This window comes from Marivita sp. (assembly GCF_048006345.1).
In the GTDB taxonomy this organism is placed as follows: domain Bacteria; phylum Pseudomonadota; class Alphaproteobacteria; order Rhodobacterales; family Rhodobacteraceae; genus Marivita.
This window is the reverse complement of sequence record NZ_CP180351.1, coordinates 1,244,088-1,295,000: the sequence shown is the minus strand read 5'-3', so window position 1 is coordinate 1,295,000 and position 50,913 is coordinate 1,244,088. Positions and strand designations below refer to the sequence as shown.

General features: G+C 59.1%; 49 protein-coding genes and 2 rRNA genes (1 of these 51 cut by a window edge). 27 read left to right on the top strand and 24 right to left on the bottom strand.

The genetic code is table 11. The features are described from left to right. The 5 genes from ACMVPR_RS06435 to ACMVPR_RS06415 form a co-directional block, all read left to right on the top strand. Positions 1–2,040 (top strand): 23S ribosomal RNA (locus ACMVPR_RS06435); it begins 855 nt to the left of the window's first position. Positions 2,041–2,224: 184 nt separating this feature from the next. Beyond that, a 5S ribosomal RNA gene (rrf, locus tag ACMVPR_RS06430) occupies positions 2,225–2,339 on the top strand. A gap of 129 nt (positions 2,340–2,468) precedes the next feature. Beyond that, positions 2,469–3,032, top strand: a complete 564-nt coding sequence (locus tag ACMVPR_RS06425) for a class I SAM-dependent methyltransferase (protein WP_416882173.1) — start codon at positions 2,469–2,471, stop codon at positions 3,030–3,032. Between the two features lie 454 nt (positions 3,033–3,486). After that, positions 3,487–4,113, top strand: coding sequence for a helix-turn-helix transcriptional regulator (locus ACMVPR_RS06420; protein WP_300585585.1), 627 nt, complete (start codon positions 3,487–3,489; stop codon positions 4,111–4,113). Between the two features lie 296 nt (positions 4,114–4,409). After that, positions 4,410–4,931: an acyloxyacyl hydrolase gene (locus tag ACMVPR_RS06415; protein WP_416882172.1), complete on the top strand. Its 522-nt coding sequence runs from the start codon at positions 4,410–4,412 to the stop codon at positions 4,929–4,931. 18 nt (positions 4,932–4,949) lie between these two features. On the opposite strand, the gene ACMVPR_RS06410 is transcribed toward ACMVPR_RS06415, so the two are convergent. From ACMVPR_RS06410 to ACMVPR_RS06395, 4 genes are all read right to left on the bottom strand, one after another. After that, positions 4,950–5,276: a hypothetical protein gene (locus ACMVPR_RS06410; RefSeq protein ID WP_416882171.1), complete on the bottom strand. Its 327-nt coding sequence runs from the start codon at positions 5,274–5,276 to the stop codon at positions 4,950–4,952. A gap of 13 nt (positions 5,277–5,289) precedes the next feature. After that, positions 5,290–6,030: a GAF domain-containing protein gene (locus ACMVPR_RS06405; RefSeq protein WP_416882170.1), complete on the bottom strand. Its 741-nt coding sequence runs from the start codon at positions 6,028–6,030 to the stop codon at positions 5,290–5,292. A gap of 268 nt (positions 6,031–6,298) precedes the next feature. Further along, entirely contained in the window at positions 6,299–7,351 is a 1,053-nt protein-coding gene (locus ACMVPR_RS06400; protein ID WP_416882169.1) for an ABC transporter ATP-binding protein, read from the bottom strand. Then, entirely contained in the window at positions 7,332–8,171 is an 840-nt protein-coding gene (locus ACMVPR_RS06395) for an IclR family transcriptional regulator (protein WP_416882168.1), read from the bottom strand. The genes ACMVPR_RS06400 and ACMVPR_RS06395 overlap by 20 nt, the downstream gene beginning before the upstream one ends. A gap of 149 nt (positions 8,172–8,320) precedes the next feature. Between ACMVPR_RS06395 and ACMVPR_RS06390 the strand changes: the two genes are divergently transcribed. From ACMVPR_RS06390 to ACMVPR_RS06350, 9 genes are all read left to right on the top strand, one after another. Further along, positions 8,321–9,583, top strand: coding sequence for an ABC transporter substrate-binding protein (locus tag ACMVPR_RS06390; RefSeq protein ID WP_416882167.1), 1,263 nt, complete (start codon positions 8,321–8,323; stop codon positions 9,581–9,583). A 127-nt stretch (positions 9,584–9,710) separates the two neighbouring features. Continuing rightward, positions 9,711–10,637, top strand: a complete 927-nt coding sequence (locus tag ACMVPR_RS06385) for a carbohydrate ABC transporter permease (protein WP_416882166.1) — start codon at positions 9,711–9,713, stop codon at positions 10,635–10,637. Positions 10,638–10,725: 88 nt separating this feature from the next. Beyond that, positions 10,726–11,574 (top strand): carbohydrate ABC transporter permease, encoded by an 849-nt coding sequence (locus ACMVPR_RS06380; protein WP_300585601.1) that lies wholly within the window; start codon positions 10,726–10,728, stop codon positions 11,572–11,574. A gap of 12 nt (positions 11,575–11,586) precedes the next feature. Then, positions 11,587–12,927, top strand: coding sequence for an alpha-glucosidase/alpha-galactosidase (locus tag ACMVPR_RS06375; protein ID WP_416882165.1), 1,341 nt, complete (start codon positions 11,587–11,589; stop codon positions 12,925–12,927). After that, positions 12,928–13,701 (top strand): SDR family NAD(P)-dependent oxidoreductase, encoded by a 774-nt coding sequence (locus tag ACMVPR_RS06370; protein WP_416882164.1) that lies wholly within the window; start codon positions 12,928–12,930, stop codon positions 13,699–13,701. Beyond that, positions 13,698–14,600, top strand: a complete 903-nt coding sequence (locus ACMVPR_RS06365) for a 2-dehydro-3-deoxygalactonokinase (protein WP_416882163.1) — start codon at positions 13,698–13,700, stop codon at positions 14,598–14,600. Before ACMVPR_RS06370 ends, ACMVPR_RS06365 begins: the two co-directional genes overlap by 4 nt. After that, the gene (locus tag ACMVPR_RS06360; protein WP_416882162.1) at positions 14,597–15,202 is read left to right on the top strand and encodes a 2-dehydro-3-deoxy-6-phosphogalactonate aldolase; all 606 of its coding nucleotides are present in this window, start codon (positions 14,597–14,599) and stop codon (positions 15,200–15,202) included. The genes ACMVPR_RS06365 and ACMVPR_RS06360 overlap by 4 nt, the downstream gene beginning before the upstream one ends. After that, positions 15,202–16,047 carry an SMP-30/gluconolactonase/LRE family protein gene (locus ACMVPR_RS06355; RefSeq protein WP_416882161.1) on the top strand — a complete coding sequence of 282 codons (846 nt, stop codon included), beginning with the start codon at positions 15,202–15,204 and terminating at the stop codon, positions 16,045–16,047. The genes ACMVPR_RS06360 and ACMVPR_RS06355 overlap by 1 nt, the downstream gene beginning before the upstream one ends. Beyond that, positions 16,044–17,966, top strand: coding sequence for a beta-galactosidase (locus ACMVPR_RS06350; RefSeq protein WP_416882160.1), 1,923 nt, complete (start codon positions 16,044–16,046; stop codon positions 17,964–17,966). Before ACMVPR_RS06355 ends, ACMVPR_RS06350 begins: the two co-directional genes overlap by 4 nt. Here the strand turns inward: ACMVPR_RS06350 and ACMVPR_RS06345 are convergent. Genes ACMVPR_RS06345 through ACMVPR_RS06335 form a run of 3 tightly spaced genes read right to left on the bottom strand, consistent with a single transcriptional unit; the run spans position 17,963 to position 21,297 of the window. Continuing rightward, positions 17,963–18,931, bottom strand: coding sequence for a glucokinase (locus ACMVPR_RS06345; protein ID WP_416882159.1), 969 nt, complete (start codon positions 18,929–18,931; stop codon positions 17,963–17,965). The two genes, ACMVPR_RS06350 and ACMVPR_RS06345, sit on opposite strands and share 4 nt — an antisense overlap. A 1-nt stretch (position 18,932) precedes the next feature. After that, a complete protein-coding gene (locus tag ACMVPR_RS06340) occupies positions 18,933–20,261 on the bottom strand; it encodes a GH1 family beta-glucosidase (protein WP_416882158.1) in 1,329 nt (442 codons plus the stop codon). Between the two features lie 10 nt (positions 20,262–20,271). Beyond that, entirely contained in the window at positions 20,272–21,297 is a 1,026-nt protein-coding gene (locus tag ACMVPR_RS06335) for a substrate-binding domain-containing protein (RefSeq protein WP_416882157.1), read from the bottom strand. Positions 21,298–21,537: 240 nt separating this feature from the next. Here ACMVPR_RS06335 and ACMVPR_RS06330 point away from each other — a divergent pair, with 240 nt between their 5' ends. The 5 genes from ACMVPR_RS06330 to ACMVPR_RS06310 all read left to right on the top strand — a co-directional run bounded on the left by ACMVPR_RS06330 (position 21,538) and on the right by ACMVPR_RS06310 (position 27,975). After that, positions 21,538–22,806 carry an ABC transporter substrate-binding protein gene (locus tag ACMVPR_RS06330; protein WP_292264440.1) on the top strand — a complete coding sequence of 423 codons (1,269 nt, stop codon included), beginning with the start codon at positions 21,538–21,540 and terminating at the stop codon, positions 22,804–22,806. A 130-nt stretch (positions 22,807–22,936) separates the two neighbouring features. Next, positions 22,937–23,956: a carbohydrate ABC transporter permease gene (locus ACMVPR_RS06325; protein ID WP_300585622.1), complete on the top strand. Its 1,020-nt coding sequence runs from the start codon at positions 22,937–22,939 to the stop codon at positions 23,954–23,956. A 14-nt stretch (positions 23,957–23,970) separates the two neighbouring features. Continuing rightward, positions 23,971–25,128 (top strand): carbohydrate ABC transporter permease, encoded by a 1,158-nt coding sequence (locus ACMVPR_RS06320; protein ID WP_416882156.1) that lies wholly within the window; start codon positions 23,971–23,973, stop codon positions 25,126–25,128. Between the two features lie 72 nt (positions 25,129–25,200). Then, a complete protein-coding gene (locus tag ACMVPR_RS06315; RefSeq protein WP_416882155.1) occupies positions 25,201–26,859 on the top strand; it encodes an alpha-amylase family glycosyl hydrolase in 1,659 nt (552 codons plus the stop codon). A gap of 27 nt (positions 26,860–26,886) precedes the next feature. Then, positions 26,887–27,975, top strand: coding sequence for an ABC transporter ATP-binding protein (locus ACMVPR_RS06310; protein ID WP_416882154.1), 1,089 nt, complete (start codon positions 26,887–26,889; stop codon positions 27,973–27,975). A 90-nt stretch (positions 27,976–28,065) separates the two neighbouring features. Here ACMVPR_RS06310 and ACMVPR_RS06305 read toward each other — a convergent pair whose 3' ends face one another. Next, positions 28,066–28,659 carry a helix-hairpin-helix domain-containing protein gene (locus ACMVPR_RS06305; protein WP_416882153.1) on the bottom strand — a complete coding sequence of 198 codons (594 nt, stop codon included), beginning with the start codon at positions 28,657–28,659 and terminating at the stop codon, positions 28,066–28,068. A 258-nt stretch (positions 28,660–28,917) separates the two neighbouring features. Between ACMVPR_RS06305 and uvrA the strand changes: the two genes are divergently transcribed. After that, a complete protein-coding gene (gene uvrA, locus ACMVPR_RS06300) occupies positions 28,918–31,782 on the top strand; it encodes an excinuclease ABC subunit UvrA (RefSeq protein WP_416882152.1) in 2,865 nt (954 codons plus the stop codon). Between the two features lie 4 nt (positions 31,783–31,786). On the opposite strand, the gene ACMVPR_RS06295 is transcribed toward uvrA, so the two are convergent. The 5 genes from ACMVPR_RS06295 to ACMVPR_RS06275 all read right to left on the bottom strand — a co-directional run bounded on the left by ACMVPR_RS06295 (position 31,787) and on the right by ACMVPR_RS06275 (position 37,861). Further along, positions 31,787–33,361 (bottom strand): Hint domain-containing protein, encoded by a 1,575-nt coding sequence (locus ACMVPR_RS06295; RefSeq protein ID WP_416882151.1) that lies wholly within the window; start codon positions 33,359–33,361, stop codon positions 31,787–31,789. Between the two features lie 134 nt (positions 33,362–33,495). Continuing rightward, a complete protein-coding gene (mmsB, locus tag ACMVPR_RS06290) occupies positions 33,496–34,368 on the bottom strand; it encodes a 3-hydroxyisobutyrate dehydrogenase (RefSeq protein ID WP_416882150.1) in 873 nt (290 codons plus the stop codon). Next, on the bottom strand, positions 34,365–35,414 hold the full coding sequence (locus ACMVPR_RS06285; RefSeq protein WP_416882149.1) for an enoyl-CoA hydratase/isomerase family protein: 1,050 nt from the start codon (positions 35,412–35,414) through the stop codon (positions 34,365–34,367). Before ACMVPR_RS06285 ends, mmsB begins: the two co-directional genes overlap by 4 nt. Positions 35,415–35,517: 103 nt before the next feature. After that, entirely contained in the window at positions 35,518–36,657 is a 1,140-nt protein-coding gene (locus tag ACMVPR_RS06280; RefSeq protein WP_416882148.1) for an acyl-CoA dehydrogenase family protein, read from the bottom strand. Positions 36,658–36,733: 76 nt separating this feature from the next. Beyond that, on the bottom strand, positions 36,734–37,861 hold the full coding sequence (locus ACMVPR_RS06275; protein WP_416882147.1) for a carboxylate-amine ligase: 1,128 nt from the start codon (positions 37,859–37,861) through the stop codon (positions 36,734–36,736). Positions 37,862–38,032: 171 nt separating this feature from the next. On the opposite strand from ACMVPR_RS06275, the gene ACMVPR_RS06270 reads away from it, so the two are divergent. Beyond that, positions 38,033–38,710 carry a hypothetical protein gene (locus ACMVPR_RS06270; RefSeq protein ID WP_416882146.1) on the top strand — a complete coding sequence of 226 codons (678 nt, stop codon included), beginning with the start codon at positions 38,033–38,035 and terminating at the stop codon, positions 38,708–38,710. Here ACMVPR_RS06270 and ACMVPR_RS06265 read toward each other — a convergent pair. The 3 genes from ACMVPR_RS06265 to ACMVPR_RS06255 all read right to left on the bottom strand — a co-directional run bounded on the left by ACMVPR_RS06265 (position 38,707) and on the right by ACMVPR_RS06255 (position 41,214). Beyond that, the gene (locus ACMVPR_RS06265; protein ID WP_416882145.1) at positions 38,707–39,138 is read right to left on the bottom strand and encodes a hypothetical protein; all 432 of its coding nucleotides are present in this window, start codon (positions 39,136–39,138) and stop codon (positions 38,707–38,709) included. The genes ACMVPR_RS06270 and ACMVPR_RS06265 overlap by 4 nt on opposite strands. A gap of 83 nt (positions 39,139–39,221) precedes the next feature. Continuing rightward, on the bottom strand, positions 39,222–39,653 hold the full coding sequence (locus tag ACMVPR_RS06260) for a hypothetical protein (protein WP_416882144.1): 432 nt from the start codon (positions 39,651–39,653) through the stop codon (positions 39,222–39,224). A 61-nt stretch (positions 39,654–39,714) separates the two neighbouring features. After that, the gene (locus ACMVPR_RS06255; protein ID WP_416882143.1) at positions 39,715–41,214 is read right to left on the bottom strand and encodes a CoA-acylating methylmalonate-semialdehyde dehydrogenase; all 1,500 of its coding nucleotides are present in this window, start codon (positions 41,212–41,214) and stop codon (positions 39,715–39,717) included. Between the two features lie 101 nt (positions 41,215–41,315). Here ACMVPR_RS06255 and ACMVPR_RS06250 point away from each other — a divergent pair, with 101 nt between their 5' ends. The 3 genes from ACMVPR_RS06250 (at position 41,316) to coaD (ending at position 43,289) form a co-directional block, all read left to right on the top strand. Then, on the top strand, positions 41,316–42,218 hold the full coding sequence (locus ACMVPR_RS06250; RefSeq protein ID WP_416882142.1) for a LysR family transcriptional regulator: 903 nt from the start codon (positions 41,316–41,318) through the stop codon (positions 42,216–42,218). Positions 42,219–42,272: 54 nt separating this feature from the next. Continuing rightward, entirely contained in the window at positions 42,273–42,707 is a 435-nt protein-coding gene (locus ACMVPR_RS06245; RefSeq protein ID WP_416882141.1) for a CBS domain-containing protein, read from the top strand. Positions 42,708–42,788: 81 nt separating this feature from the next. Next, complete coding sequence (gene coaD / locus ACMVPR_RS06240; protein WP_292264458.1) at positions 42,789–43,289, top strand: pantetheine-phosphate adenylyltransferase; 501 nt, start codon at positions 42,789–42,791, stop codon at positions 43,287–43,289. A 55-nt stretch (positions 43,290–43,344) separates the two neighbouring features. Here coaD and ACMVPR_RS06235 read toward each other — a convergent pair whose 3' ends face one another. The 8 genes from ACMVPR_RS06235 to gap (ACMVPR_RS06200) all read right to left on the bottom strand — a co-directional run bounded on the left by ACMVPR_RS06235 (position 43,345) and on the right by gap (ACMVPR_RS06200) (position 48,964). Continuing rightward, complete coding sequence (locus ACMVPR_RS06235; RefSeq protein ID WP_300585656.1) at positions 43,345–43,509, bottom strand: hypothetical protein; 165 nt, start codon at positions 43,507–43,509, stop codon at positions 43,345–43,347. A 201-nt stretch (positions 43,510–43,710) separates the two neighbouring features. Next, positions 43,711–44,712, bottom strand: coding sequence for a type I glyceraldehyde-3-phosphate dehydrogenase (gene gap, locus ACMVPR_RS06230; RefSeq protein ID WP_416882140.1), 1,002 nt, complete (start codon positions 44,710–44,712; stop codon positions 43,711–43,713). Between the two features lie 101 nt (positions 44,713–44,813). Further along, entirely contained in the window at positions 44,814–44,957 is a 144-nt protein-coding gene (locus tag ACMVPR_RS06225) for a glyceraldehyde-3-phosphate dehydrogenase (protein WP_292264463.1), read from the bottom strand. Positions 44,958–45,012: 55 nt separating this feature from the next. Then, entirely contained in the window at positions 45,013–45,531 is a 519-nt protein-coding gene (locus tag ACMVPR_RS06220; protein ID WP_292264464.1) for a helix-turn-helix transcriptional regulator, read from the bottom strand. After that, on the bottom strand, positions 45,528–46,067 hold the full coding sequence (locus ACMVPR_RS06215; protein ID WP_416882139.1) for a cytochrome b/b6 domain-containing protein: 540 nt from the start codon (positions 46,065–46,067) through the stop codon (positions 45,528–45,530). Before ACMVPR_RS06215 ends, ACMVPR_RS06220 begins: the two co-directional genes overlap by 4 nt. Before the next feature lie 50 nt (positions 46,068–46,117). Then, positions 46,118–46,366, bottom strand: coding sequence for a PepSY domain-containing protein (locus ACMVPR_RS06210; protein ID WP_292264466.1), 249 nt, complete (start codon positions 46,364–46,366; stop codon positions 46,118–46,120). A gap of 151 nt (positions 46,367–46,517) precedes the next feature. Beyond that, positions 46,518–47,777: an MFS transporter gene (locus ACMVPR_RS06205; RefSeq protein ID WP_416882138.1), complete on the bottom strand. Its 1,260-nt coding sequence runs from the start codon at positions 47,775–47,777 to the stop codon at positions 46,518–46,520. Between the two features lie 182 nt (positions 47,778–47,959). Next, the gene (gene gap, locus ACMVPR_RS06200) at positions 47,960–48,964 is read right to left on the bottom strand and encodes a type I glyceraldehyde-3-phosphate dehydrogenase (RefSeq protein WP_416882137.1); all 1,005 of its coding nucleotides are present in this window, start codon (positions 48,962–48,964) and stop codon (positions 47,960–47,962) included. 179 nt (positions 48,965–49,143) lie between these two features. Between gap (ACMVPR_RS06200) and ACMVPR_RS06195 the strand changes: the two genes are divergently transcribed. From ACMVPR_RS06195 to ACMVPR_RS06185, 3 genes are read left to right on the top strand one after another with little or no spacing between them, the layout of a single operon-like run. Continuing rightward, positions 49,144–49,536, top strand: coding sequence for a DoxX family protein (locus ACMVPR_RS06195; protein WP_416882136.1), 393 nt, complete (start codon positions 49,144–49,146; stop codon positions 49,534–49,536). After that, entirely contained in the window at positions 49,533–50,489 is a 957-nt protein-coding gene (locus ACMVPR_RS06190; protein WP_416882135.1) for a DUF808 domain-containing protein, read from the top strand. The genes ACMVPR_RS06195 and ACMVPR_RS06190 overlap by 4 nt, the downstream gene beginning before the upstream one ends. Positions 50,490–50,534: 45 nt before the next feature. After that, on the top strand, positions 50,535–50,825 hold the full coding sequence (locus ACMVPR_RS06185; protein ID WP_416882134.1) for a hypothetical protein: 291 nt from the start codon (positions 50,535–50,537) through the stop codon (positions 50,823–50,825). The last annotated feature ends 88 nt before the right edge of the window (positions 50,826–50,913 follow it).

Here is a 50,913-nt window from a genome sequence, read left to right as displayed (position 1 = left end):
GTAGAGCGTCATCCGAATACCCCCGGGGGTAGAGCACTGGATGGGTAATGGGGCCCCACAGGCTTACTGATCCTAACCAAACTCCGAATACCGGGGAGTACTAGATGGCAGACACACGGCGGATGCTAACGTCCGTCGTGAAGAGGGAAACAACCCTGACCGACAGCTAAGGCCCCCAATTCATGGCTAAGTGGGAAAGCAGGTGGGACGACCAAAACAACCAGGAGGTTGGCTTAGAAGCAGCCATCCTTTAAAGATAGCGTAACAGCTCACTGGTCTAAACAAGTTGTCCTGCGGCGAAGATGTAACGGGGCTCAAGCCATGAGCCGAAGCTTCGGATGCACATAGTGCATGGTAGCAGAGCGTAGTGTGACATAGGACTACGTCTTACTGATCTTTTGCATGACTGACGGAAGTTACGAGGGTGTTCGCACTCAAGTAGCCGAAGGCGGTAGTGCAAATAAGAGGTCAGAAAAGACGAAGTCTTTTCTGTGAAGCCGGCCTGTGAGGGATCCGGTGGAGAGATCACTAGCGAGAATGATGACATGAGTAGCGACAAAGAGTGTGAGAGACACTCTCGCCGAAAGTCCAAGGGTTCCTGCTTAAAGCTAATCTGAGCAGGGTAAGCCGGCCCCTAAGCCGAGGCCGAAAGGCGTAGGCGATGGGAACCACGTTAATATTCGTGGGCCAGATGGAAGTGACGGATCTCGAAGATTGTTCCTCCTTATCGGATTGGAGGGGCCGTTCAGAGGTTCCTGGAAATAGCTCCATCATCAGACCGTACCCTAAACCGACACAGGTGGACTGGTAGAGCATACCAAGGCGCTTGAGAGAACGATGTTGAAGGAACTCGGCAAAATACCTCCGTAAGTTCGCGAGAAGGAGGCCCGGTTCCTAGGCAACTAGGGGCTGGGGGCACAAACCAGGGGGTGGCGACTGTTTATTAAAAACACAGGGCTCTGCGAAGTCGCAAGACGACGTATAGGGTCTGACGCCTGCCCGGTGCCTGAAGGTTAAAAGGAGGGGTGAGAGCTCTGAATTGAAGCCCAGGTAAACGGCGGCCGTAACTATAACGGTCCTAAGGTAGCGAAATTCCTTGTCGGGTAAGTTCCGACCTGCACGAATGGCGTAACGACTTCCCCGCTGTCTCCAACATCGACTCAGCGAAATTGAATTGCCTGTCAAGATGCAGGCTTCCCGCGGTTAGACGGAAAGACCCCGTGCACCTTTACTACAACTTCGCACTGGCATCAGGATTGTGATGTGCAGGATAGGTGGTAGGCTTTGAAGCAGGAACGCCAGTTTCTGTGGAGCCTCCCTTGAGATACCACCCTTCGCACTCTTGATGTCTAACCGCGGTCCGTTATCCGGATCCGGGACCCTGCGTGGTGGGTAGTTTGACTGGGGCGGTCGCCTCCTAAAGCGTAACGGAGGCGCGCGAAGGTTGGCTCAGAGCGGTCGGAAATCGCTCGTTGAGTGCAATGGCAGAAGCCAGCCTGACTGCAAGACTGACAAGTCGAGCAGAGTCGAAAGACGGCCATAGTGATCCGGTGGTCCCAAGTGGGAGGGCCATCGCTCAACGGATAAAAGGTACGCCGGGGATAACAGGCTGATACTGCCCAAGAGTCCATATCGACGGCAGTGTTTGGCACCTCGATGTCGGCTCATCTCATCCTGGGGCTGGAGCAGGTCCCAAGGGTACGGCTGTTCGCCGTTTAAAGAGGTACGTGAGCTGGGTTTAGAACGTCGTGAGACAGTTCGGTCCCTATCTGCCGTGGGTGTAGGATACTTGAGAGGAGTTGCCCCTAGTACGAGAGGACCGGGGTGAACGATCCACTGGTGGACCTGTTGTGGCGCCAGCCGCAGTGCAGGGTAGCTATGATCGGAAAGGATAACCGCTGAAGGCATCTAAGCGGGAAGCCCCCCTCAAAACAAGGTATCCCTGAGGGCCGTGGTAGACCACCACGTCGATAGGCCGGAGGTGTAAGCGCAGCAATGCGTTCAGCTGACCGGTACTAATGGCCCGATAGGCTTGATTTGATCCAGTAACAACAAAATCGTCCTCCGCAAAGCGGACACGATTGGTGGCACGCAGGGTATGACGCAGTCATGCCCGTTGCCACACCGTGGAACAGCGCACAAACGCCAACCACAACTGGAACAACGACCAAAAGCACTACACCAGCAATGTGCACATGACTTGGACAACACACTCTTTACTCGGTTTGGTGATCATAGCGTGAGCAAAACACCCGGTCCCTTTCCGAACCCGGCCGTTAAGTGCCACCGCGCCAATGGTACTGCGTCTCAAGACGTGGGAGAGTAGGTCATCGCCAAACCTAGTAAAGAGTGAATGTATCTCTCTAAATCGATACCCAAACATATAGTCAGAACGATCCGCGCATTGTTGACAATGCAGGGCACCCGGTCGCAATTTCGTGCCACGGGAAGCAACCTTGGTACGTCTGATGCGCCGACTTGAACCGTTGCAGATCACCTTGTCTGATGACACGCCTGCCGCACAGGCACTGACACTTATCCAAAACGCCAAAAGCCTTGCGGAAGAGATGCAGGGCTTACAGGGAGAAGACCGCATTCCGAGCCTTGTCACCTCGAACGGTCTCATTGCCTGGCGGTTTCTTCAGTCCGCCGCAGCACATATCCAGACAGATGCACCACGCTTTTGCGAATGGGGCAGTGGCATTGGAGTTGTGAGTTGTCTTGCGGCACTGCGCGGATGGGCGTCGACCGGTGTTGAAATCGAACCGCGCCTCATCGAGGTATCGCGTCAACTGGCAAAATCGCATGACGTTAACGTCAATTTTCGGCAGGGCAATTACCGGCTGGACCGCGGCGATGACGCAAACGCGGCAATTGAGTTCGATGTCTTGGGGTTTGACATCATTTACATTTATGCGTGGCCTGCCGAGCGTCAAGCTGTGACTGAAGCGATTGCCCGACATGGGGCACCCGGGCTGATTTTCCTGCGATACGGTGGTGGACTACAATGCGATGCATTTCGCGTCGTGTAACCGGGGATTTCTCGTCAACGCGAACGCAGAAATGCGCTTTTTGATTTTCGGATGAACAATTTTCTGGTGCATCGACACCACACAACAACGCGTTTTCTGGGTTTTGGATACTGTCGATTGGTCGCCGGAATTAGTGCCGTCACGCTGACAATACCGTCTTTTTTGTGCTTTTTGTTCTGTTTAAGCCAACGACCAGCGTGACGCGTACGACCTCTGCTGGGTAAATATCGTTTGACAGACACGGTTTAGAGCTGTGGCCAAGGATTTTCTCTTTCGGGGTCTGATAAAGCACCTCGATAGGTCAGGTCTGCAAACTTTCGCTCATTTAAATTTTGTCCATTGACCGTTTATGTTGATCTCTGGTTTCATAATACTACCTAAGGAGGTGTAGCGTACTGAGTTTACGACCATCTGGTGGTCAAAGATCACTGTAAAAAGACACAGGATTACGCTCATGACCCACACTAAAAAACTAAACGTTCTCATCATCGAAGATCGCGCTCTCATCTCGGACCTGCTCTCGTTGAGCCTGGAGGAAACGGGTGACTTCGAAACCACGTCAGTTTCCACTGTCAAACGCGCGTTTGAGGTCAAGGCCGACAAGAAGTTTGACTTGGTTATGTTGGAAACCAGTTTGGCAAATCCCGTTAAAATTCGGGACGTGCAAGACATGGTGCAACAATTTGATCCTGCCAAAGTTGTGCTTTTCGGCAGATCCACAATCCCCATGTTCGCGCAAAACTGCCTGGATATTGGCGTTTCTGGCCTGATTCCCAAGCAGTTTTCTCTCGAAGCGCTTATCCTTACTCTGAAGCTGATTCATACCGGGCAAAAATTTATTCCAAGTGAACAGCAAATGGCTACGGTTTCGGATCAGGCTATGGATCGGTGTTCTCTTTCGCGTAAAGAATTCGATGTTCTGAAAAAGCTCACCGAAGGACTTTCGAACAAGGATATAATGGTAATTCTGGGCTTGTCTGAATCCACGGTGAAAATGCATATCCGGTCGATTTGCAAAAAACTTGGAGCCACAAATCGGACGCAAGCTTTGGTTTTTGCCCAGAGACACGGCTTGATATAGCGTTTCGACGTTCCTGCGCCCACAGTGTATCGGGTGCAAATGTTCAGTGTCGTCAAATTCGGTCAGTGCAAGGTGACAGCGGTGGAGCCGAGGCATTTCCTGCTTGCTTGACAGAAAGCGATCTGTTGGGCCGCTCCATCGCGATGTTCCCGTCAAGAGGAGCGATGTACCCACGACGCGCGGCGGTGCGCGTTGCATAAGCGTTTTGGCCGCAATGCCGACGGTGAAACTGGACAAGCGAACGCATTTGGCCCATCCCTCGGGTCAGAAAACCTCTGGCAAGGACGGATTCCCGAATGGCTGACGGCACATTTGCAGCATTGCTCTTCATCATTGGCCTGACCGACATGAGCATGAACCATTGCGGGACGCAGGCGGGCTGTCTGGGGAAATCCGACGCCACGCCGCGGTTCTCGATCTCTGGGGGCGAGGTTCTGGAGCGGCGAGCCGATCCTGCGGGAGAGGTGTATCTTCGCTACGATCTTGGCCATAAGCGTGGGCCGTTTGGGAATGCCGCCGGTTTGTCGATCGGCGAAAACGGAGAGACGTGGATCGGATTTGGTTCCACCTACACGATCCCCTTTGGCCGCAGCGGCGCATATGCTGAACTGCATTCCATGCCGGGACTGTATTTCGACAATGGCGGCTTCGACCTTGGCGGACCGATTGCATTCCGGTCCGGCATCGAGGTCGGTTACGAAAACCGGCGCGGCTGGCGGATGGCGCTGACCTATGACCATCGGTCGAATGCGGGGATCTACGACGACAACCCGGGCATCGAGACAGTTCAGTTCAAGGTTTCTGTGCCATTGAACTGACGCAGAAACGTTTGCGCGTCAGGACGCTAAATTCTCCATCACGGCGTTTGTCGCCTCGCGTTCGTAGCGGAAGACCGGGATCGCCTGAAAGTCCATCGTGTGACACTTCAGGCTTTTGCGCAGATTTTCGAACAATTCAACCTGTGCTGTCTGAAAGACCTTCATATCTGATGCTTCGTCAAAATTGACCGTCACGTACAGAGCGCCTTCTTTGCACAGAAGGACGTTGAGAGCCGTCATGTTGAACTGCGCAATCTTCCCGCCCAGCTCTTCGGCAACATAGGACGCGGCGATCTTTCCCTCGGCGAGGGTGGATGTCTTAATTTGATAAATCTTGGTATACATGTCGTGTCCTGTTTCAATCGATCATCGCAAAAAGGTCTTCGATATCGACTGCGGTGCGTTGCGCCAGTGCCTGGCGACGGAAGGTTGCGGCGTGCAGACCGTGCTCTGCCTGAATTTCCCGACCCTTGGCGGTCAGGTCCGGTGCGTTGTTGTTCAATGCGACGATGCCCCATTGCGCCAGTCGCTCAAGCTCTTGGCGGTTAACGGGTTGGCCGGAACACAGGTTCAGGAAATTCTCCAATTCACTTGGGCGCAGGTCCGGGTGATTGCGATGGAAATACGCCGCGAGTTTTGCCATGCGTTCTGTGACAGCATCGCGCTCTTCCATTTGTAGCGTGACAAGCAATGTCAGGTTGTTCGCCAAAGCCTGCATCTGTTCGATTTGGAAAGGCTCCATGGAGCGGGGTTTGTAGTCGACTGTGCACAGGGTTCCCAGAACGAGACCATCTTGTGTGACCAAAGGATAGGCGCCCCAGAAGACCCAATTCGGAGATGCCGTGACCAATGGGTTGTGCTTGAGCTTTGGATGCTCCCGCAGATCTGGCACGATCATAGGCTGTGTTGATCCAAGAGCGTATTGGCACAGCGTCAGGTGGCGCGGCACTTCATCAGCGTCGAGCAGCCCGTTGAAATCCTTGGCAAGAAAGAACTGGCGATTATCGTCAAGCAACCCCGTATACGCGACAGGGCAGTCGGTGATGAGTTTCGCAAGATCGACATAAAGGCCGTATCGGTCTTCCTGGTGAACATCCATTACGCCAGACCGAAGAACCCTTGCATTTCGCGCCGCCTCATTTGCCGGCAGGGGCGCTGCTTCGAATTCCGTTTTGGTTTCTGACTTATCAATATTTTGAGACACTTTTATCGCCCTTTGTTTTCCAATTCCCGTATGGGACATAAGGAAAAGACGACGCAAAAAAATATCTCTTTAGGGCTGGGAGCAATCTCTTTGGATACAGCCTGAACGCAAGGCAAAACGAGCTGCGCAAACCCTTTATTGTGCTTGGAAATTTGTGTGGAATTTACCGCAGCCGTAGTTCGGATGTCGCATCGAACAGATACATGTGGTCGGGATCAACCACGAGATCGACTTGATCGCCAATTGCAGACCTCTTGTCCCCACGTTCCTCGACAATGATCTTCCCGCCATCCGGTCCGATCAGGTGAACATAGGACACACCGCCAAGGCTTTCCGTCAGGTCGACCCGGTGCGACGATCCTGCTTTCAGCGACAGATGCTCCGGCCGCAGACCGATCAAGACCTCTTGGCCGTCTTGCGCTGATCCTGTCTTCGGCACCGAATAGGTCAAACCGTTGGACATGACCTCACCGCCCTTGACGGTCCCACGGATGAAATTCATCGACGGAGATCCGATGAACCCTGCAACAAAGCGGTTGTCGGGATCGCGGTAGAGTTCCATCGGGGCGCCCACCTGTTCGATGCGACCAGCGCGCAGCACGACGATCTTGTCGGCCAGCGTCATCGCTTCGACCTGATCGTGGGTCACGTAGATCATCGTGGCACCAATCTCCTTATGGAGCCGCGCGATCTCGACCCGCATCTCGACGCGCAGTTCGGCGTCGAGGTTCGACAGCGGCTCGTCGAAAAGGAACACCTCAGGCCCGCGCACGATGGCACGACCGATGGCCACGCGCTGACGTTGACCGCCGGACAGGGCTTTGGGCTTGCGCTTGAGATAGTCGTCCAGCTTGAGGATGCGGCTCGCCTCGGCGACCTTGGACTTGATCTCAGATGACGGATGGCCGGTCATTTTGAGCCCGAACCCCATGTTCTCCTCGACCGTCATGTGCGGATACAGCGCATAGGTCTGAAATACCATCGACACGCCCCGGTCCGATGGGTCGAGCCGCGTCACATCACGGGCACCGATGCGGATCGTGCCTTCGGTGGTTTCCTCAAGCCCGGCCACCATCCGCAACAGCGTGGACTTGCCGCAGCCCGATGGCCCGACGAAGACGCAGAACTCCCCATCCTCAATGTCCAGATCGATCCCGTGGATGACCTGCGTGTTGCCATAGCGTTTGATGACAGAGTCAAGCGTCACTCCGGACATGGGACATCTCTCCGTTGTTGTGGGGGGTGGGCTGCGCAGCAGATCGCGGGAACAGCCAGCTTTCCGCATCGCGGGCAATCGCGGACGCGGCTTGCTTGAGCCGCGGCCCGAGGCTGCGCAGCGTGTCGAGATTGGTGCGCCGGGTGGTGCCTGTGACGGACAGGGCGCCGAGTGGGCGAGACTGTGAATTGAGGATTGGCACAGCGACACAGACGATGCCGATCTCGTGTTCCTCCCGGTCAAAGCTTAGTCCTTCGGCGCGGATCTCTGCCAATTCGCGTTGCAGGCTGGCGGCAGAACCATGCGTGGCCGAGGTGAACTGGTGCCAGCTTTGCTGGGCGAGGGCGGTCTGCAATTCGGGCTCTGGCAGGAAGGCCAGCATCGCCTTGCCCACCCCCGTGCAATACGCCGGGCCGACTTTGCCGGCCTGACTGAACATCTCGACCGGATCGCGGGCGTTGCGCTTGTCGACATAAAGCACCTGCGCGTGGTCCAGCTGCGCAAGGTGCACGGTTTCCCCAGTCTCCGCGCTCAATGCATCCACATGCTGTCTGGCGACTGGCGCCAGCGAGGACTGCGCCCAGGCGGCATGAGCCAGACGCACAAGCCTCAAACCAGGCGCGTAGGTTTGTCGGTCGGGATCGTATTGCAGCATCCCCTGATTGGTCAGGGTCTGCACGAATCGGTAGAGCGTGGCTTTCGGCATGTCCGACTCGGCCAGCAATTCACCGAACCGCACGGGCCGACCGTAGGACGCAATCTGGTCCAGAACGGACAGGGCTTTGCCCACGGTTCCATCGTTTCGTTCAACCGACGCCATCTTCGCGAAATCCTCCCTCGCCGCAGGTCGCGTCCTGACGGCTGTTGACAACCATAGGCGAGTCGCTGTTATGATTTCAATATGCAAAACAAGGTTTCAAATAATGGAACCAATCTTGCACCAGAATTGGGAGCATAAGGGAGGACACCATGCGTTCCACATTGAAAGCGTCAGCACTGGCGCTGACGGCTGCACTTGCAGCCTCATCGGCGTTTGCCGGAAGCCATTCGCTCAGCGGCGATTTGAAAATTTTTCTCGATACATCGAACCCGGCACCGCGCGCGACAATGGAAGCCATGATCGGCCGCTTCCAGGACATGCACCCGGATCTCAACATCGAAACCACGGTGATCGACCGCGAAGCCTACAAGACCCAGATCCGCAACTTCCTGACCGCAGACGCACCGGACGTGGCGACATGGTATGCCGCCAACCGCATGCGCCCCTATGTCGAGGCAGGTCTGTTTGAAGACGTGTCCGACCTCTGGGCTGAGCCTGCGATTGCCGCCAACCTCGCCTCCACCAAGGGTGCGATGACAATCGACGGCAAGCAGTGGGGCGTGCCCTATACCTACTACCAGTGGGGCATCTACTACCGCAAAGACCTCTACGACCAGTTCGGTCTGAGCGAGCCAACCAACTGGGACGAGATGAAGTCTAACTGCCAGAAGCTGCTGGACAATGGCGTCAAGTGCTACACCATCGGCACCAAGTTCCTCTGGACCGCTGGCGGCTGGTTCGACTACCTGAACTTGCGCACACATGGCTATGATTTCCATATGGAAATGGCTGCTGGCGATGTGGCGTGGACCGACGACCGCGTGCGTCAGACCTTCGCCAACTGGCGCGAGCTGATCGACATGGGCGCCTATGTCGACAACCACCAGAACTACTCCTGGCAGGAAGCGCTGCCCTTCATGGTGAACGGTGATGCAGCCGCCTATCTCATGGGCAACTTCGCCGTGGCCCCGCTGCGCGAAGCGGGTCTGACAGATGATCAGCTCGACTTCTACCAGTTCCCGGCGATCACCGAAGGCGTCGCCATGGCAGAAGACGCGCCGACCGACACGTTCCACATCCCGGCCAATGCCAACAACAAGGAAGCGGCACGGGAATTCCTGCGCTTCGTGGTATCGGCGGAAGAACAGACCGTCATCAACAACGGCCAGAACCTTGGTCAGCTGCCGGTGAACGCGTCCGCGTCGATCGACGACGACAAGTTCCTCGAGCAGGGCTTTGCGATGTTGTCCTCCAACAGCCCGGGCGGCGTGGCGCAGTTCTTTGACCGCGACTACCCGGCGGAAATGGCAGCCGAAGCCATGCAAGGGTTCCAGGAATTCATGGTGTTCCCGGACAACCTTGATGACATTCTGGCCCGCCTCGAGCAGGTGCGCCAGCGCGTCTACAAGTAAGCCAATGGGCCGGGCACAAGCCCGGCCTACACCAAACCGGTAGGCCGGGCATTTGCCCGGCACACCCCGGCCCATCCGCAAGCCGCAGCCCCGGCTTTCGCGTGGCCCGTGTGGAGGAGACCCGACCATGACCACCGCAACCCTGCAGGACACTGACCCGCCCAAGCGCGGTTGGTACAAGCGCAACGAAATCGCGGTCACGCCGTGGCTCTTTCTTGCGCCCGCCATCCTGTTCTTTGCGGTCTATGTCATCATCCCGATCTTCCAGAGCTTTTCGATCTCGCTTTACGATTGGGACGGGTTGGGGCAGGCAGAGTATATCGGCCTCGCCAATTACCAGGAGCTGATGAACGATCGTGCCTTCGAGGTGTCGCTCTGGAACAACCTCAAATGGCTGGTCTGCTACCTGCTGGCGATCCCGGCGGGCCTTTTCATCGCGCTTTTCCTGAACCAGACGGTCACAGGTATCCGCATCTACAAGTCTCTGTTTTTCTTTCCATTTGTCCTCAGTCAAGTCGTCGTCGGCCTCGTCTTCGCGTGGTTCTACCTGCCGAATGAAGGGCTTTTGTCGGCCATCGTCGGATGGTTCGGCTTTGGCCCCGTGAACGTGCTGGGCGATCCGTCATGGGCGACCTATGGCATCATCCTTGCGGGCCTATGGCCGCAAACGGCCTATTGCATGATCCTTTACCTCACCGGCCTCAACGCCGTGGATCCTGAACAGGTCGAGGCAGCTCGTCTGGATGGCGCCAAGGGCTGGAAGATGCTCTGGTACGTCATCATCCCGCAACTCAAGCCCGCCACCTTCATCGCCTTTGTCGTGACAATCATCGGCGCTTTGCGGTCCTTTGACCTGATTTCGATCATGACCAATGGCGGCCCCTTCGGCCAGACCCGCGTTCTGTCCTTCTACATGTTCGAAAAGGCACTGTCGGAATACGGCTTCCGCATGGGCTATGGCGCGGCAATCGCGGTGGTGCTGTTCCTCATCATGCTGGTCTTCATCGCCTATTTCCTCTGGTCGATGTACCGCGAAGAGAAGGGGGGGCATTGAGCATGTGGGAACCGACAGGAGCCTCCGGCGGGAGTTTATTTGGCAAGATGAAGTTCATGTCGTCCTGCAATAAAGGGGGGGGTGTCTAATGTTCCCGCGTCCCATCCAACAGGCCAGCCCCGCTGCGCAGACCGCCTATAAGACGATGCTGCCCATCGCGCTGATCATGTGGCTTTTGCCGTTGATCGCGGTGGCAGTGTTTTCGATCAAACCGGCATCCGATTTCACCCAGGGCAATTACTGGGGGATGCCCGGTTCGTTCGAGCTCTTCAGCAATTACGGGCAGGTCTTCTTCAACTCTGACATGCCGCGTTACATGCTGAATTCAGTGCTGATCACCGTGCCCACGGTGATTGGGGCTGTGGCCTTGTCGGCGATGGCGGGGTTTGCGCTTGGGGTCTACAAGTTCAGGTCGAACATCTGGGTGTTCTTCATGTTCGTGGCGGGGAATTTCGTACCGTTCCAGATCTTGATGGTGCCGGTGCGCGACCTGACGCTGGACCTTGGGCTGTATAACACCAAGACGGGCCTCGTGCTCTTCCATATCGCGTTCCAGACCGGGTTCTGTACGCTCTTCATGCGCAACTTCATCCGCGCCCTGCCGTTCCCGCTGATCGAAGCGGCGCGGGTCGAGGGCGTCGCAGAGTGGCGCATCTTCTGGTACGTGGTGCTGCCCCTGATGAAGCCCGCGCTGGCGGCGCTCGCCGTGCTGATCTTCACCTTCATCTGGAACGATTATTTCTGGGCCATCGTTTTGACCCAGGGGCCGGACGCGCAGCCCGTCACCGCTGGCATCACCAGCTTCAACGCACAATACCGCGCCGCCTATCACCTGATGAGCGCGGGCAGCATCGTGGCAGCCCTGCCGCCGGTGCTGATGTTCTTCCTCATGCAGAAACACTTTATCGCGGGCCTGACCTTGGGCGCGGTGAAATAAGGACCAAAGACCATGACACGCATCGCCTTTATCGGCGCAGGCTCGACGATCTTCATGAAGAACATCGTAGGCGACGTTCTTCACTTTCCGGCGCTGGAGGGGGCCACCTTTGCGCTGATGGACATCAATGAGCAGCGGCTCGAGGAATCCGCGCTGGTGGCGCGCAAGCTGATCGCCGCATCAGGGCGAAAGGCGCAGGTGGAGACCTCGATGGACCAGCGCCGCGCATTGGCGGGCGCGGATTTCGTCGTCACCGCGTTCCAGATCGGGGGCTATGAGCCGTCGACCGTGATCGATTTCGATATCCCAAAGCAATACGGGCTACGCCAGACCATTGGCGACACGCTGGGTGTCGGCGGCATCATGCGCGGCCTGCGCACCGTGCCGCATCTCTGGCGAGTTGCGGCGGATATGGCAGAGCTGTGCCCGAACGCCACCCTGCTGCAATACGTCAACCCGATGGCGATCAACACTTGGGCGCTGGCCGAACGCTATCCTCATGTCAAGCAGGTGGGGCTGTGCCATTCCGTACAGAACACGGTCCAGGAACTGGCGCATGATCTCGATCTGCCGAAAGACGAAATCCGCTACCGCGTGGCCGGTGTGAACCATGTGGCGTTCTTTCTTGACCTGACGCACAAGGGCAAGTCGCTCTATCCCGCGCTGCGGGAGGGCTATCGCAACGGCAGCCTGCCCAAACCACCGCTGCTGATGTCGCGTTGCGCCAACAAGGTGCGCTACGAGGTGATGGAGCATCTTGGCTACTTCTGCACCGAAAGCTCTGAACATCTGGCCGAATATGTGCCTTGGTTCATAAAGTCAGGCCGGGAAGACCTGATCGACACGTTCAGCGTGCCGCTGGATGAATACCCCAAACGCTGCATCGAACAGATGGCCGATTGGGCGGATCAGGCAAAGGCTTACCGCACGGCGGATCAGATCGAGTTCAAGAAAAGCCATGAATTCGCCGCCGAGATCATGAACGCGATGGTCACAAACCAGCCTTACACGATCTATGGCAACCTTCCGAACCGGGGGCAGGCACCGCAACTGCCCAAGGGTGCGGCGGTGGAGGTGCCCTGCATGGTGGACGCAAACGGCATCCAGCCCACGGTGATCGACGACATCCCGCCGCAGCTGGTGGCGCTGATGCGCACACAGATCAACGTACAGGAGCTTGTCGTTCGCGCGCTGATGGACGAAGACATCGAACATGTCTACCACGCCGCCATGATGGACCCACACACCGCTGCCGAGCTGGACCTGCGCCAGATCCGCAGCCTAGTGACCGATCTCTTGGCTGCGCATGGTGACATGCTGCCAGAATTTACCCGACTGAAGAAAGCCGCTTGAATGACCAGCTACGCGACATTCCACGACCTCAAGGATGCCTCCGTTTTCATCACCGGAGGCGGTTCAGGCATTGGCGCGGCCTTGACGGACGGGTTTCTGGGGCAGGGCGCAAAGGTCGCCTTTGTCGGCCGATCAGATGCATCGGGTTTCGTGGCCGAGATGGACGCCAAGCACGGCACAGCACCGCTCTTTATTCAGTGCGACATCACCGACACCGCGGCACTTCAGTCCTCCATCGCGCAGGCGGCAGAGGCGCATGGTCCGATCACCGTGCTGATCAACAACGCAGCCAACGACAAACGGCATATTACACTCGACGTGGATGCGGAGTTCTGGGACTGGTCTCTGTCCATCAACCTCGACGCCTATTTCTTCGCCTGTCAGGCAGTCATTCCCGGCATGAAGCAAGCGGGCGGTGGCGCGATCGTGAATTTCAGCTCCATCAGCTACATGATGGGGAACGCAGGTTACGTGGCATACACAACTGCAAACGCAGGCATCACCGGCATGACCCGCAGCCTTGCGCGCGAATTCGGACCGGACAACATTCGTCTGAATGCGCTTGCCCCCGGCTGGGTGCTGACGCCAAAGCAGAAAGAGCTTTGGGCAGATCCGGCATCCCTTGCAGCGCATCTCGATAGGCAATGCCTTAAAGAGCATCTCGTGGAGCAGGACGTGGTGGATGCCACGCTGTTTCTGGCGTCAAAGACCAGCCGAATGATGACTGGCCAGACGCTGGCCGTGGATGGCGGTGTGGTCACGGTGGCGGCATGACGGACTGGCTTGCCGTTGATTGGGGCACCTCCCACCTGCGCGTCTGGGCGATGACGCAGGGCGGCACGGTACGGACCCGCAGGGTGAGCGATGCGGGGATGGGAACACTTGGCCGTGACGGGTTCGAACCTGCGCTGCTCGATCTGGCCGGGGACCTGCTCGACACTGGGAAGACCCCGGTTGTTGTGTGTGGCATGGCCGGTTCGCGCCAGGGCTGGGCCGAGGCGAAATACGTGGCTACGCCGTGCACTCCGCCGGGGATCGACCGCGCAACCCATGTACCAACCAGAGACCCGCGTCTTTCGGTCCACATCCTGCCCGGAGTCAAACAGACCAACCCGGCGGATGTGATGCGCGGAGAGGAAACGCAGATCGCAGGGTTTCTTGCGCTCAACCCGAAATTCGATGGCGTGATCTGCCTGCCGGGCACCCACACCAAATGGGTCCATATCAGCGCGGGCGAGATTGTCAGCTTCCGCACCTTCATGACCGGCGAGTTGTTCGCGCTCCTGTCGCAGCAATCGGTTCTGCGCCACACGGTGGCGGGGGACGGCTGGGACGCAAGTACGTTTGCTGATGCAGTGTCGAACGGAATGTCCAACCCGGCAGAACTTGCCGCGCGGCTTTTTTCCATACGTGCCGATGGCTTGCTGAACGATCTTCACGCGGATCAGGCCCGCGCGCGCCTGTCCGGTCTGCTGATCGGCGCGGAACTCGCCGCTGCGCGACCCTATTGGCTCGGCCAGCATGTGGCGCTCATTGGCGATGACAAACTCTGCAAGGCCTATGCCGATGCTCTCGGGGCCCAAGGCCTGCCCGTTGAACGCACAGACGCGGAACGCATGACGCTGGAAGGGCTCAAAGCGGCCTACGCAGCGCTCAAGGAGACCACCCAATGACCCGCAAGATCATCGCCATCCTGCGCGGGATCGCACCGGCTGAGGCCGCGCCGATCACCGAAGCGTTGATCGAGGCAGGGATCACCTCCATCGAAGTGCCGCTCAATTCGCCCGATCCGTTCACGTCGATCAAGCAGATGGTGGACGCCTTCGGGCAGACTGCTCTGATCGGTGCAGGCACGGTGCTGAACCCCGACGATGTGCAGCGTCTGCACCAGATCGGCGCGGGCATGGTGGTGTCGCCCGACTGCAATCCGCGTGTGATCGTGGCGACGAAACAGGCGGGTATGAAAAGCTATCCCGGCGTGATGACGCCCACGGAATGCTTTACCGCGCTGCGCAATGGGGCAGACGGTTTAAAACTGTTTCCCGGTTCCCTGATCGGGCCAGAGGGGTTGAAGGCGATCAAGGCGGTTCTGCCACCGGGCACCGAGACCTATGCCGTGGGTGGTGCCGGCCCATCGAATTTCGCGGACTGGCGCGCGGCGGGTGTGGACGGGTTCGGCATCGGGTCCGCGCTCTACAAACCCGGCGCATCTGTTGCCGAGATCAAAACCCGCGCGGCAGAGATTGTCGCGGCCTATGACGCGGTGATGTCCTGATGACACAGGTTTTCAGCAACACGGTCTGCACCCTCGGTGAAGGCCCGCTTTGGCATCCCGAAGAACAGGTCCTTTACTGGTTCGACATCCTTGGCAAACGGCTTTACCGCAGCGATGGTATGAATGAGCAAAGCTGGGACTTTGACGAACACGTCTCTGCCGCTGGTTGGGTCGACACGGGTGTCCTGCTGATCGCCAGCGAAACGTCGCTTTCGGTGTTCGAAACCGAAACGGGGGAAAGCACCTATCTCCATCCACTCGAGTCCGACAATCCGGTCACCCGGTCGAACGATGGCCGCGCCGATCCATGGGGCGGGTTTTGGATCGGGACCATGGGCAAGAATGCCGAACCGGGGGCAGGTGCGATCTATCGTTATTACGACGGCATGCTGACCAAGCTGTTTGACAAGATCACCATTTCGAACGCCATCTGCTTTGCGCCGGACCGCCGCCACGCGTTTTACACCGACACGCGCAAGCGCAAGATCCTGAAAGTGGCGCTGGACGACGACGGCTACCCGGACGGCAAACCGACGCTGTTCACCGATCTGACCGCCGCCGAACTGAACCCTGACGGTGCGGTCGTCGATGCCGAGGGTAATCTCTGGGTCGCACAGTGGGGCGCGTCACGTGTGGCCTGTTATGGCCCTGATGGCGCCTTCATCCGCGCCGTTGCCGTGCCCGCGTCGCAGGCCAGTTGTCCGGCCTTTGGCGGTCCGGATCTGAGCACACTTTACATCACAAGCGCCGCAGAAGGGCTTGATCCTGCGGGTGATAATGATGGCAAGACCTTCGCCATCCCATCGGGCACCAAAGGCCAGAAAGAACACCAAGTCATCTTATGAAACGCACGCTTGGCACCTGCTACTATCCCGAACATTGGCCGCGCGCGATCTGGGAGGAAGACGCCGCCCGTATGGCCGCTCTTGGTCTGACTTGGGTCCGCATCGGCGAATTCGCGTGGTCCCGGATCGAACCTGCACAGGGCGACTTCCGATGGGACTGGCTGGACGAGGCGATCCAAGTCTTGGGCGCTGCGGGCCTCAAGGTCGTGCTCGGCACACCGACGGCCACACCGCCGCGTTGGGTCTGTGACAAACATCCGGACATGTTCGCGGTGGATGCGCAGGGCAACCCGCGCGGGTTCGGCTCGCGCCGCCACTACTGCTTCAGCCACGAGGGCTACCTTGACGAATGCCGCCGCATCGTCACTGAAGTGGCCAAGCGCTATGGCCGGAATGCGCATGTCGCCGCATGGCAGACCGACAACGAATACGGCTGCCACGACACGATCCTGTCCTACTCGAATACTGCCCGTCAGGCGTTCCAGGGCTGGCTGCGGGCGCGGTATCCCGGTCAGGGTAATGATGGCGACATCGACGCGCTGAACGACGCGTGGGGCAATGTGTTCTGGTCGATGGAGTATGACGATTTCGAACAGATCGACCTCCCCAACCTGACCGTGACTGAACCGAACCCGGCCCACGTGCAGGCGTTCCGACGGTTTTCCTCGGAACAGGTGGCGCGCTTCAACCGTGTGCAGGTGGAGATCATCCGCAAGTATTCCGACGCGCCGATTTCGCACAATTACATGGGGCGGATCACCGATTTCGACCATTTCGCGGTGGGCGAGGATTTGGAGATCGCAACATGGGACAGCTACCCGCTGGGCTTTCTCGAAGACCGCGTTGGCGCGTCCGCCGAGGAACAACGACACTATGCCCGTCAGGGCGATCCCGACTTTCAAGCGTTTCACCACGATCTTTACCGCGCGGTCGGTAAGGGCCGCTGGTGGGTCATGGAACAGCAACCCGGCCCGGTGAACTGGGCCCCCTACAACCCGGCACCATTGCCCGGCATGGTCCGTCTCTGGACATGGGAAGCGTTTGCCCACGGGGCGGAGGCGGTCTGTTACTTCCGCTGGCGGCAGGCGCCCTTTGCGCAGGAACAGTTGCACGCGGGCCTCTTGCGCCCCGACAGTGTGATCGCGCCGGGCTATGTCGAAGCGGAGCAGGTGGCACAGGAACTGGCCGACGCGCCTGACGTGTCGATCACCCAAGCCCCGGTTGCGCTGATCTTCGACTATGATGCAGCCTGGGCGTGGCAGGTTCAGCCGCAGGGGCAGGGCATGGACTATTTCGGTCTGGTCTTTGATCTCTACCGTGCGTTCCGGCGGGCAGGAGTGAGCGTGGACATCCTTCCGCCAACCCAGCGCGACTTTTCGGGGTATCGCGTCGTCGCAGCGCCCGGAATGATGACCATGCCGGATGACCTGAAGACCGCACTTGCGGAAAGTGATGCCGAGGTTCTGATCGGCCCGCGCTCCGCCGCCCGCGATGGCGACTTTACGATCCCCGTACCGCTGCCGCCCGCATGGCCGGGGCTGGACGTGACTGTGTCACGACTGGAAACCCTGCGCCGCGACATGCCGATCCCCGTTGGCGGCGGGGGGCACGTTAAGAACTGGTTCGAGCATCTCGAAGGTGGGGCGGAAACCGTCTTTGCGACCGACAGCGGTATGTCCGTTGCAATGCGTTCCGACACCACCACCTATTGCGGTGGCTGGGGGGATGATGCGTTTTTTGACCGTTTGGTAAAAAACATCTGCGACCAAGCCAAGGTGGATACCATCGCCCTGCCCATGGGCGTGCGCCTGCGTGACACAGGGGCAGAACGGTTTTGGTTCAACCACAATCCACACGATGTTGAGATTGCTGGAAAAATCCTTGGACCGGCAGGTGTGATCCGCGAGCTGAAGGCTTAACCCATCAGCTCCATCAGATGCGCCGCCGATCCGGTCAGGGCGGCGTAATCGTCATCGACCAGATGCACCGGGAACTGTTCCATGAACTCCGAGAACCGTCCCTTGTCGTAGAACGCCTCGCGGAAGCCCAACCGTTCCAGATGCGGTGCAAAATGGCGTGCTACTCCGCCGATCAGGTAGATGCCGCCAAACGGCAGATGCACCAGCGCCAAATTGCCCGCAGCACGTCCCATCATGCGGATGAACATGCGTGCTGCGTCTTCGGCGATCTGGCTGGAGCCATCGTTCACCGCCTGCATGATCCCGCCCGCATCCAGCGGCGCATCCACGCCAGCTTCATCGCTGAGCCATTCGTAGACGCGCTCAAACCCGCGCCCCGACAGCACGTCCTCGAACCCCGGTGTGCCGTGCTTTTGGGCGATCCAATCCAAGAGCCGCAACTCGTCGCTGTTCTGCGCGGGCAGGGACACGTGACCCGCCTCGGACGGAGGAACCAGAGTACGTTCGTCCAGACGGTAGACCGCCGCCGCGTTCATCCCCGTTCCGACACCGATCACCAGCCGTGCGGCGTGATCCCCGGCTTTCTGCCCCGGCAGGATGGTCTGCAACACGTCGGGCTTCAGATGGTCCAACGCGTGCCCTTGCGCCTGAAGGTCGTTCAGGACCGCGACGGTTTTCGCCCCCGTCGCCTCGGCCACCGACGCACGGTCGACGGTCCAGCTGAGGTTCGTCAACTCGCCCACGCCATCTCGTACCGGCCCGGCCATTGCCACGCAGGCGGCATCCGGCACCACGGTCTGATCCGCCATATAGGCCCGCAGCACCGACAGCAGATCGGGGTGCTCGGCATTGCGAAAGCGTTTGATGGTTTCGGTCCGAACGATGCCGCCATCCGTCAGCGCGACACGGGTATTCGTGCCGCCCAGATCGGCGACCAATGCGGTCAGGGTTGTGGTCTTGGTCATGTCAGGTCCCGGTCAGCGCGGATTTGAGCGCGTGATAGGAGGATTTGGGCGTGCGGTCCAGTGTGTCGAAATCCACATGCACCAGACCAAAGCGTTTCTCGTAGCCCAACGACCATTCGTAATTGTCCATCAGCGACCAGATGAAATAACCCTTTACCGGGGCCCCTTCCGCCATAGCGCGTTGAACGGCGGCGACATGCTGGTTGAGGTAGTCAATGCGGTGCGGGTCTTCGACCACACCGTTTTCGATTACGTCAGGTGCGGCCATGCCGTTCTCAGTGACATAAAGCGGCAAATCCCCGGTGTATTCGCGCGCGGTGCGGGTGAGGAAATTGTAAAGCCCATCGGGATAGATCTCCCAATCCATGAAGGTCTTGGGCAGGGGGCCTTCGACCTCGTGATGGCCGGGCCACGGGCCATCGTTCGGCGCAATGATCTTGCGCGTGTAGTAGTTGATGCCGCACCAGTCGAGAGGGGCTTGGATGATGCCGAAATCCTCCTGCCAGCCCTTGGGCATATGCGGCTCCAGCCCCTCCATGACGTTCTCAGGATACTGGCCCTTGAACACACCCGACATGAAGAAGTGGTTGTAATAGCCGTCATAGAGCGCTGCTGTTTTCTGCGCAGCTTCGCTGTTATCGACAGGTGTGGCCCATTCCATGTTGAACACCCCGCCAAGGTTGTTCATGCCCAAGCCGCGCATCGCCTGTATCGCGGTGCCATGCGCCTTGAGAACATGGTGCATCGCATGGGCCGTCGCGCGGATGTCGCGCAGGCCGGGGGCGTGATGTCCAAGGAAATGCGAAAGCCAGCCAACGCACCAAGGCTCGTTGATCGGCGCGACCGAATAAATCCGGTCACCAATCCGGCCCATGATCACCTCGGCAAAGTCGCCAAACCACTTTGCGATGTCCGGATTCCGCCAGCCGCCCAGATCGGCCAGCGCCACCGGCAGTTCCCAGTGGTAGAGCGTTGCGCAGGGTTTCAGACCGCGTTCGAGCATCGCGTCGGTCAGACGGTCGTAGAAATCCAGACCTTCGGAGTTGGGCGCGCCGCGCCCCTCGGGCATGACCCGCGCCCAACTTGTCGAAAAGCGGTAGGCGTCGATTCCTGCATCCCTGACCAGATCGAGGTCCGCTTCGAACCGGTGATAGTGGTCACAGGCCCGATCGCCGTTTTCCGCGCGCACGACATTTCCGGGGGTCGCCGCAAAAGTGTCCCAATGGGTTTTGCCCGCCCCGCCAAAGGCATGACCTTCGATCTGGTAGCTGGAAGTAGCAGTGCCGAACAGAAAGTCGTCAGGGAAATCCTGCCGTGTGAAGTTCAACATGGGATGTCCTTCAAGTTGCGGCGGGTCCGGTGGACCGGCCGATGATCAGGTCTGCTTCGAGCAGGCGGGTCTTGGGCGCTTTTTGGGGCAGGGCGATCAACGACAGCAGCATGTCGGCCGCCTCAGATCCGGCATAGCGCACCGATGACCGCAACGCGGTGAAAATTGGCACATCATCCCCATTCTCGAGATAGCTCAGCGCGTCGTCATGGGTGATGATGGACACGTCCCGCGCCAGCACAAGCCCCGCCTCGTGAACCGCACGGCGCACGCCAATGGCCGTGATGATCGACGAACAAACAAAGGCAGTGGGCCGGGTCGACCGGGACAGCATCTCCTTGGCGGCGCGGTAGCCATAGATCTCGGTCATTTCCTCGCTGCGCATCAGGCTGGCATCAATGGAAATACCGTGGTTGCGCAGGGCCGTTTCATAGCCCTTGCGCCGCCGAAAGGCGAAATCCATGTGCTCGAGACCATTGAGCAGCGCAATACGCTTGTGGCCGAGTTCGATCAGAAACTGCGTTCCGCGTTCGAAGGCGCCACGGTTGTTCACATCGATCCACGAATAGGGCAGGTTCACATCCGTCGACCGCCCGTGCACCACGAAGGGCAGGCCGATGCGGGACAGAAGCGCTATGCGTTCGTCGTTGATCACAGGGCCATGCACGATGATGCCATCCACGGTGCCGCGCGCCCGGATGTCTTCGTAAGCGCGGGTCTCGTCACGGTCCGGCACCAGCTTGAGCATCATGTCATAGCCCGCCCGCGCATAACTTTCTCCGGCCCCCGCGATGAAATCGCCGAACACGGGGTTCACCATCTCATGCTGGTTGGAGACCGGGATCACGTGTCCAATGGCAAGCGCACGGCCCGTCGCAAGCCCCTTGGCGCGCAGATTGGGCCGATAATTGAGGTCCTGTGCAGCCTTCAAAACGCGGGTCCGGGTGCTTTCGCTGACTTCGGGATATCCGTTCAGCGCGCGACTCACAGTGGTCTGCGACAAGTTAAGATGTTCCGAAAGTTGCTTGAGATTCACGGCATTTTCCAAAGCGCTTTGATTTTCGCCTATAGATTAGACACAAAATCAGGCGTGAGGAAAGCCCCTTTACGCGCGCAAAATTTCTGCAAAGCAGCATAAAACAATGGTTTTTTCCTGATATCACCGGATTGACACACGCTAACAAATCGGGGAGTTTTAAGCATCCAAAGCGCTTTGGAGTGATTCCGGCGCGGGGGATGAGTCAGGCGCTAACATGCGCAACTTGGGAGGTACCTCATGAAAAAGACGCTCACATCGAGTGTGGCGGTTGCCGCGCTGTGCTCCAGCGCCGCATTTGCCGAAGATCTCACTGTATTCGGCCCATGGCTTGGCCCGGACCAGGCCAATGTCGAGGCGGTTCTGTCCGATTTCGCCGCGAAGTCCGGTCACAACGTCAGCTATGTCGGCTCCGACAGTTTTGAACAGCAGATCGTCGTTGATGCCGAGGCCGGTTCGGCTCCGAACATCGCCGTTTTCCCGCAGCCGGGTCTGGCGTCGGATATGGCCGCGCGTGGCTTCCTCACACCGCTCAAGGATGGCACCGCTGACTGGGTGCGCGACAACTACGCCGCCGGTCAGTCCTGGGTCGATCTGGGTACCTATGCTGGTCCGGACGGCGCAGAGGACCTTTATGGCTTCTTCTACAAGGTCGATGTAAAATCGCTGGTCTGGTACTCGCCCGAGAACTTCGAGGATGCTGGCTACGAGATCCCGACCACCATGGAAGAGCTTAAAGCGCTGACGGATCAGATCGTTGCCGATGGTGAAACGCCATGGTGCATCGGTCTGGGGTCCGGGGGGGCAACCGGCTGGCCAGCGACCGACTGGGTCGAGGATATGATGCTTCGCACCCAGACGCCCGACGTCTACGACCAGTGGGTGTCCAACGAAATCCCGTTCACCGACGAGCGCGTTGTTGCTGCGATCGAAGAATTCGGCGCATTTGCCCGCAATGACGACTATGTGGCCGGTGGGGCCGGGGCCGTGGCCTCGACCGATTTCCGCGACAGCCCGAAGGGTCTCTTTGCAGCACCGCCGCAGTGTTACATGCACCGCCAGGCATCGTTCATCCCGGCGTTCTTCCCGGAAGGCACCGAAGTGGGCGCGGATGCGGATTTCTTCTACTTCCCGGCCTATGCGGGCAAGGATCTCGGCTCTCCGGTTCTGGGTGCAGGCACGCTTTGGGCCATCACCAACGAGAACCAGGCCGCACATGATCTGATCACATATCTCCAGTCGCCCGAAGCGCATGAGATCTGGATGGCGAACGGTGGCTTCCTGACACCGCACAAGGGCGTCGACCTGTCGAAATTCTCGACCGAAGCTGCGGCCAACATGAACCAGATCCTTCTGGACGCCACCACGTTCCGCTTTGACGCCTCCGACCTTATGCCGGGCGGCGTGGGTGCAGGCACGTTCTGGACCGGTATGGTCGACTATGCCGGCGGCAAGGATGCGGCCACGGTTGCCGGCGAAATCCAGTCGAGCTGGGACGCGCTGAAGTAAGCGACTTGCAATAATCCAGGACTGCGCGGGCATTCGCGCAGTCCACACCTACAAAGCTGCAAAGCCAAAACCCGTTTTAAGGGACCACCAGTGGCACACACTGGATCAGCACACATTTTGGGAGGGACAGATGAATCCCGCAATTCAAGGTCTGTTGACCATTGCCATCGGCGTCGGCGGTTGTCTGAGCTATTTCTACTTTTCCAACCAGATTTTGGACAAGGTGGTATTTCCCGCCAAAGGTCCGAATGCTGGCAAGAACATCAACCGCGCCAATCTTGTGCGTCCGTGGTTGTTCCTGTTGCCAGCGGTTTTGGCACTGGGTCTTTACCTCGCCTATCCGGTGGTCGAGACGATCCGCCTGTCGCTGACATCGCGCGAAACCCTGCCTGACGGGACCACGGTCTACAACTTCGTCGGCCTTGCGAATTACGCGCAAATGTCGGCTGACCCGAAATTCTGGGAAGCCTTGGTCAACAACATGTTCTGGCTGATCGTCGTTCCCGCCATGTCGACCGCTTTTGGTTTGCTGGCTGCACAGCTGACTGACCGGATCTCATGGGGCAATATCGCCAAGTCGCTGATCTTCATGCCGATGGCGATTTCCTTTGTCGGGGCTGCTGTGATCTGGAAACTGGTCTACGACGCGCGCCCGCCGGGCACCGAACAGATCGGCGTGCTGAATGCCATCTATGTCTGGCTGACGGGCAATGATCCGCAGCAATGGCTGACCACGCCATTCTGGAACAGTTTCCTGCTGATGATCGTTCTGATCTGGATCCAGACCGGCTTTGCCATGGTGATCCTGTCTGCCGCGCTGCGCGGCATCCCGGAGGAAACCATCGAAGCGGCCATTGTCGACGGGGCCAACCCGTTCCAGATCTTCTTCAAGATCAAGATGCCCCAGATCGCCGGCACCATCGTCGTGGTCTGGACGACCATCACGCTCGTCGTGCTCAAGGTGTTCGACATCGTGTTTGCCATGACCAACGGTCAATGGGGCACGCAGGTTCTGGCCAATTACATGTTCAACCAGTTGTTCGTCGCCCGCGATTGGGGCGTAGGGTCGGCCAGTGCGATGATCATCATGCTGCTGGTGACGCCGATCCTGTACTGGAACGTGCGTAACGCGCGCAAAGAAATGCGCTGAGGGAGTTAGGGACAATGGACAATATCGCTGGTACCAAATCCTCTCTCACCTGGGCGGTTCACATCTCGGTCGCGTTGCTGGTCGCGCTGTGGCTCTTCCCGACGGTCGGTCTTTTCGTGTCGTCCTTCCGCACGGCAGACCAGATTGCCACTTCGGGCTGGTGGAAGGCGCTGTTCCCCACGGAACAAAGCCTCACCCTGCGCACTGCTGATCCCGATACGCAGACTCTGGTCGATGGGGTCTACGTGATCGAGGGCAATCTGTTCACGGGTGAAGACCTGTCTGAGGACATCGACATGTCTGCTTGGGGCACCTCGTCCCGTGATGTTGGCGCCTATGCACCGGGTGACACGGCCGAGCTGCGCGATGGTGAGCAGATCACTGTGCAGGCCAATGGCGATTACCGGCTGGAAAGCCCGGTTCAGATGGAAGGCAACCGGGGGCAGCGGATCTTCGTGACCGCCGAACTGCCCCCGGATTTCACACTGGAAAACTACGAGCAGGTTCTTCTGTCCGGAAACGCGACCGACAGCATGGCCAAGGCGTTCTTCAACACTATGACCGTGACCATTCCGGCGACCATCATTCCGATCGTGGTGGCGGCCTTCGCGGCCTACGCATTGGCTTGGATGGATTTCCCGGGCCGGGCGTTGCTGATCGCCATCGTCGTAGGGCTGCTCGTGGTGCCGCTACAACTGGCGTTGATCCCGCTGCTGAAGCTGCATCTCGGAATTGGCATCGGCAAAGGTTATCTGGGGACATGGCTGGCTCATACGGGGTTCGGTCTACCCTTGGCGATCTATCTCTTGCGCAATTACATGGTCGGCCTGCCACGCGACATCATCGAAAACGCCCGCGTGGACGGCGCAACCGAGTTCCAGATCTTCACCAAGATCATCCTGCCGCTGTCGTTCCCGGCACTGGCCAGCTTTGCGATCTTTCAGTTCCTGTGGACATGGAATGACCTGCTGGTGGCCAAGGTGTTCCTGATCGATGCGACAGGTCAGACCACGGTGATGACCAACCAGATCGTCGAACTTCTGGGCACACGCGGCGGCAATTGGGAAATCCTTGCCACGGCAGCTTTTGTATCCATCGCGGTGCCGCTTCTGGTGTTCTTCGCGATGCAGAAATACCTCGTGCGCGGCCTGCTGGCCGGATCGGTAAAATAACGCGTCCCGCCCAAGCGGCGGGGCCAATTCTCACAACGCATCTGCGGGTGCGGATGCAAGGAAAACAGGACGATGAACGTGGCAAACACTCTGGCCGCAGAAAACACAGCCGTAGACAATGACTGGTGGCGCGGTGCGGTGATCTACCAGATCTATCCGCGCAGCTTTCAGGACAGTAATGGCGATGGCGTCGGGGATCTTCTGGGGATCGCGCAGCGGCTGCCTTATGTGGCGTCGCTTGGTGTGGATGCGATTTGGATCAGCCCGTTCTTCACCTCACCGATGAAGGACTTTGGCTACGACGTCAGCGATTATTGCGACGTTGACCCGATGTTCGGATCGCTGGCCGATTTCGACGTGCTCGTGCAAACGGCGCACCGCTTGGGCATCCGGGTGATGATTGACCTCGTGCTGTCGCACACTTCGGACCAGCATCCGTGGTTTCAGCTTAGCCGGTCCAGCAGGACCAATGACAAGGCCGACTGGTACGTCTGGTCCGATCCCAAGGAAGACGGCACGCCGCCCAACAACTGGCTGTCGATCTTCGGCGGTTCGGCATGGCAATGGGACGCGCGGCGCGAACAGTACTACCTGCACAACTTCCTGACCTCGCAGCCCGATCTGAACTTCCACAATCCGGATGTGCAGCAGGCACTTCTGGATGTGACCCGTTTCTGGCTGGATCGCGGTGTGGACGGCTTCCGCCTTGATACGATCAACTTCTATTTCCACGACAAGGAGTTGCGCAGCAACCCGGCGCTGCCCAAGGAAAAGCGCAACGCGAACATCGCGCCGTCGGTGAACCCCTATAACCACCAGGAACACCTTTATTCCAAGAACCAGCCCGAAAACCTGGCCTTCCTCGAACGGTTCCGCGCGCTGCTGGATGAATACAACGGGACTACGTCTGTGGGCGAAGTGGGCGACGCGCAGCGCGGGCTCGAAATCATGGGCGAATACACCAAGGGCGAGAACCGCGTTCACATGTGCTACGCGTTCGAATTCCTCTCTGGTGTCGAACCGACTGCGGACCGCTTTGTCGAAGTTCTGAGCCGAGTGGACGAAGTGGCGACTGATGGCTGGGCCTGCTGGGCGTTTTCGAACCACGATGTGACGCGCCACGCCTCGCGCTGGAACCTGTCACCCGCGGCACAGCGGCTGTTTGCAACGCTGATGATGTGCCTGCGCGGATCGGTCTGCATTTATCAGGGCGAAGAGTTGGGTCTACCCGAAGCCGAGGTCGGGTTCGAGGACCTGCAGGACCCCTACGGCATCCAGTTCTGGCCGGAATACAAAGGCCGCGATGGCTGCCGTACGCCGATGGTCTGGGAACCGTCAAATCAGAATGGCGGATTCACATCCGGGCAGCCTTGGCTTCCGGTCAGCCACGAGCACTTGCACCGCACCGTCGCGCATCAAGAAGACGATCCGGCGGCGATCCTGCACCATTACCGCCGCGCCATCGCCTTCCGTCACGCGCAGCCCGCGCTGGCCAAGGGCGAGCATGATGGCGTGAAAAGCACCGGCACCATCGTGCATTTCACCCGCTGCCATGATGGCGAGACGATTTTCTGTGCCTTCAACCTGAGCGACCAGCCCGCCACGATGGCAATGCCGACGGGCAACTGGGCGCAGATCGGTCTGGAGCTGGGGAGTGCCGGACCGCAGGCGGATGGCAAATTGCATCTTGGCCCGTGGCAACCTTGCCTCGCGCTGAAAATGAATTCCTGAAAGAGACAGGGTTAGGGAGGGACAGTCATGGCTAATTTGAAGCTGACGGATGTCGAAAAGACGTATGCCGGCGCGGTCAACGTGCTCAACAACATCAATCTCGACATCAAGCAAGGTGAGCTGATCGTCTTTGTCGGCCCATCCGGCTGTGGCAAGTCCACGCTGCTGCGGATGATCGCCGGGCTGGAAAAGATCACCGGCGGCACGCTCGAAATCGACGGGCAGGTGGTCAATGACATGCCGCCCGCGATGCGCGGCATTGCCATGGTGTTCCAGTCCTATGCGCTTTATCCACACATGACGGTGCGCGAGAACATGAGCTTTGCTCTCAAGATCGCCAAGAAGCCGCAGCCAGAGATTGATGCCGCGGTGAACCGCGCGGCCAAGATGCTGCAATTGGACCAGTATCTCGACCGACTGCCGAAGGCCCTGTCGGGCGGTCAGCGCCAGCGAGTGGCGATTGGCCGGTCGATCGTCCGCGACCCCAAGGTTTATCTGTTCGATGAACCGCTCTCGAACCTCGATGCGGCGCTGCGTGTCGCCACCCGGATCGAGATTGCGCAACTCAAGGAACAGATGCCCGAAAGCACGATGATCTACGTGACTCATGATCAGGTCGAAGCGATGACACTTGCCTCCCGCATTGTCGTTTTGGCCAACAAGGGGATCGCGCAGGTCGGGGCGCCACTGGAGCTGTATGAACGACCCAACAGCGAATTCGTGGCGCAGTTCATCGGTTCGCCGTCGATGAACCTGCTTCCGGGCGAAATCACCGGCACCGGCGCGCAGACCACGATCAAGATGGCTGGTGGCGGCATCGCGGCGTCGGATTATCCGACCACCGATGCGGATATGGGCCTTAAGGTGAATGTCGGTGTCAGGCCAGAGGATTTCCTTGAAACCGAGGGTGATTACATCTTCGAAGGCAAGGTGAACATCACAGAAGCCTTGGGCGAGGTCACGCTGCTTTATTTCGAAAAGCAGGGCGATGCGGACGCGGTGATCGGCAAACTGCCTGGCATCCACGCCGATCTTCGCGGCAAATCCGTCCGGCTGGGCGCATCACCTGACAAGGTCCATCTGTTCCACAACGGGGTGTCGCTGCTCTACCGCTGAGCCATCCCGCGAAGGACCAAACACAAAAAACCGGGCCCGCGACGTGCAGGCCCGGTTCGTTTGTTCCGGAGTGGTTTAGGTCAGTTCAGATCAGGCTGCCTTGGCCTTCTTTTTCTTGGCCTTGGCGCTTTTGGCTTTTGCATCTGATTTCTTTTTCTTGTCGGCTTTTTTCGTGGTTTTTGCGGGCTTGTCGTCAGCAGACGACTTTTTCTTTTTGGTTTTCTTCTTGTCGGACGCCTTTGGCTTCGAGGCAGTCTTGTCGCTGTCTTTGGCCGACTTGGCCTTTGACGCGTCCTTCTTCTTTTTCGCCTTGGGTTCGTCTTTCGCCTTGGTCTTCTTGGTTTTCGTCTTTTTCGGTGCGGGCGTGTCTGCACCCTCCGTCGCTTCGACCTCGGGAAGAGCGGCGGTCGGCAAAACGACGACAACAGGTGTCTCGGCGTCCCCTGCGGCCATTGGTGTCTCTGACAGGGGCGCTGCCGGGGCAGGAAGGCCCGAGGCGACGTTAGCACCCATCTCGGCAATCGCCTTCTTCCACGTCGCCATACGGGCTTCGGTGACACCCGGAATGGAAGCCAGCGCGACAGGATCCGCTGCTGAAAGCGCATCGCAATCAGCAATACCAGCCGCCTCAAGCCGTTTGGCGAGTGCTGGTCCGATCCCTTTGATCTCGGTGAGTGAAGTCATGATGTTTGGTCCCCTTGGAACTTGATCAGGCCGCTGTCGTGAGCGCCCCTTCCAAACAGGAACGCTACGCCAACGTTACGCTGTTGAATATATATATCAGCGACTTCGATGCCGCGCGACGGTTCCATTCTTTCTTCGAGGGCAATGTATTTTCGTGCCGCTGTGATACGAGACACATGTTCCCTAAATGTTCTCATTTTTCGATTGGAGAATTCTTGACGAACCACTATGTGTTAACAATCCGTATCGGGGGACCACATGGCCGAGTTGAAGCACATCGAAGTGCGTGGCGCACGCGAGCACAATCTCAAGAACATCGACGTGGACATCCCGCGCGATCAGCTAGTGGTGATCACCGGCTTGTCCGGGTCGGGCAAATCCTCGTTGGCGTTCGATACGATCTACGCCGAGGGCCAGCGGCGCTACGTGGAATCGCTGTCGGCCTATGCGCGGCAGTTCCTTGATATGATGGAAAAGCCGGATGTGGATCACATCAGCGGTCTTAGCCCTGCGATCTCCATCGAACAGAAGACCACGTCAAAGAACCCACGCTCGACCGTCGGCACGGTGACCGAGATCTACGACTACATGCGCCTGCTCTTTGCACGGGTCGGCACGCCCTACAGCCCGGCCACCGGCCTGCCCATCGAGGCGCAGCAGGTTCAGGACATGGTGGACCGCGTCATGGCGATGGAAGAGGGCACGCGCGCCTATCTTCTGGCGCCCATCGTGCGTGACCGCAAAGGCGAGTACCGCAAAGAGTTTCTGGAACTGCGCAAGCAGGGCTTTCAGCGCGTCAAGGTGGACGGACAGTTCTACGAATTGGATGAGCCGCCCACACTCGACAAAAAGTTCCGCCATGACATTGATGTGGTTGTCGACCGTCTGGTGGTGAAAGAAGGGCTGGAAACCCGGCTTGCAGACAGCTTCCGCACCGCGCTGGATCTGGCGGATGGGATTGCGATCCTCGAAACAGCACCCAGCGAAGGTGAACCGGAACGGCATACGTTCTCGGAAAAATTCGCCTGTCCAGTCAGTGGCTTCACCATCTCCGAAATCGAACCGCGCCTGTTTTCGTTCAACGCACCGTTTGGCGCCTGCCCCGACTGTGACGGCCTTGGCGTTGAGTTGTTCTTTGATGAACGACTGGTGGTGCCCGATGCCACGCTCAAGATTGCCGATGGTGCGCTGGCCCCATGGCGCAAAGGGAAATCGCCGTATTTCCTGCAAACCATTGAATCGCTGGCGAAACACTACGAGTTCAACAAGAACTCCCGCTGGAAAGACCTTGATCCGCATATCCAGCAGGTCTTCCTCTATGGCTCGGGCGAAGAGGAAATCCCGTTCCGCTATGACGAAGGCGGCCGCGTCTATCAAGTGACCCGCACCTTCGAAGGCGTCATCCCGAATATGGAACGCCGCTACCGCGAGACCGATTCGAGCTGGATTCGCGAAGAGTTCGAACGCTACCAGAACAACCGCTCCTGCGGCACCTGCGGCGGCTACCGCCTGCGGGAAGAGGCGCTGGCGGTCAAGATCGCCGGCCTGCATGTGGGGCAGGTGGTTCAGATGTCCATCAAGGACGCGTTTGACTGGTGCAAGACGGTGCCTGATCACCTGACCAACCAGAAGAACGAAATCGCAAAGGCCATCCTGAAGGAAATCCGCGAACGTCTGGGCTTCCTAAACAATGTGGGTCTCGAATACCTGACGCTGTCGCGCAATGCCGGCACTCTGTCGGGCGGCGAAAGCCAGCGCATTCGTCTGGCCAGCCAGATCGGCTCTGGCCTGACTGGGGTGCTCTATGTGCTGGACGAACCCTCCATCGGCCTGCACCAGCGCGACAATGACCGGCTGCTTGGAACGCTGAAATCCCTGCGGGATCAAGGCAATACGGTGATCGTGGTCGAACATGACGAAGAGGCGATCCGCGAGGCGGATTACGTCTTTGACATCGGTCCGGGTGCTGGTGTGCATGGCGGGCGTGTGGTCTCGCATGGCACCCCAAAAGAGGTGGCCGACGATCCCGCGTCCCTGACCGGCCAGTATCTGAGTGGCGCACGCGAAATTGCCGTGCCTGCGGAGCGGCGCACGGGCAAGAAGGGCAAGTCGATCCAGGTGGTCAAGGCGACCGGGAACAACCTTCGCGAGGTGACGGCTGATTTCCCGCTGGGGAAGTTTGTCTGCGTGACGGGCGTGTCGGGCGGTGGCAAGTCGACGCTGACCATTGAGACCCTGTTCAAAACCGCCTCCATGCGCCTCAACGGCGCGCGCCAGACCCCTGCGCCCTGCGAGACGATCAAGGGGCTCGAACATCTGGACAAGGTGATCGACATCGACCAACGCCCGATTGGCCGCACTCCACGGTCCAACCCCGCGACCTATACCGGCGCGTTCACCCCGATCCGCGACTGGTTCGCCGGTCTGCCCGAAGCCAAGGCGCGCGGTTATAAGCCCGGTCGGTTCAGCTTTAACGTCAAGGGGGGGCGCTGCGAGGCGTGTCAGGGCGACGGCGTCATCAAGATCGAGATGCACTTCCTGCCCGATGTCTACGTGACCTGCGAAACCTGCAAAGGCGCGCGCTACAACCGCGAGACATTGGAAATCAAGTTCAAGGGCAAGAGCATTGCCGACGTTCTCGACATGACGGTCGAAGACGCGCAGGAGTTCTTCAAGGCGGTGCCAAGCATTCGCGAAAAGATGGACGCACTGGTGCGCGTCGGCCTTGGCTATATCAAGGTGGGCCAACAGGCGACCACGCTCTCGGGTGGTGAGGCACAGCGCGTGAAGCTGTCGAAGGAGCTTGCGAAACGGTCCACAGGACGCACGCTTTACATCCTTGATGAGCCAACAACTGGCTTACATTTCGAGGATGTACGCAAGCTTCTTGAAGTTCTGCATGAACTTGTGGACCAAGGCAATTCAGTGATCGTGATCGAACATAACCTCGATGTGATCAAGACCGCAGACTGGCTGATCGACATCGGCCCCGAAGGTGGGGATGGCGGCGGACAGATCGTTGCGACCGGAACACCCGAGGAAGTGGCCGAGGTCGCGGCATCCCATACCGGGCGCTACCTCAAGCCGATGCTCAGCGCGAAAAAGCACCTCGCGGCGGAATAACCGCTTATGCGGCGCGGGCTGTCAGGGCCTGCGCCTCGTAGCTTTTCAGGATCGGACGCGCCGCTTCCCATCCTGCGGAGTCGATGTCGGCCAGTTCGGGGAACAGGGTGATGATCTCGGCGCAGGCTTCTTCTGGGAAGGTGTGGCGCATCATCGGTCCGGGCAGGTAGCTTTCGGACAGCAAGCCGCTCGACGTGACGATGTTATGCTGATCGAAGAGCAGATGCACATAGGTGACGCGTTCGCCACTTTCTTCGCGGCGCACGGTCTTGCCGTTTACCAGATCCTTGGCCTTCACCAACACTTCGGATTCACCGAACAGCAATTCCGCCCAGACATCACGCACCAAGACCCTGTGCTGCGGCGACAAGAGCACATCCGCCTCGGCACCATAGCTGCCCGCACAGATGCGGATCGGGGCGAAATTGTCCCTTGCCTCGATCGCGCGGGAACCGGCCCAACGAATAGGCTGTACGCCGTTGTCCAGCGTCAGAACCAAATCGCCGGGACGCAGGTCTTCGACCCGAACGGGACCATTTGGTGTGTCGATCAACGTGCCCGCCACAAAGCAGGGCAGCTGGTTGATCTGAACGATGGCGGTATCTTCCTGACCCAGCCCGTTATTCACGGTATAGGTGAAGTAGGCGGTTTCCACGTCGCCATCGGACAAAACCGTAAAGGTGCCGTCTGCGTTCAACGTGACGGTCTGGCCGGATGTCAGCGTGACGCTGCTGCCCGCAACCACGGCGATCCCGTTGATATGAGTGATGGTCAAGGTGCCGCCGGTCGAGCTGTCATTGGCAAGGACATCAATGGTCCTGCTGCTGTTCAGACCGATGTTCGTTTCATCATCGATGGCGACCAGCGACGCCTGAGCGGATCCACCGGCGATCAGAAGATTGGTGTCGTAGCCCGAGTCCGACACGTCAGCGACACCGATCTTAATCGTATTCGGGACGCCTGCATTGACAGGGGCAGCCACGCTGAGCGTGACTGTGAACCCGTCCATCTCGGTGTTGAACTGATCAGACGTGTTGTCGTTGTACAGGTTGGCTGCCGTGTTTCCGTTGATATTTCCGACCGACACATTGCCGTTGCCGACGGTCACCGTAGCTTGGGTGCCATTGACCCAGATCCCAACGACGTCAAGAAACGCGGAGTTGATGAATTCTGGATACTCTTCAGAGCTGATGACGAAATCCAGCGTGAGCAGGTTTCCGTTTGGCGTGAAGTTGATCGTCAGAAACGAGGCATCGAAAGTAGACCCATTGGCGATGCTGTTGAAATCCGCATCACCATTCGGTCCGGTCGTGTCTGTCGACCGGCCTGTGGAGGTGTTTGTGTTAAGTGTGCCACTGTTGTTTGTGATCCCAGTGGCCAATCCTGTGGACAGGATAACGCCAGTGTCTCCTGGGGTAAGCTCGGGCGAAATGACGTCGCCGTTCGTGTAGATCCCGGATGATCGGGCATCGCCGGTATAGGTGGCGCTGTTCACTGTAATGCCCGCGCCGAAAATATTGTTCGCCATCTGCAGTGCGGTTGCACTGGTGTTGATAGGAAGAGCCTGCGCGATGGGCATGTTGTGCTGCCTTGCCGTTAACCGTGTTGTTCAGACGGTTTTGCCCCGACAAGGCGGCGATCTTTTGTAGCAAGCTAGTTAACTTTTGGGCAATTCTTTAGCCACTGTTTACTATCTTTCGATAAATAAGGCAGCTACCCGCGTCCGCGCTTTTCGAACCGGGGCAGCATCGCAGAAAAGTCTCGGCCTTTGCCGTCCTCCTCTTCGACGAACCGCCGATAGAGTTCGGTTGCAGCTTGACCGAGCGGTGTATCCGCGTTGGACGCATCGGCGGCTTGCTGACTCAAGCGCAGGTCTTTCAGCATCAATTCCGCTGCAAAACCTGGGGTATACCCGTTATCTGCTGGGCTTTTGGGGCCAATGCCGGGGGCAGGGCAATAGGCATTCATCGACCAGCTGTAGCCCGACGAGGTGCTGACCACATCGAACATCGCCTGACGGTCCAGACCCAGCTTGTCAGCCAAGGCGAACGCTTCGCAGGTGGCGATCATGGTCACGCCAAGGATCATGTTGTTGCAAATCTTGGCCGCCTGTCCGTTCCCGGAGGTGCCACAATGGACTGATTTTTGCCCCATTGTCTCAAACAGGGGCAGGGCGGTCTGATACGCTTGGTCAGAACCGCCAACCATAAAGGTCAGGGTTCCTGCTGCCGCGCCGCCAATGCCGCCCGAAACAGGCGCATCCAGTGGCATCAACCCCGCCGCTTCGGCATCGGACGCCACAGCACGGGCGCTTTCCACATCGACGGTCGAGCAATCCAGCAGCACGGCACCTTTGCGCATCACCGGGATGACCTGTGCGGCCACCGCGCGCAGGATCTCGCCATTGGGCAACATGGTGATCACCACGTCTGCACCCTTTGCGGCCTCTGCGGCAGTGGCCGCATTTGTGACACCGTCCACCGCAACGGTCGCCATGTCATAGCCGACTACATCATGCGCAGCCTTGGCCAAATTGGCCGCCATCGGCGCACCCATATTGCCCAGTCCGATAAACCCGATCTTCATGCCTCGCTCCTCCGTTCGAATGTCACTTCTGTGCCCTCCACCGGGCGCAACATGGCTGCCACGTCACTGTCCGAAACCCGGTCAAGATCATGGGACCATCTTGGGGATTTGTCTTTGTCGATGATCGCCGCGCGAATGCCTTCGATGAAATCCCCATGTTCCATCGACCGCGAGGTGAAGCGGTACTCCAACTGCAACGCTTGTCTCATGTCGCCTTGTTCTGCACGCAGTTGATGCAGGATCGCGACCGCGCAGGCCAGCGACAAGGGTGCGCTGCGGCTCAATCTGGCCAGCGCGTCTTGCGCAAAGCTGCTGGTGTCTGCGCGGAGTGTTTCCACAATCTCGCCCAAGGACCCACCGCCAAACAGCGCGTCGATCTGTGCCTGCGCCTCTTTCAGCGGTGCGTCCGGCGCAGGGCGGGCCACCGTGGTCAGCGCGGCCAGATCGCCGTCAGCACAAAGATGGGCCTTGATGCCCTCCCACTTGTCTTCTGGGACGTACAGATCGGCGAACCCGACATGGATCGCGTCGCCCGGTCCCATACGATCCGTGGTCATGCCAAGGTATTCCCCCAGATGCCCGGGGGCATGGGCCAACAGGTAGGACCCGCCGACATCGGGGATCAGACCGATCCCGCACTCCGGCATGGCAATCTTGGAACTGTCGCCCACCACACGATGCGAGCCGTGACAGCCGACGCCAACGCCACCGCCCATGGTGAAACCCTGAAGAAAGCTCACCACCGGTTTGGGGTATTCGGCAACCAGCGCATTCATCCGGTATTCGTCACGCCAGAAGCGTTGGCCATAGGCGTAGTCACCAGCGGTCCCCGTCGCATACATCTCGGCAATGTCGCCGCCAGCGCAAAACGCCTTGTCGCCCACTGCATCAATCAGGACCAACTTGATCGTCGGATCAGCCCGCCAATCCCAAAGCGCATCCTCGATGGCAAGACACATCTCGTAAGTGAGCGCGTTCAGCGCCTTCGGGCGGTTCAGAGTGATGCGGCCGGCATGGCCGTCCTTGCGAATGTCGATGTCGGTCATATCCGTCTGCTTTCGCGTGTCTTGTTAGGGGGAAGAGGGCGCTGCCCCCGTCCGCCTTTGGCGGACTCCCCCGAGGTATTTCGAGCCCAAAGAAGCCAGAGGGTCAACGCGCCAACATCTGACGTGCCACGATCAGGCGCATGATTTCATTGGTGCCTTCGAGGATCTGATGGACGCGCAGGTCGCGGACCAGTTTTTCGATCCCGTAATCCGCCAGGTAACCATAGCCACCGTGCAATTGCAGACATTGATCCACAACCTTGGACCCGGTCTCGGTGACGAATTTCTTGGCCATCGCGCAGAACTTGGTGGCATCCGGCGCGCCGGTGTCGAGCTTCCACGCCGCCTGTCGCAGGAAGGTCCGCGCGGCCTGCAACTCGATCTCCATATCCGCCAGCCGGAACTGCAGCGCCTGGAACTGGTCGATGGATTTCCCGAACGCCTTGCGCTCTGCCATATACGCGAGGGTCGAGGTCAGCCCGGTTTGGGCGGCTCCAAGCGAGCAGGCCGCGATGTTCAGCCGCCCGCCATCCAGACCGGCCATCGCGTATTTGAACCCTTGACCTTCTTCGCCCAACAGGTTTTCGGCCGGGATCTTGCAGTCATCGAACTGGACCTGCCGCGTCGGTTGCGACCGCCAGCCCATCTTGTCCTCAAGCCCGCCAAAACTCAGCCCCGGTGTGCCGTCCTCGATCAGAACAGCCGACACACCCTTGGGCCCGTCTTCGCCCGTGCGGACCATCGCGACGTAAAGATCGGAATAGCCACCGCCCGAGATAAACGCTTTGGTGCCATTGAGCGTATAGCCCTCGTTGGTGCGCTCGGCGCGTGTTTTCAGCGCGGCTGCGTCCGATCCGCTGCCCGGCTCGGTCAGGCAATAGCTCAGCACGGTTTCCATCGTCATCGCCTTGGGCAGCACGCGCGCCTTCATCTCGTCGCTGGCAAAGGCGTCGATCATCTTGGCGCACATGTTGTAAATCGACAAAAACGCCGCGACGGACGGGCAGGCCATCGACAGCGCCTCGAACACCAGCGTTGCATCCAACCGGCTGAGGCCAGAACCGCCGCTCTCCTCGGACACGTAAAGTCCGGCAAAGCCTAACTCCCCAAGCTGAGGCCACAGGTCTTTCGGGATCGTGCCCTGTGCTTCCCAGTCGCGGGCATGGGGCGCGATATGGGTCTGACCAAAAGCATGGGCCATGTCGAAAATGGCGGATTGTTCTTCTCTGAGGGCAAAATCCATCGCGCCGCTCCTCCCGTTGGATGCGTGAATTGAACGAGTGTTTAATTGCCAACTGTTTCAGGACTTTTGCAAAAGGTCAAAGCCCCTCGTGGAAGGCTTCGACCAGATGGCTGACAACGGCTTGCATCTGACCATCCGCGTCCTTGCCTGCCGCCTTCGCCTCGGCCACCACAGCACGTTGCCGGGTTGTGGCATTGCCGTGGGCGACAATCTCGCGGCTGTGCTCCAACTCGCGGTGACACCGAAGAATGCCTGCGTCTTCCTCGACGAGCGAGATCAGCTCTTCCGTCAACTCCGCCATCGGCACGATCTCACCGCGGCCAAAGTCGATCAGCCCGTCGCTCACCCCATAGCGTTGCGCGCGCCAGCGGTTTTCGCTGATCAGGAACGGATCATAGCGCCGCCAGCGCTGGTTGCGCACCCGCAGCCGCCACAACATCCGCATCAGGCACTGGTTGATGGCGGCCAGCGTCAGCGTGTCCTCCAAACGGGGCTGCACATCCATGATGCGGGTTTCCAGCGTCGGGAAGGCATGTGACGGGCGCAGGTCCCACCAGATCTTGGAGCTGTCCTCGATCACACCCAGATCGACCAACACCTGAACCGAGCGTTCATATTCCGACCAATTGTCAAAGGTGGGCGGCAAGCCGGTGCGGGGCAGGTTGTCGAAAACCGAAATCCGGTACGACGCGAGCCCGGTATCTTCTCCCTGCCAGAACGGCGAGGAGGTCGACATCGCCAGCAGATGCGGCAGGAAATACGCCATCTGCCCCATCAGATCAGCCCGCAGCGCATCGTCATCCAGCCCCACATGCACGTGCATGCCGCAGATCAGCATACGGCGGACCACGCCACCCAACGCATCCTGGAGCGCATTGTAGCGGTCCTTGTTGGTGTGGTGCTGGTTCTTCCAATCCCCAAACGGGTGGCAGGAGGCCGCGATCGGCGCGAGGTTATACGCTTTGGCACAGCGCGCGACCGTGCTGCGCAGGCGTTTGAGGTCTTCACGCGCTTCGTTGATGTCGGCGCAGACCTTTGTGCCGATCTCGATCTGGCATTGCAGAAATTCGGGGCTCACCTGCTTTTCAAGCTCGGCAGCGCAAGCTTCCATGAGACCTTCGGGCGCCTGTGCCAGCGCCATGCTGTCGAGGTCCACCAGCAGGTATTCCTCTTCGATCCCAATGCTGAATGCCGGTTCCCGCATGACGCACCTCCCTGTCCTTGATCCTGCCAAGATGACGGCAAGATCGGCAAAACGCAAAACATGTTGCTGCGCCCTTTATGTCGGCAGACAGACAGTCTGTTTGAAAAAAAACTCATGCTTTCCTGAAAACAGAGTAAGTTCTTTCGCATTATTGCCGACGAGGATTTTCAGATGCCGACAATTATTGACTATGCCCGGATGTCGAGCGGGGCTTATGACGCCAATCCAAGCGTCCCGCGTTGGACTGCAGCCGATCCCATGTACGAACCGAATTCCGGTCTTCGCACCGTCATCTATACCGATGGCAGCGTGTTCGTGGTGGCGTTTCGTGGGACCGACAATGCCTCGGATCTGGTGGAGGATGCGCAGCTGACACTGGGCATGAATACTGCCATGTACCCAATTGGCGAAGCCATTGCATCTGGGGTCAGCGCACATGGCCCGGTCTACGTGACGGGGCATTCGCTAGGCGGTGCGGTTGCACAAGTGGTCGGGTCCCGAATGGGCTTGCCGTTTGTCACGTTCAACGCTCCAAGCGTTGCAATCCTAGCGTCGCGAAACATGTGGCAGGCCAATTATTATGCAGTTCAGGCCCGCGCGGCCGGTGCCGTGGCCAGCGCCATCTTTAACCCGCGCCAAGCAATGCGGGACGTCCAATCCGCGTTCAGCATCGCAAACGGCAAGAATTACCGCCTCAGCACCGATGTCGTCAGCAACACCGGCATTCACTATGGCGATGTCATCACCTTGCCCGCCGGGACAGCCAACCCGCTGGACGCGCACCGCATCACAACCATGATTTCAGTGCTTGGTACGGTGTCTTCAGGGAACCTGACCTTTCCGCGTTAGCGGGTCTGGCGGAGGACCGGGTTCAACATGTCCTCGATCGAAGACACCGCGATGCCAAGAGCCGACAGCGCGGCCTCTTCGGTTTCCTGCACAATCGCGATCACGCCCTGGCTGGCGGACCAGCCGTTCTTGGCCAACGCCGCCGCCTTGAGCGAAACGGGCGTGTTGGCGAAATAGACCATAAGTGTCTCGGTCTCGCGCATCGCGAGATCCGCGCCTTTGGTCGCCTGCAACTGCATCACCCGCGCAAAATCCCGTTCCATGTCGGTGATCCGGCTCAGGTCGATCAGATGGCGTTGGCCGGGCCGGGCGTCAGGATGTCTGGCATAGGCACCAAACGCTTTCAGACTGTCCTCCACCAGCATGAGACCGCTGTACTGCACGTAAACCAGATTGTGCTCGGGTAGGATGTGAAACTCGGCTGGCATAGGCCCCCAATGACCAAAGGAACAAGGAAGCCCCTACTGTCAGGGAAATTGTGTTTCAAATCAACGAGATTGATATCAGGCCGTCACACGCTCTGCGCATCACATCTCTCGAGCATCTGCGCGATGCTGTCGAAAGGCAAACCCAAGGCGACAAGCGCGTGATCCTCGTTCTCGACCACGATGGCGACAACGCCGCTTTCCGGCGTCCATCCATTCTTGCCCATATTCGCGGCATGCAACCCGATTGGCGTATTTGCCAGGTAAACCATAAACGTTTCGACACCATGACCCGCCATGGTCTCGACCTTCTTGGCCTGAATCTCCATGAACTTTGCGTAGTCACGGTCGATGTCGGTCAACCGGGTCAGATCCACCAGATGCCGCAGCCCCGGACCCGCTAAGGGGTGCTTTGCGAACTCGCCCAAAGCGGCTGCTGTCTCGTCAACCAGCATCGCGCCGGTGTATCTCACGTAAACCAGATTTTGGTCGGCGATGATCTGAACGGAAATGGCCACGGGAGCTCATATGATAAAGGGCGGACAAGTCCGCCCTTTATGCTGGTATTTTCAATGCAAATCAATCCATTGCCTTGAAGTTGAATTCGCCGCCTTCCTTGATGCCTGACGGCCAGCGCGAGGTCACTGTCTTGGTGCGTGTATAGAACTTGAATGCATCCGGGCCATGCTGGTTGAGATCGCCGAAGACCGATTTCTTCCAGCCACCAAAGGTGTGATAGGCCAGCGGCACCGGAATCGGCACGTTGATGCCCACCATGCCGATATTGATCCGGTTAGCAAAGTCACGGGCCGCGTCACCGTCGCGGGTGAAGATCGCGGTGCCGTTGCCATATTCGTGGTCCATCGCCAGCTTGATCGCTTCTTCGTACGAGCCTGCACGCACGGTCGACAGAACCGGGCCGAAGATCTCTTTCTTGTAGATGTCCATGTCCGGGGTCACGTGGTCAAACAGATGCGGTCCGACGAAGAACCCGTTTTCATAGCCCTGAAGGCTGAAATCGCGGCCATCAACGACCAGCTTTGCGCCCTGATCGACGCCCGACTGGATCAGGCCAAGGATGTTCTGCTTGGCTGCGGCTGTCACGACGGGACCGTAATCCACATCATTGCCAGCCGTGTAGGGCCCAACCTTGAGCTTCTCGATGCGCGGCACCAGCTTTTCGATCAGCCGATCTGCGGTTTCATGGCCCACGGGGACAGCAACCGAGATCGCCATGCAGCGTTCGCCCGCAGCACCGTAGCCTGCACCGATCAGCGCGTCAGCGGCCTGATCCATATCGGCATCCGGCATGATGATCATGTGGTTCTTGGCACCACCGAAACACTGCACGCGCTTGCCGTTGGCGCAGCCGGTTCCGTAAATGTATTCCGCGATCGGGGTCGAGCCGACAAAGCCGATGCTCTGAACAACAGGGTGATGGAGCAGCGCATCCACCGCTTCCTTGTCACCGTTCACCACCTGCAACACGCCTTTCGGCAGACCGGCTTCTTCCATGAGTTCGGCCAGCATCAGCGGCACCGACGGGTCACGCTCGGACGGCTTGAGGATGAACGCGTTGCCGCAGGCCAGCGCAGGGGCAAACATCCACATCGGGATCATCGCCGGGAAGTTGAAGGGGGTGATGCCCGCCGTCACACCTAGCGGCTGCTTCATCGAATACATGTCGATGCCCGGACCCGCGCTGTCGGTGTATTCGCCTTTGAGCAGTTCCGGCGCGCCAATGCAGTACTCGACCACTTCCAGACCGCGCTGCACATCGCCCTTGGCGTCCGGCAGGGTCTTGCCATGCTCGCGGCTCAGCGCCTCGGCCAGCTTGTCCATGTCGCGGTTCAAAAGACCGACAAAGGCCATCATCACGCGCGCACGGCGCTGCGGGTTGGTTGCGGCCCATGCAGGCTGGGCCTTCGCGGCAATCTCGATGGCCTTGGCGATTTCGTCCGTGGACGCCAGCGGCACCTTGGCCTGAACTTCGCCCGTTGCGGGGTTGTAGACATCGGCAAAACGACCGGATGTGCCTTTGACGTGTTCGCCGCCAATGTAATGGGTCAACTCTTGCATGGAATCCTCCTCAGGTGATTGGCCACATCTTAGTCTTGCAAAAATGCGGATCAAAGAGGCAATATCCCAAATACGTTTTGCAAAAATGCAAAGGATAGGGTGTGCAAAGCTGGGATGACCTGCGAATTTTCCTTTCCGTCGCGCGCCATGACACCTTGTCCGGGGCGGGCAGGGCGCTGCGCATGGATCCCGCCACCGTTGGTCGCCGGGTGGCCCGGCTGGAAGAGGCCATAGGACAGGCGCTTTTCATAAAGAGCCCGCAAGGCTACACCCTGACCGAGGCGGGGACCCGGCTGATCGACCACGCCGAACGCGCGGAACAAGCGATGCAGGGCGCAAGCTCTGTCCTGACGGGTGAGGCGGGCACTCTGACTGGGCAGATCCGCATCGGGGCACCGGATGGCTGTGCAAATTTCGTGCTGCCGCGGGTTTTCGCCGAATTGTCGAAGGCCAATCCCGACCTCGACCTGCAGATCGTCGCGTTGCCGCGTGTGGTGAACCTGTCTCGCCGTGAAGCGGATATGGCGATCACCGTCAGTCCGCCCACCGCATCGCGGCTGTCCTACCAACGCATCACCGACTACAAGCTGCATCTTGCGGCAAGCCAAACATATCTTTCCGCACACCCGCCCCTCAGTTCCGTAGCGGACCTGAAAGATCACAGGATCGTCGGCTACATCCCCGACATGATCTTCGACAAGGAACTGGATTACCTCAGTGATTTGGCCCTTGACCGGGTGGCACTGGCGTCGAATTCGGCCTCGGTTCAATTGCAACTCTTGCGCCAGCACGGCGGCATCGGCATCGCCCATGATTTTGCGCTGCCCTTTGCGCCCGGTGTGCGCCGCGTACTGACCGACGCGCTGTCGTTCACCCGCAGTTTCTACCTTGTCCGCCATGCCGAAGACCGCCGCCTTGACCGGATCACCCGGTTTGCCACTGCATTGGCCCAAGGCGTGCGCGCCGAAGTGGCGCGTTTGGAGGCGTTACTTTCAGGCACTTGACAGAACACGGGTCTGTGAGGACGCTGAAGGGGCACAGGGACCGGAGGAGAGACCATGCAAGTTCATCACATTCTCAAAAGCAAGGCGACAGATGCGGTTGTGACCGTAAAGTCCGGGACCAGCATCGCAGACGTGGCCAAGATATTGACCGAGAAACGCATCGGTACAGTGGTTGTGTCTGACGATGCCGAGACAGCCCTTGGCATTCTGTCGGAACGCGACATCGTGCGGGAACTGGCCACGCGGGGCGCGTCCTGCCTTTCAGACAGCGTCGACAGTTACATGACCCAGAAGCTCGTGACCTGCAGCCGCAATGACGATGCGGACCACATCCTCAGCCAGATGACCGAAGGTCGATTCCGCCACATGCCCGTGGTCGAGGATGGCAAGCTGGTTGGCCTCATCACCATCGGTGACGTGGTGAAAGCCCGCCTGACGGAACTGGCAATGGAGCGGAACGCGCTGGAAGGGATGATCATGGGTCACTGACCCGAGACAGTCATCTGCTTGAACTCCCTGCGCTTTTGATGCGAGACAGGGGGAAACGTGACGACTTGCCGGAGACTGCCCATGCGCATCGGTCTTTACCCCGGGACATTCGACCCGATCACAATGGGCCATATCGACATCATCCGACGGGCTTCGGCCTTTCTGGATCGGTTGGTGATTGGCGTTGCCATCAATCGCGACAAGGGACCGTTGTTCGACCTTAAAGAACGCGTTGCCATGATCGAGGCCGAATGTGTGTCTCTGTCCGAACAGACGGGAATCGAGATCGTTGTCCACCCGTTCGAGAACCTCCTGATCGACTGCGCCCGCGATGTGGAAGCCACGATCATCGTACGTGGACTGCGCGCGGTTGCGGATTTCGAGTATGAATTCCAGATGGTCGGGATGAACCGCGCGCTGGATGACAGCGTCGAGACGGTGTTCCTCATGGCCGAGGCCCGGCATCAGGCGATTGCCTCCAAGCTGGTCAAGGAAATCGCCCGGTTGGGTGGGGACGTATCAAAGTTCGTCACGGCGCCGGTGCGTCAGGCCCTGATCGAAAAATTCGGACCCGAAACATGACAAAAGCCGTGCAAGCATGCGCGGCTGTGTCCTGTGTCAACGAAGATGTCGTTGGTCAGCGGCCGTAAATGGCCTTGGCTGCGATCTTTTCCGCATCGCCGGGATAAATGTTCAAATCCAGCGCAACATCAAGCGGCATCGACCGGATTTCCCGAACTGTGCGATTGTAAGCGGCCCGCTTTTGAAGACGGTCCCGCAGGGAAGACATAAGATGGGCCATGGTCAGTCCTTTCCTTGCTTATGGTCCTGAGCCAGCAGACTGTTTGCGCTACCAGCTACAGGTCTGAAGATAGGGATGCTGCGCTGCAGAACAACTGACAGGTCCGAAAGGCCGCCTTGCGCTGACTGCAAGGGTCGCAACAAAAAAGGCCAGACATATGTGCCCGGCCTTTTCGATTTTACCAGATGGTAAAACTATGCGTCAGATCAGCTTGCCCATCGCAACAGCCGTATCGGCCATGCGGTTCGAGAAGCCCCATTCGTTGTCGTACCAGCTTAGGATACGAACCATGTGTCCGTCCATGACCTTAGTCTGATCCATGTGGAAGATCGACGAATGCGGGTCGTGGTTGAAGTCCGACGACACAAGCGGTTTGTCAGTATACCCGAGGATGCCCTTGAGCGGGCCATCAGCAGCGGCGCGGATCGCGTCGTTGATTTCCTCGACCGTGGTGTTGCGCGAGGCGGTGAAGGTCAGATCGACCACCGACACGTTGGGCGTGGGCACGCGGATCGCAACACCATCTAGCTTGCCGTTCAGTTCCGGCAGCACCAAACCCACGGCCTTCGCGGCCCCGGTGGAGGTCGGGATCATGCTAAGCGCCGCGGCGCGGGCGCGGTAAAGATCCTTGTGCATCGTGTCCAGCGTCGGCTGGTCGCCGGTATAGGAATGGATCGTGGTCATGAACCCACGCTCGATCCCGATGGCGTTATTCAGCACATATGCGACCGGAGACAGGCAGTTGGTGGTGCAGGACGCGTTTGACACGATCAGGTCATCGGCGGTCAGGCTGTCATGGTTCACGCCATAAACGATGGTTTTGTCCGCATCCTTGCCCGGAGCGGAAATCAGCACGCGGCTTGCACCGTTTTCAAGATGCGCCTGGCAGGCCTCTTTGCTGGTGAAGATGCCTGTACATTCCAGAACAACATCCACATCGGACCACGGCAGGTCTGCCGGGTTGCGGATCGCGGTCACCTTGATAGGGCCACGACCCACATCGATGAAATCCTCGCCGGTTTTCACCTCGACCGGAAAGCGGCCATGCACGCTGTCATATTGCAGAAGATGCGCGTTGGTTTCGACCGGACCCAGATCATTGATCGCGATAACCTCGATATCGGTGCGACCGGATTCGATGATGGCCCGCAGGATGTTGCGGCCGATGCGGCCAAATCCGTTGATGGCGACTTTGGTGCTCATTGGGATGCCCTCTCTGGTTCGGAGAGAAAACTCTGCCGGGTTCCGTTACCGCTAACAAACAGATGTCCGCGCAGCTGTCAAGCAACCGTACGGCCCGGTCGTCATCGCCAGAACGCGATCCAATCCAGGAAGTCGATCATTTTGGACGCAAGGAACATGAAACCGTCGCCTCCGGTCAGAAAGGCATCCACCGCCAATCCGCCAAGGATCATCAGCCCCAACCCGATGGCGAGTGTATTGGTCATCGTCGTCGCGCCCCTCTGCTCTTGGGTTCGAGAATGCCAGAGCGGGTCAGGCTTGTCACGCCGTGACGTCGTTGGGCGCGTGGGGGATCGACATCAGGTCTTCGATGAAGAGCCCAACAAAAGCACCGCGCCCGGTGACGCCCGCCTTGCGGTAGATGCCGTTGAGATGCGCCTTCACCGTGCCTTCAGCCGAGCCGCGCAGTTCGGCGATTTCGGCGATGCCGAAGCCCTTGAGAGCAAATAGCGCCACATCCCGTTCTGACGGGGTGAGCGACCACGTGTCGAACCGGGCCTCGACGATGTCGTGGAAGGCACCAGCCGCCAGACCAAGCTGCTCTTCCAGATGCGCCTTGCGCCGCAACAGGGCGAAAAGATAGCGGGTCTCGAAAATCACACCGGCGATCAGAGCAAGTACCGCCAGAAACTCGATAACGAAATGGCTCGACACAAACGCGGGGATCCCCATGTCGAACCCATCAACAACCACGTCCCAGAGGAAGAACGCCGCGCAAAGGGATTGCGCGACGATCAGGACCAGCAACGACACCGGTTTCGTGGAATTCTGGAAGGTCACGGCTCTGCCCTGGCTCCGTCCGGCACGGTCTTGACACCTGTGATCATGGCGCGCGGCAGGTTGACCCCGGTCCGGCGGCTTTCCCAGATCACCGCAAGCACATGCAGCACGATGGAAATCTCGGCCCAAGTTACCAAGGCCTCGTGGGTTTCTTCAACCCAGTCCACGCCCCAATATGCGTTTGTGGTCATCATGTAGCCGGTCAAACCGATCAGCAGGACCGATCCAAGCAGGTTGAAGATCATCAGCGCACCCAACGGGGTGTGGCCCAGGTGAATCCGTTTGCGGCCCGTGGCCATGTCGGACACCTGCGCCGTGACTTTGGACAGGGTTGGCCAGAACGATCCGAACCGCGCATAGCGGGACCCAACGAGGCCCCACAGCAACCGCGCGGCAATGAGCGCTACAAGGGCGTAGCCCAGCCATTCATGCAGCTTGCTTTCATCATCGGTAAAAAGCGCGTTGGCGGCAAAGCCAGCCACAAGCGCCCAGTGGAAGACCCGGACGAACGGGTCCCAGATTTTATAGGATGTCATGTTACGCTCCGGGATTGGCGGTCCGCGCACGAGGCGCGGACCAGCATGGATCAATCGTCGATCTTGGTGCTGACGACATTCAGAGCGGCATCGAGATAGAGCTCGTAGCGTTGACCGTTCTTGAGAACGTAGGCTTCGATCATGCCGTCTTCCATGTCGATCTTGCGGACTTCGTAACCTTCGGCGGTCAGCTTGTTGGTGATCTCGGTCACGCGTTCCGTGGTAAGGGCTGCGTCACTGGACGCGAAAGCCGATACCGGCAGAGCGAGGGCAAGGGCGAGGGCGAGAATACGTGTCATGGGATGTCTCCTTTGAGGGTCATGCGGGCTGCGACATGCAGCGCCGATGACCGTCACATGGCATTCCCGACTGCCTCGGAATATTGGTCTGGGGTCTGGATCAGCGCATCTCCAACAAAAGTTTAGAGCTGTTTTCCGCTGATTTGACCGATCAGGCACCAGCTCCGCGCTCGATCTCGCCTTGCTCCACAGCCCAGGCTCCCGCCGCTTCGACCGCCACGGGCGACGCGGTCGGAAGCACGCCAAGGTAGCTGTCCGTTTCGCTCACGGGGGATGCCGGGCGCTGGGTCATGCGGTATGCCGAATAGGCCGCAATCGCGACAAAAGTCACGCCGAGCACCATCCAGAACGCCTGCGGCCCCAATGCCTCCATCGCGGCGCCAGCGGCCAATGGACCGAGAATGGCGCCAATGCCAAAGGTAAGCACCAGCCCACCCGATGCCGCGGGCATATCCTCGGCATCCAATGTGTCGTTGGTGTAAGCGAGGATCAGGGCATAAAGCGGTGTGGTGACACCGCCGGTCAGAAAGGCGGCTCCCATCAGCAGCACAATGCTGGGGCCATTGATCCAACCCAGAATACAGAAAGTCGCGCCGAGGGCCGAACAGCCGAGAATGAGCTTTCTTCGGTCCATTCTGTCCGACAGCCACCCGATTGGAAACTGGAGCAGCAGGGCACCGCCAAAGAGCATCGCGATGAACAGCGATATCTCATTGGCGCTCATCCCCACTTGTGCCCCATAGACAGCCCCCATGCCGGATTGCGTGGCGTAAATCGTGCCCAGCAAGAAGATTCCCACCGTCCCCAAGGGCGATCCCCGAAACAAGTCGCGCAACGGCATGGGCCGGGTGACCTCGGCCGCAGGAGTAGGTGTGACGGACAAAAGGATCGGTCCGAACGAGATCGACACAAGGATCGACGCGCCGATGAACAGGCCTGCGGTTGCCGCGTCTCCAAGGGTTAAAAGGCCCTGCGCCCCGATGATGCCAAGCGTCTGGGCGATCATGTAGGCCGAAAGCACCTTGCCGCGGGTTTCGTTGGTGGCCGATGCATTGAGCCAGCTTTCCGCTGTCACATAGACCCCGGACATGCAGAACCCGACCAATATGCGCAACACCGTCCACAGGATTGGGTCCGTGAGCAGGGGAAACGCGATCAGCGCCGCGGACATGAAGCTGCCAAGCGCCGCAAAGACGCGCACATGTCCGACCCGTTTTATCATTCCCGGCGTCAGCCGCGCCCCTGACAAAAATCCAAGGAAGTACCCGGACGCGACAATCGCCAATTCTGTGGCCGAGAATCCTTCGATGTCACCGCGCAGACCGATCAGCGTAAAATGCATGCCGTTGCCCAGCATGATAAACACAATGCCGATCAAGAGCGCCCAGATGCCTGAAAATATCTGCGCCATTTGCCAGCCCCTGTGATGCGACGAAAACCTGTCCTCGACGCAAGGCTAGGGGACTCGCGCAGGAGCGCTATTGCTGCAGCGCCGCATTGGGAGCGAAGCGCGACGCGCGCGGTCGCAAAAAGCAAAACACCTGCAACGAATTTATCTCGTTGCAGGTGCTCTTTATCTGGAATGTGCTTGGCTTAGTGAAGCAGACGGCCCATCGCACCGGCCACATCAGCCATGCGTGCCGAGAAGCCCCATTCGTTGTCGTACCACGCCAGAACGCGCACCATACGATTGCCCACGACCTTGGTCTGGTCCGGCGCAAAGATCGACGATTGCGTGGTGTGGTTGAAGTCGATGGAGACCTTGGGTTCGGGATCGTAGGCCATAACCGTACCCATATGGGTGGCGGCGGCTTCGCGCACCACTTCGTTCACATCGGCAACGGTGACGTCCTTGCTGGCGTAGAAGGTCAGGTCCACAGCCGACACGTTCGGGGTCGGCACGCGCACGGCAGAGCCATCAAGCTTGCCCTTGAGGTTCGGAAGCACTTCCCCCAGCGCCTTTGCGGCCCCGGTGGAGGTCGGGATCATCGCCATGGCGGCTGCGCGGGCGCGGTAGAGGTCGGCATGGCGGCGATCCAGCGTCGGCTGGTCGCCGGTATAGGAGTGGATCGTGGTCATGATGCCGCTCTCGATGCCGATCGCCTCGTCCAGAACCTTGGCCAACGGCGCGAGGCAGTTTGTGGTGCAGGAGCCGTTCGAGATCATCGTGTCACCGGCCACAAGCGAGCGGTGGTTCACGCCATAGACGATGGTTTTCTGCACGTTCTTGGCCGGGGCCGAGATCAGAACCGACTTCGCACCGCGCTCCATGTGGATGCCCGCCTTGGCGCCATCGTTGAAGTTGCCGGTGCATTCCAGAACCACGTCACAGCCCGACCAGTCGAGTTCTTCGGGGTTGTAGGTCGAAAAAACCTCCATCGGGCCACGGCCCAGATCCATCGTGTTGCCCTTGACCTTGACCTCTCCGCCGAAGCGACCGTGCACGCTGTCATAGCGCAGCAGATGCGCGTTGGTCTCAATCGGGCCTGTCGCGTTGATCTTCACCACCTGCACGTCATTGCGCGAGCTTTCGGCGATATGGGCGAGGGTGCAGCGGCCGATCCGACCGAAACCGTTGATTCCAAGAGTGACGGTCATGGGCATGTCTCCTGCGCTGTGCGTTAGGGGTCGTATACGCAGGTATGCTGCAACCGCAAAGTAAAAAGGTATGATTTCACAATATGTTAGCGCAAAACCTATGGCTCGGCCGGATGATGGCGCTAACGCTTCGCGACGGTTTGCGGTAACACCGAACCTATGTTGCGGAATCGGAAATTATGATGGTGCTGGCAGATCTCGCGGTCCTGATCGGACGTATTCTGATTGCAGCGCTTTTCGTCGGGGGCGCGATCCAAAAGGCTGTGGACCCCGAACCGGCGATGCAGTTGCTGTCCGGTTTCAATCTGCCCACGGCCTTGGTGTGGGTGGCGCTTGGGTTCAACGCCATCGCAGGGGGGATGGTGGCGGTCGGCTGGGCGGTACGCCCCGTGGCTGTGCTACTTGCAGCCTATTGCGCGGTAACAAGCGTCTTTCACCTGATCCCCGAAGATCCGTGGCAAATGAGCATCTTCGTCAAGAACTGGGCCATTGCCGGAGGGTGCCTTGTGCTGGCGGCTCATGGACCGGGGCGCTATGTCTTGGGCAAGATACATGGGGGACAGCGGGTATGAGCGGATTGTTGGCGCTTCTGGACGACGTGGCGGGCATCGCAAAGGTGGCCGCGGCCTCGATCGACGACATCGGTGCGGCGGCGGCCAAAGCCGGGTCGAAAACCGCAGGCGTCCTGATCGACGACGCGGCGGTCACTCCAAAATACCTGCATGGGTTCGAACCCGCCCGCGAATTGCCGATCATCTGGCGCATCGCGCGGGGATCACTGATCAACAAGCTGGTGTTCCTTCTGCCCGCAGCATTGCTGCTGTCGACCTTCGCACCGTGGATGATCCCGCCCTTGCTGATCCTTGGCGGAAGTTACCTCTGTTTCGAAGGGGCGGAAAAGATCGTGCATGTGCTGCGCCCCCATGACGATCATTCCGGTGGACCGGATGGCAGCCACGACATTCAGGACCCGTTGCATCTGGAAGAGGAAAAGGTCAAAGGCGCGATCAAGACGGATTTCATCCTGTCGGCCGAGATCATGACCATTGCGCTGTCGGTGATCGAAGAAGGCAACATCTGGATGCAGGGGGCCACACTGGCGCTTGTCGGCATCATGGTCACACTGGCGGTCTATGGCGCGGTGGCGGTGATCGTGAAGATGGACGATGTGGGCCTTTGGCTTTCGCAGGTAGGGCGGCTTGGGCTGACCCGTGCCTTGGGGCGCGGGATCGTCAAGTTCATGCCATGGCTGCTCAAGATGCTGACCGTGGTGGGCACGGCGGCGATGCTCTGGGTCGGTGGATCGATCATCGTGCATTCCATCGCGCAGATGGGCTGGCATGGGCCCGAGGATGCCATCCACGGCGTCGCCGTGGCCATCGGGGCAGGGCAGGCTTTTGTCGAATGGGCTGTGACGGCCGGCATCGACTTTGTTCTGGGTTTCATTTGGGGCCTGATCCTGATCCCGGTCGGGGTCAAGATCATCGGTCCGGTCTGGACGGCGGTGATGCCGAAAGGTGTCTGAGGCGCGTTAATCCTGTCTTAACTCTGTTCGAGCTAAGCATGGGACATGACGATTCCGAGCTTTCTTGATCCAGACACCTGGTTGCGCAACGTCTTCTCGGCAAAGGCAGTGGGACGGGGCGGTGTGATCCACCGCTCCGCCTGCGATGTCGAACAGGTTGTGGGACGCGACGCTTTTCTGCGCGAGGTGCGGCGGCGCGGGTTCACGCTGGTGGAAAACGGCGATCAGCTTGTGGTGTTCTGCAATCGCGACCCCGTGCGTCTGGTCGTGCAACGCGATCCACCGAGCCTGTCACAACGGGCCAGGCCAACAGGTCGGGACTCGCATTTTCGGTGATGTTTCGAGTGTCCAACGCGTCTACGCGTTCGGGCGATGCATCGATGCATCGCTTATGGGCGACCCCGGCTCGCGAGGTCGCCCAAAG

What these genes read in the sequence shown, in the direction of transcription:
- ACMVPR_RS06425 (WP_416882173.1), top strand. Translation starts at nt 2,469, where the DNA reads ATGCGCCGACTTGAACCGTTGCAGATCACCTTGTCTGATGACACGCCT.
- ACMVPR_RS06420 (WP_300585585.1), top strand. Translation starts at nt 3,487, where the DNA reads ATGACCCACACTAAAAAACTAAACGTTCTCATCATCGAAGATCGCGCT.
- ACMVPR_RS06415 (WP_416882172.1), top strand. Translation starts at nt 4,410, where the DNA reads ATGGCTGACGGCACATTTGCAGCATTGCTCTTCATCATTGGCCTGACC.
- ACMVPR_RS06410 (WP_416882171.1), bottom strand. Translation starts at nt 5,276, where the DNA reads ATGTATACCAAGATTTATCAAATTAAGACATCCACCCTCGCCGAGGGA.
- ACMVPR_RS06405 (WP_416882170.1), bottom strand. Translation starts at nt 6,030, where the DNA reads ATGGATGTTCACCAGGAAGACCGATACGGCCTTTATGTCGATCTTGCG.
- ACMVPR_RS06400 (WP_416882169.1), bottom strand. Translation starts at nt 7,351, where the DNA reads ATGTCCGGAGTGACGCTTGACTCTGTCATCAAACGCTATGGCAACACG.
- ACMVPR_RS06395 (WP_416882168.1), bottom strand. Translation starts at nt 8,171, where the DNA reads ATGGCGTCGGTTGAACGAAACGATGGAACCGTGGGCAAAGCCCTGTCC.
- ACMVPR_RS06390 (WP_416882167.1), top strand. Translation starts at nt 8,321, where the DNA reads ATGCGTTCCACATTGAAAGCGTCAGCACTGGCGCTGACGGCTGCACTT.
- ACMVPR_RS06385 (WP_416882166.1), top strand. Translation starts at nt 9,711, where the DNA reads ATGACCACCGCAACCCTGCAGGACACTGACCCGCCCAAGCGCGGTTGG.
- ACMVPR_RS06380 (WP_300585601.1), top strand. Translation starts at nt 10,726, where the DNA reads ATGTTCCCGCGTCCCATCCAACAGGCCAGCCCCGCTGCGCAGACCGCC.
- ACMVPR_RS06375 (WP_416882165.1), top strand. Translation starts at nt 11,587, where the DNA reads ATGACACGCATCGCCTTTATCGGCGCAGGCTCGACGATCTTCATGAAG.
- ACMVPR_RS06370 (WP_416882164.1), top strand. Translation starts at nt 12,928, where the DNA reads ATGACCAGCTACGCGACATTCCACGACCTCAAGGATGCCTCCGTTTTC.
- ACMVPR_RS06365 (WP_416882163.1), top strand. Translation starts at nt 13,698, where the DNA reads ATGACGGACTGGCTTGCCGTTGATTGGGGCACCTCCCACCTGCGCGTC.
- ACMVPR_RS06360 (WP_416882162.1), top strand. Translation starts at nt 14,597, where the DNA reads ATGACCCGCAAGATCATCGCCATCCTGCGCGGGATCGCACCGGCTGAG.
- ACMVPR_RS06355 (WP_416882161.1), top strand. Translation starts at nt 15,202, where the DNA reads ATGACACAGGTTTTCAGCAACACGGTCTGCACCCTCGGTGAAGGCCCG.
- ACMVPR_RS06350 (WP_416882160.1), top strand. Translation starts at nt 16,044, where the DNA reads ATGAAACGCACGCTTGGCACCTGCTACTATCCCGAACATTGGCCGCGC.
- ACMVPR_RS06345 (WP_416882159.1), bottom strand. Translation starts at nt 18,931, where the DNA reads ATGACCAAGACCACAACCCTGACCGCATTGGTCGCCGATCTGGGCGGC.
- ACMVPR_RS06340 (WP_416882158.1), bottom strand. Translation starts at nt 20,261, where the DNA reads ATGTTGAACTTCACACGGCAGGATTTCCCTGACGACTTTCTGTTCGGC.
- ACMVPR_RS06330 (WP_292264440.1), top strand. Translation starts at nt 21,538, where the DNA reads ATGAAAAAGACGCTCACATCGAGTGTGGCGGTTGCCGCGCTGTGCTCC.
- ACMVPR_RS06325 (WP_300585622.1), top strand. Translation starts at nt 22,937, where the DNA reads ATGAATCCCGCAATTCAAGGTCTGTTGACCATTGCCATCGGCGTCGGC.
- ACMVPR_RS06320 (WP_416882156.1), top strand. Translation starts at nt 23,971, where the DNA reads ATGGACAATATCGCTGGTACCAAATCCTCTCTCACCTGGGCGGTTCAC.
- ACMVPR_RS06315 (WP_416882155.1), top strand. Translation starts at nt 25,201, where the DNA reads ATGAACGTGGCAAACACTCTGGCCGCAGAAAACACAGCCGTAGACAAT.
- ACMVPR_RS06310 (WP_416882154.1), top strand. Translation starts at nt 26,887, where the DNA reads ATGGCTAATTTGAAGCTGACGGATGTCGAAAAGACGTATGCCGGCGCG.
- ACMVPR_RS06305 (WP_416882153.1), bottom strand. Translation starts at nt 28,659, where the DNA reads ATGACTTCACTCACCGAGATCAAAGGGATCGGACCAGCACTCGCCAAA.
- uvrA (WP_416882152.1), top strand. Translation starts at nt 28,918, where the DNA reads ATGGCCGAGTTGAAGCACATCGAAGTGCGTGGCGCACGCGAGCACAAT.
- ACMVPR_RS06295 (WP_416882151.1), bottom strand. Translation starts at nt 33,361, where the DNA reads ATGCCCATCGCGCAGGCTCTTCCTATCAACACCAGTGCAACCGCACTG.
- mmsB (WP_416882150.1), bottom strand. Translation starts at nt 34,368, where the DNA reads ATGAAGATCGGGTTTATCGGACTGGGCAATATGGGTGCGCCGATGGCG.
- ACMVPR_RS06285 (WP_416882149.1), bottom strand. Translation starts at nt 35,414, where the DNA reads ATGACCGACATCGACATTCGCAAGGACGGCCATGCCGGCCGCATCACT.
- ACMVPR_RS06280 (WP_416882148.1), bottom strand. Translation starts at nt 36,657, where the DNA reads ATGGATTTTGCCCTCAGAGAAGAACAATCCGCCATTTTCGACATGGCC.
- ACMVPR_RS06275 (WP_416882147.1), bottom strand. Translation starts at nt 37,861, where the DNA reads ATGCGGGAACCGGCATTCAGCATTGGGATCGAAGAGGAATACCTGCTG.
- ACMVPR_RS06270 (WP_416882146.1), top strand. Translation starts at nt 38,033, where the DNA reads ATGCCGACAATTATTGACTATGCCCGGATGTCGAGCGGGGCTTATGAC.
- ACMVPR_RS06265 (WP_416882145.1), bottom strand. Translation starts at nt 39,138, where the DNA reads ATGCCAGCCGAGTTTCACATCCTACCCGAGCACAATCTGGTTTACGTG.
- ACMVPR_RS06255 (WP_416882143.1), bottom strand. Translation starts at nt 41,214, where the DNA reads ATGCAAGAGTTGACCCATTACATTGGCGGCGAACACGTCAAAGGCACA.
- ACMVPR_RS06245 (WP_416882141.1), top strand. Translation starts at nt 42,273, where the DNA reads ATGCAAGTTCATCACATTCTCAAAAGCAAGGCGACAGATGCGGTTGTG.
- coaD (WP_292264458.1), top strand. Translation starts at nt 42,789, where the DNA reads ATGCGCATCGGTCTTTACCCCGGGACATTCGACCCGATCACAATGGGC.
- ACMVPR_RS06235 (WP_300585656.1), bottom strand. Translation starts at nt 43,509, where the DNA reads ATGGCCCATCTTATGTCTTCCCTGCGGGACCGTCTTCAAAAGCGGGCC.
- gap (WP_416882140.1), bottom strand. Translation starts at nt 44,712, where the DNA reads ATGAGCACCAAAGTCGCCATCAACGGATTTGGCCGCATCGGCCGCAAC.
- ACMVPR_RS06225 (WP_292264463.1), bottom strand. Translation starts at nt 44,957, where the DNA reads ATGACCAATACACTCGCCATCGGGTTGGGGCTGATGATCCTTGGCGGA.
- ACMVPR_RS06215 (WP_416882139.1), bottom strand. Translation starts at nt 46,067, where the DNA reads ATGACATCCTATAAAATCTGGGACCCGTTCGTCCGGGTCTTCCACTGG.
- ACMVPR_RS06210 (WP_292264466.1), bottom strand. Translation starts at nt 46,366, where the DNA reads ATGACACGTATTCTCGCCCTCGCCCTTGCCCTCGCTCTGCCGGTATCG.
- ACMVPR_RS06205 (WP_416882138.1), bottom strand. Translation starts at nt 47,777, where the DNA reads ATGGCGCAGATATTTTCAGGCATCTGGGCGCTCTTGATCGGCATTGTG.
- gap (WP_416882137.1), bottom strand. Translation starts at nt 48,964, where the DNA reads ATGACCGTCACTCTTGGAATCAACGGTTTCGGTCGGATCGGCCGCTGC.
- ACMVPR_RS06195 (WP_416882136.1), top strand. Translation starts at nt 49,144, where the DNA reads ATGATGGTGCTGGCAGATCTCGCGGTCCTGATCGGACGTATTCTGATT.
- ACMVPR_RS06190 (WP_416882135.1), top strand. Translation starts at nt 49,533, where the DNA reads ATGAGCGGATTGTTGGCGCTTCTGGACGACGTGGCGGGCATCGCAAAG.
- ACMVPR_RS06185 (WP_416882134.1), top strand. Translation starts at nt 50,535, where the DNA reads ATGACGATTCCGAGCTTTCTTGATCCAGACACCTGGTTGCGCAACGTC.